Below are 57,671 nucleotides of genomic sequence, written 5' to 3' on the forward strand. Positions count from 1 at the left end.
GGCAGGGTGTCCGGACGTAAAGCGAAGCAGTCCGGACACCCTGCCCCGGAGGACCGCCACCGCACCCCGAAAACGCCCCGCGCAGCGGCAATCAGCTCGCCGCAGGCGCAACGGCGACAAACCCCCACGGCGGGCCAGCCGACAACGTGTGAAGCCAAGCCAAGCGCAGCGAGAAGTGTTACGCGGAGCCTCACCCATTCGCTCCCTACGCTTCACGCGCCCGGCCGCCGGGCCCGGGAACAGTCTGGCGGGTAGAGAAGGGCCAGGTCATGGCCGTGGCCCGCCGGTCTATCGCAGCCTCCCCACTCCCCATGGAGGGCTCCCATGAGCATGGCAACGACCGCGTCCACCCCCGGCACCGCTCCCGGTCACGCCGCCGCACCCGCGGCCTCGGCACCCGTGGCCTCGGCACCCGCGGCCTCGGCACCCGCGGCCTCCGCGCCCGAGTACACCGCGCAGATCGCCGCATCGCTTCCGCAGATCCGCGCCGCACAGCGGCTGCGTCACCAGGTCTTCGCCGGCGAGATGGGCGCGACCCTGCACTCCCCGCTGGCCGGGCACGACATCGACGCCGTCGACGAGCTCGCCGACCACCTCATCGTCACCCGCACCGCCACCGGCGAGGTCGTCGGCACCTACCGGCTGCTGCCGCCCGGCCGCAGCCCACGGCTGTACTCCGACGGCGAGTTCGACCTCGGCGCGCTGGAGGCGCTGCGTCCCTCCCTCATCGAGGCCGGCCGCTCCTGCGTCCACCCCGACCACCGCACCGGCGCCGTGATGACCCAGATGTGGGCCGCCCTCGCCCGCTACACCCTGCTCTCCGGCCACCGCTATCTGGCCGGCTGCGCCTCCGTCCCGCTCGCCGACGGCGGCACCGCCGCCACCCACGCCTGGGAGCTGGGCCGCACCCGCTACGCCGCGCCGCCCGAGCTGCAGGTCACCCCGCACCACCCCTGGCACTCCACCGTCCCGGCCCCCGACCGCCCCAGCCTCGCCCAGCTGCCCCCGCTGCTGCGCGGCTACCTGCGGATCGGTGCGTACATCTGCGGCGCGCCCGCCCACGACCCGGAGTTCGAGGTCGCCGACTTCTTCGTCGTCCTGGACATGGAACGGCTCGGCGACCGCTACCGGCGCTACTTCCTGGGGGAGCGGTGAAGCACGGCCCCTGGGACATCTGGTCGGACTGCACCCCGGCCTGTGCCGCCCACGCCCTGCCGCGGATACCGGCCACCGGCGTCGCCCGGCGCTCGGCGGCGTTCGCCCACCGGGTGCGCCGGGCGCTGACGGACGGTGAGCGGATGGCCGATCCGGTACGGCTGCGGGCCCACGCCGGAGGGCTCCTCGACGCGCTGGGCATACGCCGGGAGAGCCCCGAGCCGGGGGCCGGTGCGCTGACCTCCGGGGCGGGCGGCCCCGGCACCCTCCTCGTCGTCAACCACATCTCCTGGCTCGACATCCCCGCCCTGCTCGCCGTCGAGCCGGTCACCCTGCTCGCCAAGCGCGAGGTCGGCGGCTGGCCGGTGGTCGGCGGCCTGGCCCGCAGAGCCGGTACGCACTTCATCGACCGTACGAGCCCCCGCCGACTGCCCCACGCCGTGGCCGACTTGTCCGAGATGCTCGCCTCCGGGCGGTCGGTGGCGGTCTTCCCGCAGGCCACCACCTGGTGCACCGCCGGCCAGGGCGCCTTCCGCCGGGCCACCTTCCAGGCCGCCCTCGACGCGGGCGCCCCGGTCCGCCCGGTGACCATCGAGTACACCCAGCAGGGCCTGCCCAGTACGGTGGCCGCGTTCTGCGGCGAGGACACCTTCCTCGCCTCGCTGCGCCGGGTGCTCGCCGCCCGCGCGCTGACCGTACGCGTCACCGCGCATCCGGTGTTGACGGCGGCGGGCCGCGATCCGGGCCTGGACCGGCGGGAGTTGGCGGCGCTGGCGGCACGGGCGGTGCTGGGCGGGCGCCCGGCGGCGGCCACGCGGCCGGTACGGGGTGCGGCGGTGCGGCACACGCCGGGGGCGACCGCGGGCATCCGGGACACCCCCGCCCATGTTTGACCAGCTCGACCAGCTCGCCGAGCCGCTCCAGGGCATGCTGGGCTCGCCCTGGCTGTGGCTGGTCGTCCTGCTGGTGTCCGGCCTCGACGCGCTGCTGCCGTTCATGCCGAGCGAGACCACGGTCGTCCTGGTCGCCGTGCTCATCGGCCCCGACCTGCCGCTGCTCGCCCTGCTGGCGGGCGTCGCGGCGGCCGGGGCGCTGGGCGGCGACTGCCTCGGCTACGCGGTGGGGCGGTACGCGGGTCCGCGCGCGATCGGCCGGCTGCTGCGCGGCGAACGCGGCCGGGCCCGGCACGCCAGGGCCCGTGCGAGGGTCGAGCGGCACGCCGCGCTGCTCGTCATCGCCGGCCGTTTCGTGCCCGGTGGCCGGGTGGTCTCGGCCCTGGCCACCGGAAGCGTCCGCTTCCCGCTGCGTCGCTTCGTCCTGCTGGACGCGCTGGGCGCGGGCGTCTGGGCGCTGTGCAGCGCGGCCCTCGGCGGCCTGGGCGGCGCGGCGCTCACCGACTCACCGGCCAGGGCGATGCTGCTGGCGTCCGCGATCGGCTTGCTGGTGGCGGGCGGTGTGGGGTGGCTGCACCGGAGGGGCGGCGGGTGTGCGCCCGCCCGCTCCGAGGAGGGCGGGCGGGCGCCCGTCGCCGGCAGTCCCGGTCTCAGAGGCTCGGCACGTACTTGTAGCCGACCCGGCGCACCGTGACGATCGAGGAGCGGTGCTCGACGCCCAACTTGCGGCGCAGCCGGGCGACATGGACGTCGACGGTGCGGCCGTCGCCGACATGGCCGTACCCCCACACCGTGGTCACCAGCTGGTCGCGGGTGTGCACCCGGTGCGGATGCGCGACCAGGTGTGCCAGCAGCTCGAATTCGAGGTACGTCAGATCCAGCGGCCGGCCCTGGACCTGCGCGGTCCGCTGCTCGGGGTCGATCTGCACGATCGCGTCGCCGGTGGGCGCGGGTGCGGGCGCGGGTTCGGCGACGGGCTGCGCGGCGGCGGCCTGTTCGGCCGGTACGAGGACCAGGTAGCCGACCATCGGCGGCTGGCCGGGCAGCGCGGGCAGGCTGTGCTGGGGAGCCGGCAGCCAGGTCGCGCCGGAGTGGAGGAGTTCCGCCACCGGCGGCACCTCGTCGGGGGTCACGGCGCGCAGTCGGTGCCGGTGCGGGGTGGTGCGGGGCGAAGCGGGAGCCGTCGTGGAACCGGCGGTCAGGGTACGGACGTTCGTCATGGGAGTCAGCTCTTTCGCGCAGAGGGGCGTCGGGGACGTCGTGCGCGCGGGCAGGGCTGGGGACGCCGGTTCAGCGGCGTCGGTGAGGCATGTGCGGGCCCGCGCTCAGTGCGCGCGGCAACACAGACGGTCGAATGCGTGCGCCTGCCGGGACGGCCAGAAAGGCTCGAGGTCGCTGCGACCTGTCGCGGTGTCGGTGAGGCTGGCCATGACCCCATTGAACCAGACAGCCGGTGATCTGTCCCCGCTCGGGTGGTGGTGTGACGGGATTCCGCCGTGCCCGGCCCGCGCAGGTGGCGGGGCCGGGGGTGATCCGGATCCGACTCGGCTTCTTCGTCACGGAGTTGGGGATGCGGAGGCGGGTGTCCGGTGGCCGGAAATCGATGGGTGGAGCACTCCGGCTATATCCGGCTTGTCCCTCTCGTGGTGCGTCGCTCCGCGCCGGCCCGCATCCCGTGCCCCATCGCCACTCCGAGCGCCAGCGCCACCAGATGCCCGGCGTCGGTGAACGTCCGCCCGCGTCGCAGCACCGGACGTATGCCTAGGGCCAGCAGCCCGGCGGTGGCCGCGGTCCGCGCGCCGCGGTGCGGGACGCTCGCGGCGAGGGCGCCCAGCGTGGCGTTGAAGCCGTAGCTGGCCCCGACGTCGACGGCCCGCGCGGTCGCGTCGGGCGGCGCCTCCCCCCTTGCCTCAAGGGCATGGGTGGTGCCCCCACGCACCCGGCCGCGCAGCCCCGCGTACACCAGCAGGCTGGCGCCGGTGTGTCCGGCCGCGAACACCCCGGCCGCGCGCGCGGCGCCCCAGCGTGTCTCGGCCGTGCCCAGGGCGGCGAGCAGCGCGGCGGCGTAGGGCACCGGCAGCGGTTCCTCGACGAGCGCCGCGCTGGTGGCCAGCGTCTCCCAGCGGCCGGCCCGCAGATTGGCGACATTGGTGGAGTGCCGGCGCAGCAGCTCCGTGCGCCGGCCCTTCGGCAGGCGGGCGGTGGCGTACGCGCCGAGCTGGACGGCGCCGACGTACAGCGGTGCGAGCCAGGGCATACGGGGTGTCATCGCAGGCTCCATCGGCGGCCGCGGTCCGCCCCGGTGTCGGTCTTGACGTTGATCGCAAGCATGCACCCAGCCTGCCAGCCGCCACTGACAATCGGCCCCGGTCCGGCGCGACGGACCGCGCCGGGCGGGAGGGGCGGCACGCCGAAGGGCCGGGCCGGCCGGCCCGGCCCTTCGCGCCGATGCATCAGGCGTTGTGCCTGGTTCAGATCTGCTCGCGGCGCGCCAGCTCCGTGCAGCAGGTGTCCACGATCAGCCGGGTGACCACGTACGGGTCGACGTTGGCGTTCGGCCGGCGGTCCTCGATGTAGCCCTTCTTCTCGACCTCGACCTGCCAGGGGATGCGCACCGAGGCACCGCGGTCGGAGGCGCCGTAGCTGAACTCGTCCCACGGCGCGGTCTCGTGCGCGCCGGTCAGCCGGTCCTCGATGCCGGTGCCGTACTGGCGGACGTGCTCCAGCGGCTTGTCGCCCTCGCCCAGCGCCTCGCAGGCGGTGATGATCGCGTCGTAGCCCTCACGCATCGCGCGGGTGGAGAAGTTGGTGTGCGCGCCCGCGCCGTTCCAGTCGCCCTTGGCGGGCTTGGCGTCCAGCGACGCGGTGACGCCGAACTCCTCGGCCGTACGGTGCAGCAGCCAGCGCGCCACCCACATGTGGTCCGAGACCTCCAGCGGCGGCAGCGCGCCGACCTGGAACTCCCACTGGCCGGGCATGACCTCGGCGTTGATGCCGGACAGGCCGAGGCCGGCCGCCAGGCACAGGTCGAGGTGCTTCTCGACGATCTCCCGGCCGAAGATCGCGTCGGCGCCCACGCCGCAGTAGTAGTCGCCCTGCGGGGCCGGGAAGCCGCCGCCCTCGGGGAAGCCCAGCGGACGCTCGCCCTTGAGGAAGGTGTACTCCTGCTCGATGCCGAAGATCGGCTCCTGGCCGGCGAACTTCTCCGCCACCGGGCGCAGCAGCGCACGGGTGTTGGAGGAGTGCGGGGTCAGGTCGGTGTTGAGCACCTCGCACAGCACCAGCAGGTGGTCGCCGCCGCGGATCGGGTCGGGGCAGCTGAACACCGGCTCCAGGACGAGGTCCGAGGAGCGGCCCTCGGCCTGGTTGGTGCTGGACCCGTCGAAGCCCCAGCGAGGCAGCTTGGACCCATCCGCCAGGATCCTGGTCTTGGAACGGAGCTTGGCGGTCGGCTGGGTGCCGTCGATCCAGATGTACTCGGCCTTGATGGTCACGGGGTCCTCTTATACGGGTAGGTGCGGGTACGCGTGCGGGCGTACTGCCGCACATTCGCAACAGGCCGTTTCCCGTCCGTTGCCCGTATGTGAACCGCAGGTTACTCAACCGGACATCCCGCAGTTCCGTAGCCGTTGGCCCGTATGTGCCCTGGTTTGTCCAGCTCGATATGTTCCGCTTTGTTCCCTGCGGTGTGGCGCACGGCTCAACCGGGCTCAACCGGACCGCTTCAGCAGCCCCTCGAATCCCAGACGGCAGACGCGCCGCCTCAGCTCCTGGCCGCTGATCCCCATCGCCTCCGCGGTGCGCCCCACATGCCACTCGTGCGCGGCGAGCCGGTGCAGTACGTGGCCCCGCCGGACCTGCTTGTCGGTGAGCCGGAACGTCTTGAGGTAGGCGATCCGCCCCTTCCCGTCGGTGATCAGCTCGCCGATGTGCTGGGTGCGGTGCAGCGCGAACGGCGGCAGGAAGCGCGAGAGCCGAAAGCGCCCCATCCGGTACACCTGGCGGACGTCATAGGACTCGTCGAGCAGCTCGTCCGCCATCAGGCCGGCGTGCTGCGCCTCCCACTCCCGCGCCCGGCGCCCGGCGGCGGCCCGCAGGTCCGTGAGCGAGGTGATGTACTCCGCCGCGATCGTCGCCGTGAAGTCCGCCACCGGGCCGCCGTAGAGGGCGTACTGGTACATCAGCTCGCCGTACAGGTCCTGCAGCAGCGACGGGTGCAGCGCCCGGTAGTCGTCCGGGTGCGGCACCACGAAGGCGGCGGCCAGCGCGTCGGCGACGTACACCATCACCCCGCACTGCCCCGGATGGATCTCGAAGACCCGCAGTGCGTCGTCGAGGCCGGGCACCCGCTCGCCCAGGTACGCCCGCTCCGCACGCGGCGAGAGCCCGTCGCGCACCGCCCGCCGGGTCCACTCCTCCCAGAGGACCGGCGGGCCGCCGAAGTGCAGTGCCAGATAGCCGTCGAGCGCGAGATGGAGCGGCAGGAAACGCAGCCCGCCCCAAGGGCCGTCGGACGGCCGCCCCCTGGAGTGCCCCTTGCCGCGCCGGTGGACGAGCCTGCGGGGAACGTGCAGCGGCGCACAGGCGACCGGGCCGCCGCGCCCCTCGCTCAGCTGCGAGCCGTACGCGGCGGCGGGCGATCCGTCACCCGTCCAGTTGGCCACGAACCCATGCGGAATGTACGAGGTGTAGGACGCGCTCCCGTCGGCGCGTACGGTCGCCGTCCCGTCCTCGTAGAGCTCGCGGTGCAGCCGCAGATCGCGGATCGGCTCCGCGCGCACCAACGGGACGAGCCGGACCGCGCCCCACACCTGGGCCGGCCGGGCCCGCAGCCCGCTCAGATCCAGCCGGTTCATACCGCCACCGCCTCCCGCCCCGTCTCCCCGTTCAGGAACCGCCGCACCCGGTCGTCCATATGGGCCCGCAGCTCCGCCAGCCCCGTCCGCCCCTCCGCGAACCGCGCCAGCTGCACCAGCGCCGGCAGATCCTCCGCATCGCGCACCCCGGCCGTCGGCACCGCGGCGGACAGCCGCCGTACGGTGAAGTCCTCGGCGTCGTACACCGGGTTGAGGTGCACCACGGAGGTACGGCGCTCCGGATCGAGCCGGGCGCGCCACACCCGCAGCACCTCACCGGCCAGGCCGGGCGGCGCGTTGTCCCACCCGTCCGACACGATCACCAGCCGCTCCGGCGCGCCCTCCAGCGCGTCGAGCAGCCGCATCCCCAGCGGCGTCGGCCCGTAGGGGTACACGAGCAGCGGGTCCCGCCGCCCCGAGGTCCAGTGCGGCACATACGACCCCGCCAGCGCCTCCAGCAGGAAGTGGCAGGCCAGCGCGGTCGCCAGGGGGCGCTGCCGCTTCTGCCGCGAGCCGGTGGTGGAGAAGCTGTCGTCGAGTACGGCCGCCACGGCGCCCCACGTCCCGGCCCGTGCACCGGCCGTCCGCCGCGCCGCCGCCCGCAGCGCACCGGTCAGCTCGGCGCGCCGGGCGGCCCGGTCGTCGAGCGGCAGCCCCAGCACGTACGAGGCCAGCCGGGTCAGCGGCAGGCGGGCGAGATCGACGTCCACCTCGGCGCGCCGGTTGCGGGCCGACTCCTGTACCCGCAGCCGCTCCAGCCGCGTCATCCGCGGTGCGATCCGCTCCAGGAAGACACGGCGGTCGATGCCGTGCGCCGCCCCGAACCCCTCGGCGACGGTGAACGGCAGCTCGTACACCGCGCCCTGCTCGTAGTGCGCCCGGCGCCAGGCGTCCAGCAGCGGGGTGGTGAAGTGCTTGCGGCGGTGCGGTGCGAAGAGGAAGTCGCCCAGCTCGGCGGCGGTGCCGTCCGGCCCGTCCAGCGGCAGATGGGCGTGGCGCGCCGCGCACCGGAGGCCGGCGCGGTACTTCACGGCGTCCAGGGCCGGGTCGGGCGCGCCGCGAGCCAGTCGCGCATGATCGCGCGGGTGCGGCGGTTGTTGACCTTGGCGGCGCGCAGGGCGCGGAACAGGCGGTAGACGCGCGGTGCGGGCAGCCGTGCCAGCCGGGCCGCGATCAGCCGTCCCTCGGTCACCCGCTCCTCGGCCGTCGCCTCGCCCGCGGTCTCCAGCAGTCGGCGCACGATCAGCGCCGCGTTGTGGTCGTTGATGTCCAGCGCGAGCGCGGCGGCATACAGAGGGCGGTAGTTGACCCGTACGTACGCGTGGAGGAAGTCCAGCGACAGCCGCTGCTCAGCGGCGTCGGAGCGGAATTCGCGCTGTCCGGTGGAGGTGATCGCGGCATTGACGAACAGCAGCACGTCCTCGGCCGCCACCAGATCCGGGCTGCTCGCCACCGCGTCCTCCCCCCTTGGTCGGATGCCGGCCGGGGAATGGGGGCACGAGCAGCGAATCGTTGCTTTGCAGAGCAGGTCCGGAAGTCGCACCGGAGTCCCGCGGCCGGCCCGTGCAACGTAACACCGCCGCCGCGTACGGGCATACGGATTATCCGCCGGGCCCGCGGCCGTCCGGCTGCTCGTGCCGCGCCGCGCCCCGCGGGACACTGGCCCCATGACGACCATGCGCATCGGACTCCTCGGCACCGGCCCCTGGGCGCGCAGCGTCCACGCCCCCGCCCTCGCCGCGCACCCCGGCGGCGAGCTCACCGGTATCTGGGGGCGCAGGCCGGAGGCCGCCGCCGCGCTCGCCCAGGCCCACGACTCCCGCCCGTACGCCGCCCCCGAGGAGCTGTTCGCCGCCTGCGACGCCGTCGCGATCGCCCTGCCGCCGTCCGTCCAGGCCCCCTTGGCGGCCCGCGCCGCCGCGGCGGGCTGCCACCTCCTCCTGGACAAGCCGGTCGCCACGTCCGTGCCCGAGGCCCGCGCCGCGGCCGAGGCCGCCGACCGCGCCGGTGTCGCCTCGGTGGTCTTCTTCACCGCGCGCTTCGGAGCGGAGGAGGGCGAGTGGATCGCCGCCCAGGCGGCCGCCGGCGGCTGGTTCACCGCGCACGCCGACTGGCTCGCCCCGGTCTTCGTCGAGGACACCACCAGCCCCTACGCCCGCTCGCCCTGGCGGCGCGAGAAGGGCGGCCTGTGGGACATCGGGCCGCATGCGCTCTCCGTGCTCCTCGCGGTCCTCGGCGACGCGGAGGCGGTCACCGCCGCCCGGGGGCCGGCCGACACGGTGCTGCTGACGATGCGTCACAGCAGCGGGGCGGCCAGCTCGGCGACGGTCGGCCTGAGCGCCCCGGCCGCCGGCGCCGGCGTCGAGGTCACCCTCCGCGGCACCGCCGGCACCACCACCCTGCCCCGCCGCCGGCACGGCCCGGACGCGGCCTACCACCGCGCCGTCGACGCCCTGCTCGCCGCCGCCGGGACCGGCCTGCCCAACGCCTGCGACATCCACTTCGGCCTGCGGGTCACCGAGATCCTCGCCGCGGCGGAGGAGACCCTGGCCCCGCTCATGCCCCTGAGGACATGACCACATGGCGCAATTGGTCGTGGAGAGCATGAGTGGCGGCCCGTAGCGTCAGCGGCGTCAGCCGTACCGCGCCCGCACCCAGGAGCCCCGCCGCCATGCCGCCTGCCACCGGATTCACCAGCTATGTCGACACCGTCCTGGCCGCCCTCGCCCGCGATCCCGACCGCACCGTACTGACCGGCCCCAAGGCCCCGCCCGAGGCCACCGGTGCACCGGGCGCCGGGGCCCGCCCCGAGGTCACCGCCGGCGCCTTACACGCCGCCGTCCACCGCATGGCGGCAGTCCTCGCCGAGCACGGCATCGGCCGCGGCCGGACCGTCTCGGTCCTCAGCGGCAACCGCCCCGAGGCGCTCGCCGCCCGCTACGCCGCCAACCTCCTCGGCGCCCGCGTGGTCCTCCTCTACGACGGCATGGCCCCCGAGGTCCTGGCCCGGATAGCGGCGAGCGCCGAGACCGCGCTGCTCCTCGTCGACCCGGAGCTGCACGCGTCCGCACGAGCCCTCCTGGCCCACACCGAAGGGCCGCTGCCAAAGGTCATGACCTTCGGTCCGGCGCCGGCCGGCCTCGGCACCGACCTGCTGGCGGCCTGCGCCGCCCTGCCCTCGACTCCCGTCGTGCCGGGTGCCGCCCGCCCGGAGGACGACTGGTCCATCCGCTACACGGGTGGCACGACCGGCATCCCCAAGGGAGTCCGGATGGCGCACGCCCCGTACGCCAAGATGCTCGCCCAGCAGCCGGCGGCCCCCGGCGGACCGCCCCGTTTCCTCGCCTGCACCTCGCTCGCCCATCTGGCGGGCGTGCTGGCCGATGTGGCGCTCGCGGCCGGCGGCAGCGTCGTACTGCACCGCGCCTTCGACCCCACCGCCGTCCTGGCCGCCATCGCCCACGACCGCATCAGCCATCTGTGGCTGCTGCCCCCGCTCCTCTACCGCCTCCTGGACGACCCCACCCTCCCCGCCACCGACCTCGGCTCGCTCACCAGCATCACCTACGGCGGCTGCGCGGCCTCCCCGTCCCGGCTGGTGCAGGCCGCCAAGGCCTTCGGCCCGGTGCTGTACGGGATCTACGGCATGTCCGAGGCGATGTCGATCACCGTCGCCCTGCCCGAGGACCACACCCCGACCGGCCCCGGCGGCCGGATCACCGTCGGCCGCGCCCTGCCCGGTGTCGAACTCGCCATCCGTGACGCCGAGGGGCGGGACCTGCCGGCGGGGGAGCAGGGCGAGGTCCACGTACGCTCCGCCGGCGTGATGTCCGGCTACTGGAAGCAGCCCGGACCGAGCGCGCAGGCGCTGCCCGGTGACGGCTGGCTGCGCACCGGCGACGCAGGCTGCCTGGACGACGACGGCCGGCTCTACCTCGTCGACCGGATCAAGGACCTGATCATCGTCGTCGGCGGCCATGTCCACCCGGCGGAGGTCGAGGACCTGCTGCACGGCCACCCGGATGTCGCCCAGTGCGCCGTCTACGGGGTGCGTACGGCCGACGAGACGGAGGAGGTGCACGCCGCGGTCGTGCCCGCCCCGGGCCACCGCGTGGACGCCGCCGCCCTCCGTGCCTTCGTCACCGAGCACAAGGGCGCGATGTACGCCCCGAGCACCGTCCGCCTCCTCGACGAGCTCCCGCTCACCCCCGTCGGCAAGCCCGACAAGGCCCGTCTGCGGGCCATGGCCACAAGGCCCTGAAACCACCCTGGCCAGGGGCCCCAAATCGCCCCTGGCCAGGGGCTTTTGTCAGTGGTGGCCAGTAGAATGGGAACCAGTCAGTGAGGGTTTTCCCACGCTCCAGGAGGTCGCCGATGGCCGCTGCCACACTCATGACGAAGCCTCTCCCCGCCCACCCGCTGCCCAAGAAGCCGCTGCCCGCCGGATGGCCGCGCGAGCGGTACGAATCGCACAACCGCCGCCTGAAGGCCATGCGGCTCGCCATAGCCCTCCTCGACACCGGCGTCTACCGCCCCGAGCAGGCCCACAACCACAAGATCCGCAGCACCGCCGCGGAGATCGGGGTGCACACCCCGTCCGACACGACCTGCCGCCTGGTGCGCGCCCTGATCTACGACAACTGCTGACGGCGTCCGGCGGGCGGCCCGGGGCTCACTCCCCGGGCCGCCCGCCCGGGCCCTCGTCCGCCCCGGCGCCCGCCGCGGAGTCCGGCCCCAGGTCCGCCACCTCCGCCAACGCCTCCTCCAGCCACTCCACCCAGAACGTCTCCAGCCCGATCCCGGCCCGCAGTACGAGCCGCCGCAGCCGGTCCTCCGGAGCCTGTGCGGCGCTGAAGTCGCGCCCCTCGATCTTCTGGTACTCCGCCAACTGCCGCCGGTGCAGCGCCAGATGACGGCCGAGCTCCTCGTCGAGACCGGCGCGCCCCACCACCGCCGCCGCCCGCAGCCGCACCAGCAGCGCGTTGCGGACGGGCTTGTCGTCCTGCTCGCCGGACGCCCAGCCGGTCAGCTCCGCGCGTCCCGCGGGCAGCACCTCGAACTCCTTCTTCTGCCCCCGGGTCGGCTGCTCGGAGGGCAGCGCCCGGATGAGCCCGGCCTGCTCCAGCTTCCCCAGCTCCCGGTAGATCTGCTGATGCGTGGCCGGCCAGAAGTACCCGATCGACCGGTCGAACCGGTGGGTCAGCTCCAGCCCCGACGACGGCTTCTCTAGCAGGGCGGTGAGGATCGCGTGCGGGAGGGACATGGGGGAATCCTAGGACGGGCCCGGCCCACAAGGCCCGTCCCCGGCACGGCGGCCGCAGGTCACAGGGCCGCCGCCAGCTCCGTGCCCTGCTTGATCGCGCGCTTGGCGTCCAGCTCGGCGGCGACGTCCGCCCCGCCGATCAGATGCACGGCCCGCCCCCGCGCCCGCAGCTCCTCGTGCAGCTCCCGGCGCGGCTCCTGCCCGGTGCACAGCACGACGGTGTCCACGGCGAGCGTGACGGCCGCCCCGTCGACCGTGAGGTGCAGCCCCTCGTCGTCGATCCGCTCGTACGACGCCCCGGCGATCATCGTGACCCCCCGGTGCCGCAGCTCCGTACGGTGGATCCAGCCCGTGGTCTTGCCCAGCCCGGCGCCCACCTTCGACGTCTTGCGCTGGAGCAGATGCACCTGGCGCGGCGCCCCGGCCCGCTCGGGCGCCCGCAGCCCGCCGCGCTCGCCGTACGCGGTGTCCACACCCCAGGCGCGGAAGTACGTCTCCGGATCCCGGCTCGCCCCGTCGCCGGCATCGGTCAGGAACTCCGCGACGTCGAAGCCGATGCCGCCCGCGCCGATGATCGCGACCCGCTCGCCCACCGGCGCGCCGTCGCGCAGCACATCGAGGTAGCTGACGACGCTCGGGTGGTCGATCCCCGCGATCTCCGGGACGCGCGGGGTGACACCGGTGGCGACGACCACCTCGTCGTACGCGTCGAGATCACCGGCCGCGACGGGGGTGTTCAGCCGCACCTCCACCCCCCGCAGCGCGAGCTGGGTACGGAAGTAGCGCAGCGTCTCGTCGAACTCCTCCTTGCCCGGCACCCGCTTGGCGATGTTCAGCTGACCGCCGATCTCCGCCGCGGCGTCGAACAGCGTGACGTCATGGCCGCGTTCGGCGGCCGACACGGCGCACGCCAGCCCCGCCGGCCCGGCGCCGACCACCGCGAGCCGCTTGCGCAGCCGCGTCGGCGCGAGCACCAGCTCGGTCTCATGGCAGGCCCGCGGATTGACCAGACACGAGGTGATCTTCCCGCTGAAGGTGTGGTCGAGGCAGGCCTGGTTGCACCCGATGCAGGTGTTGATCTCCGCGGCCCGGCCCTCCCGGGCCTTCCCCACGAAGTCCGGATCGGCCAGGAAGGGCCGGGCCATCGAGACCATGTCGGCCCGCCCGTCGGCGAGCAGCTCCTCCGCCACCTCGGGGGTGTTGATCCGGTTGCTGGTCACCAGGGGCACCGAGACCGACCCCATCAGCCGCTTCGTCACCCAGGTGTACGCCCCGCGCGGCACCGACGTCGCGATGGTCGGGATGCGGGCCTCGTGCCATCCGATGCCGGTGTTGATGATCGTCGCGCCCGCCGCCTCGATCTCCTTGGCGAGCGTGATCACCTCCTCCAGCGTCGATCCGCCCGGGACCAGGTCCAGCATCGACAGCCGGTAGATCAGGATGAAGTCCGCGCCCACGCGCTCCCGGATGCGGCGCACGATCTCCAGCGGAAAGCGCACCCGGTTCTCGTACGAGCCGCCCCACCGGTCCGTACGGTGATTGGTCGCGCCCGCGATGAACTCGTTGATCAAATACCCTTCCGAGCCCATGATCTCGACGCCGTCGTACCCGGCGGACTTCGCCAGCTCCGCGGCCCGGACATAGTCCTCGACGGTCTGCTCGACCTCGTCGTCGGTGAGCGCGTGCGGGGTGAAGGGGCTGATCGGCGCCTGGATCGCACTCGGGGCGACCAGATCGGCGTGGTACGCGTACCGCCCGAAGTGCAGGATCTGCATCGCGATCCGCCCGCCCGCCGCGTGCACCGCCTCGGTCACGGTCCGGTGCTGCGCCGCCTCCGCCTCCGTGGTGAGCTTGGCACCGCCCTCGTACGGCCGTCCCGCGTCGTTCGGCGCGATCCCGCCGGTCACCATCAGGCCGACGCCGCCCCGCGCCCGCGCGGCGTAGAAGGCGGCCATCCGCTCGAACCCGTTCTCGGCCTCCTCCAGGCCGATGTGCATCGACCCCATGAGCACCCGGTTGGGGAGCGTGGTGAACCCGAGGTCGAGCGGGCTCATCAGGTGCGGATACGGGCTGGCGGGGCTCGCGGGGCTCATGGCGGACTCCTTGCGGGGTGGACGTACGCAACGTTGTAGACCAGCCGCGGGCCCTTATGCAACAAGTTGCAAAAACTGTGAGCGAGGCGACGCGGCCGGTGGTGCGGGGCGCCGCGGCTCCGCGGGTGGGGTGGCGTGGCGGGTGCCATGCCCACGACAGATCTCCGCGGGTACGAGGGGGGGCTCGTCCGGGCCGCCGCCGACTATGCCCCGCGCCGCCGTGCGTCGTGTCACAGACAACACCACGGCTGTTATGGCAGCTTCGAACGCGCTCAAGTGCGCTTCTTGGCACGGCAGTTACCGCATGTGGCGACCGAACGGACGGACACCGGCGCGAGGCTGGCCGGTGTGTACGCGGAGAGGAACGAATGAGCACTGTGCAAGCCATGACGCTGACCCTGGACCAGGTGGTCGACACGGCGCGCTACCCGCTCGCGGAACCAGAGAGCGCCGAGGGCCGGGCCATGGTCTCCCGTGCCCGGCGCGATCTCGACGCCCTCGGCTGCACCGTCCTGCCGGACTTCATCCACCCGCAGCTGCGCGAGGTGCTGCGCCGGGAGTGCGCCGCCCTGGCCCCCCGGGCGCACTTCGACGTGGAGACGGTCAACGTCTACAACATCGCCGTCGACGCGGACCTGCCGGCCGACCACCCCGGCCGCAAGGCCTTCGAGCGGGGCAACGCCTTCGTCGCACGCGACCGCATCCCGGTGGACTCGCTCATCAGCCGCCTCTACTCGGATCAGGCGTTCCAGCACTTCATCGCCCGCTGCTTCCGTCTCCCGCAGCTCCACGAGCTGGCCGACCCGCTCTCCGGGCTCGTCCTCAACGTCGTCGAGCCCGGCCGGGAACACCCCTGGCACTTCGACACCAACGAGTTCACCGTGAGCATGCTCACTCAGGACGCCCAGGCCGGCGGTGTCTTCGAGTACTGCCCGAACATCAGGTCCGCGCACGACGAGCACTTCGACGACGTCCGCGACGTACTGGACGGCCGGGGCGAGCGGCTGACGCACCGCCTCGCCCTGCGCCCCGGCGACCTGCAGCTGTTCAAGGGCCGCTACTCGCTCCACCGGGTCAGCCCCGTCGAGGGCGAGGCCGCCCGCCACTCGGCGATCTTCGCCTACAGCGAGCGCCCCGGCGTCATCGGCAGCGTGGCCCGCACCCGGCAGCTCTTCGGCCGGGTACACCCCGAACACCTGGCGGCCGAGGGCCGGGCGGTACGGGGCGACCGGCTGCTGGACTGACGGGCGGAGCGCGAAGGCCCGGCCGCACGCCCGCCCCGCCGTGCCAAGAGCAGTTCAAAACGGCGGCGGCCCCCCTCCTCCCAGGAGCAGGCTCTTAGGACCCGTCCCCCAGGGCGTACGCACGCGACGCCCTGGCACCGCACCCCACTCCCTCCGCATCCCCACTCCCTCCGCACCCCCACTTCCTCCGCACCCGTACCCGCACCCGCACCGACAACCGAATCGAGACCGCACGTGACCCACAGTCAGGGCGCACCCGCCACCCCGACCTTCTCCCTGGAGGACAGCCTCCCGCGCGTACCGCTGCCCACCCTGGAGGAGAGCTGCGAGCGCCTTCTCGCCTGGTGCGCGCCGCTGCTGACCGCCGACGAGCTGGCCGCGACCGAGGCCGAGGTCGCCGCCTACCTCCGCCCCGGCGGGCCCGGCCGGATCCTCCAGGCGGCGCTGGAGGAGTACGACGCCACCGAGGGCGTACACAGCTGGCTCGACACCTTCTGGCCGTACCGCTACCTGGGCCGCCGCGACCGCATCGCGCTCAACGCCAACTTCTTCTTCCTCTTCCAGGACGCCGGGCCGGCGCAGCAGCAGCCGCACCCGCCCTCGTCACCGCAGGTGGAGCGGGCTGCCGGCCTGATCGCCGGGGCCCTCGGCTACAAGCGTCGGCTGGACCGGGAGCTCGTCGAGCCCGTCGTCCAGCGCGGACAGCCGCAGACCATGGAGCAGAACAAGTTCCTGTTCTCCACCACCCGGATCCCCGGCGCGGAACAGGACACCGTCCGCGCCCCGTACACGCAGGAGTGGCCGGGACCGTCCGACGCCCGGCACATCGTGGTCTTCTTCCGCGGCGGCATGTTCAAGCTGGACGTACTCGGCGCGGACGGCACTCCGTACGGCCTGGACGACCTGCGGGCGGGGCTGCGCGCGGTACTCAAGAGCGACGACCCGGCCGGCGCGGACGCCCCGGTCGGCCACCTCACCACCATGGCCCGCGCCGAGTGGGCGGCCGCCCGCGAGTCCCTGCTCGCGCACCACCCCGGCAACGCGGCCGCCCTCGACGACGTCGAAACCGCCCTCTTCTGCGTCTCACTGGAGGACTTCGCCCCCGCGGACGTTCAGCAGGCCTGCGACGAACTGCTCTACGGCGACCGCGGCAACCGCTGGTTCGACAAGGCCGTCACCTTCATCGTCTTCGCCGACGGCCGCGCGGGCATCAACGTCGAACACTGCGAGCTGGACGGCACCACCATCCTCAGCTTCGTCGACGCCCTGCTGTCCACCCCCGCCGAGGAACACTCCCACCGCTCCGGGGCCCGCTCCCAGGGCGTGCCGCCCCTGGAGCCGATCACCTTCCACCTGGACGACACCCTGCGCGCCCACGTCCGCTCCGCCGCCGAGGCCTTCGCGCAGTACGGCGCGGACACCGCCACCCGCACCGTCGCTTTCGACGACTTCGGCGCCCGCACCGCCAAGTCGCTCGGCGTCTCCCCGGACGCCTTCGTCCAGCTCGCCTACCAACTCGCCCACCAGCGCGCCAAGGGACACCTCGGCGCCACGTACGAGTCGATCGCCACCCGGCAGTGGCGGCGCGGCCGCACCGAGGCGATGCGCGTCGTCACCCCGGAAATCGTCGACTTCGTCACCGCGATGCAGGACCCGGCAGCCACCGCCGAGACCCGCCGCGCCGCCCTGCGCACGGCCGCCCAGGCCCATGTCACCCGCGCCAAGGAGTGCCAGGCCGGCGACGCCCCCGAACAGCACCTCTGGGAGCTCGAACTCATCCAGCGCCGCCGCGGCACCGAACTCGGCATCCTGGAACAACCCGCGCTCTACCGCACCCCGGGCTGGCTGACGATGCGCGACGACTACCTCAGCACCAGCTCCGCCCCCTCCGCCCACATCCAGTACTTCGGCTTCGGCTCCACCAGCAGCCGCTGCATCGGCGTCGCCTACGTCCTGCTCCCCGACAGCTTCCACCTCTACCTGAGCACCCCCCGCCCGGTCGCCGACCAGATGCACCTCTTCGCCAACCACCTCCGCGAGGCGGTGACCGAACTCCGCGCCCTGCTGGCGCCACAATGACCCCCTGACCCACCCACCACCCGCCACCCGCGAACCCGGGCCGCCGACCGCTGTTCCCCCGCCCGCACCCTCGGCGGCCCGGAACCACCCCTCCCGACGAACCCTCACCGCTGACGACCGCCCACCGCTTACGATCCCCGGATGAGCACTGTGTTGATTTGATCACCGGCGTCGGTGACATGGGGAACAACTCGCGGCGCTCACCCCCGGACCGCGCTTCAACCCCGTCACCACGGCCGCGTCCCTCCCGGTGCTGGACGCCGTCCTCCCCGGCGCCGCCCCCCTGCGCTGGTCCACTCCGGCCCCCGGCGGCCTCCCCGGCGGTTACCCCGTCCGGATCACCGACCGCTCGGTCTCCCTCGACCTGCCCTCCGGACTCACCCAGGACGAGGCAGTGGCGTACAACGAGCGCATGGGCCGCGCCGACGGCGTGGAACGCATCGACACCGACGGAACCGTCCACTTCACCGAAGCCACCCACGAAGCCCTGGCCCCCCTGGCCCCCGACCTGACCGCCCCCCTCCCGCCGTAGCCGGCCGGCGCCCCTATTTCTGACAGATCCGTCTCATCAGCACCGAACTTCGTGCCACAGTGACCCATGCGCGCATTCATCAGGGGCGTCGGTAGCCTCGCAGTCCTTGCGGCTTTGCTGTTCGGTGCGGTGGAGGCCGTTGCATTTCTGGCGAGGTACGTGGGGCACCAGGTTTTTCACGGCGTAAACCCCACGGTCGCCGCCGCAGCGGTGACCGCAATGGCAACGGTTCTTGTCACCGTTGCCACGTTGGTCATCGGGCGCTACATCGAACGCCGGAAAGCCGTTGAAGAAGATATTCGGAGCAGTAAAATACCCGTTTACACCAGGCTTGTAAGCGGCCTCATGAGGACTGTCATGAACCCCGATTCTTCGAATGAAGACGAGGTGGTGCAGTTCCTGCGGGACATTACGCCAGATCTCATCACATGGGCTTCCGACGACGTTCTGCTCGCCTGGTCCAAATTCAAGCGAGAAGCACAAGTTCTCGTATCCGAGGACACGGTGTTCAACTTCGAGGAACTCTTGTCCGCAATTCGCCGGGATTTTGGGCACAGTGGCAGAAAAGTGCAAGAGGGAGATCTCCTGGCTCTGTTCATCAACGACATCGACGAACAGCTGGCCAGGCGGCGCGCTCAGAGGAACGCCGTATGAGCACCCGTGACGCCCACGAAAAGACCGCCGGCTGCGCCTTCCGAGAGCGGAAGAACACGGCCGACGGCCCACAGACGGCCCAGGGGAGCGGAAAGCCGCTCTGACCTGTGGCGGTCTTAGATGTCGAAGTAGAGATGGGAGAACGCTGTGACCTGCGGAGACGTATCTCTGGCGGGCTGGTCGGTGCACAACGGGTGCACCACCTGGGCATCCGGGATCTAATCTCAGCAGCTAGCGCGACTCCATCGCTCAGTGCTGCGAACTGACTCACTTCCGGTACTGGCCCCGGTTCTTGAGCCACGTTGTGAAGCCATCCGTGGCGATCGTTTTGGCTATCGCCAGGGCAAAGGGCTCCGCGCTGTCCACCGCGGTGAGAACGATGGTGGTGATCAGCAGTGCGATGAGGGCCAGCGTGTCCAAGATGGACTGGATGAGGTCACGATCTTTGGGACAGAGGGGAGAGCGCATCGAAATCCGTTCGCCTGAGCCCGAACGACGTCGGGCTGTGTGCCTTGTGCTTTGAGTAGGCACCGACGAGTCGCCGGACTGCGATCCGGTTCCGTTTTCCGTACCGGACGCCGCAGGTAAGCGGGCTAAATTTGCCGGTCCGGTCCGGACGGCACCGGACCGCACGATGGCCCGGCGTGGCGAGGCGAGAAGAAGGACAGAGATGACGCGTGATCCGGAACGAGAGCCGCGTGTGTGGTTCGCTGAGCGGCTTGACGAGCTCTTACGGATGGCTGGGCCGTCACGGCTGGAAGACGTCGCCCGGTCCGCTTCACAACTGGTCTCGTCGAGGGCGAGAGCAGCAGGCAAGACCCCCAAAAGGTTGCCGGACAAACGCCGGATCAGCGCCTGGAGGACTGGAAAGAATGTGCCGACAGAGCCTGCGCTGCTCGCCGCTGTGGTATCTGTGCTGATCGACACTGTGCGACGGCGCAAGGTGAGCACCCGTACGGCCACCGACGGGCTGCTGGATCCACGCGCATGGGAACGGTGGCGGGTAGCGGCTGCTAAAGCGCCGTGCTCCCGCGAGCTGCCCGTCCGGTCCGCGGTACCGGCTCCCCACCGGGTGCTCGTGGCTGAGGCGGATCTCCTGCTGCAGCTGGGAGTTCACCGGGCTGTCGCTTCCCCGCCTGGGCTTCTGCCGGCAGTTGCTGATCGTGTATTGCCCGCCTACGTGCCGCGTGACCACGATTCCAGGTTATGGGAAGCATTGGCCCCCAGGGCTCCGGCGAGTCGCCTCGTTGTCCTAGTGGGGAAGGCCACGACTGGTAAGACCCGCTCGGCGGCGGAGATGGCGCGGCGGCGCTTGGCTGACTGGGAGCTGGTCGCCCCCGCCAATGCACGCGCTCTCCTGCGATGGATCGAGGAGGATGCCACCCCGCAAACGGTCCTGTGGCTCAACGAGCTTGGAAACTTTCTAGCAGGTGCCAACGGAACGTCTGTGGCGGACGCGTTGCGGGGGCTGTTCGCAGACAAGCGTCAAATCGTGGCCATCGGTACGCTCTGGCCGAATGAATGGCAGATGTACGCGGGCAACGACTCCGAGCCCCTCAAGGGCCCATCCGCGGTGGGCCAACTGCTGGGCAGCGCACTGAGGGTGGATGTGCCGTCGCAGTTCTCGGCAGCAGAGTGGGACCGCGCATCGGCGCAACGTGCCCTCACGTTTGCGACGAAGTCCTGTACCACGACGAGAAAGCTGACGCAGTTCCTGGCCGCTACTCCCGACCTGCTGCAACGCTATGCCGATGCGGATCCTTACAGTCGAGCTTTGCTGACTGCCGCGATGGATGCCCGCAGGCTGGGATATCGCGCTCTCCTCTCGCCAGAGCTCCTGGAGCACGCCGCCGCTGGATATCTTGATGACCGGCACCGGGCGGATCCGCCATTCAACTGGTTCACCTGCGCACTCCGCTATGCAACCACCGAGGTGAAGGCCACCGTCGCTCCGCTGACACCCCTTCGTGTCACGTCTGGAGTCGGCCCGGCCGACGGCTTCCGGCTCGCCGACAGCCTTGATGAGTACGCTCGGCTCGCCCGGTCCCAGAAACCGGTGCCCGCCACCCTGTGGGATGCTCTGGTCGCTGCCGCCGATGATCCGGACGACCTGGAACGGCTCGGCATCGCCGCACAGAGCCGTTGCTACTACCGCTACATGGCTCTCTTCTGCCGGCCGGCTGCTGCCCGGGGCCGCCGAATCGCCCGCTATCTCGTCGTACGCAACCTGGAGGACCAGAACCGCACTGAAGAGGCCCGCGCACTGAGAATCTCTGCGGCGGAGGCAGGCGACACCGACGAGATGCGCCACCTCTCCTGGAATTGGGAGCGGCAAGGGCGGACGCATGAGGCCAAGGAGATATGGCGACGCGCTGCGCACGACGGCGACGCCGTCGCCCAAAGCGGCCTTGCCGGAGTGCTGGCACGTGAAGGGAACGTCGAAACAGCCGAGAGTTGGTGGCGGCGTGCAGCGGACTCGGGCCATGCAGAAGCAATGCGGGAGCTGGCCAAGTCGCTGGAAGGCCGCGGCTGTGCGGCCGAATACTGGTGGCGCAGGGCTGCTGACGCTGGTGATTGGGAAGCCGCGCACCGGCTCTCACGGCTACTTGAGGAATCTGACCGGGCCGGTCAAGCCATTGACATATGGCACTCTCGGGCAGCGCTCAACGATACCGATGCCATGTGCAAGTTGGCCCGTGTACTTGAAGCGGCAGGGAAGCTGCAGGAGGCCGAGAAGTGGTGGCGGCGAGCGATCGACACGGGATCTTCCCAGGCAATCTTCGGCCTTGAAAGGCTGCTATGGCGGAACGGCAACACCGAGGATGCCTACCAAGTCGTCGCACGCGCCATCGCGGCCGGTGATACATATGTCATCAAACAGCTATGTAAGGAATTCGGCTACGACATCACCCAGGTCCGGGGCGCGGAGCGGGGCCTGCGCCGGGCATACGAAGCAGGTGAAGAGGCGGCGCGGGACCAGCTCACCGACTTTCTGACGGCCGACCACCGCATCGACGAAGCTGTGGCGCTGTGGCTTCCTGCTGCCGAAGCTGGCGACTGGACCGCGATGCGGCGGATGGCCTGGCTGATGCACCTGTCCGGAAACTCTCAGGTAGCGGAACGCTGGATGTCCCGGCTCGCCGATGCGGGCGAGGGCGGGGCAATGGCCCTGCGGGCTCAGATCCTCGAACAAGCCGGCCAACTGCAGGAGGCAGAGCGATGGGAACGCCGGGTGTTGGAGACCGGCTATACGCCAAATCCTCCGGTCAACCTGGAGTATCTGCTTAGGACAACAGGGCGAGCCAACGAGGCCGACCGGCTGCATTCCTACGGCATCGAGCCCGGTGGCCGGACCGCTGCCCCCTGGTGAGATGTGGCATTAGCTGCACTTCGGCACTTTCCAAGAGAGGAAACAGTGGGCCCTGAACCGCTCCGGTGCAGGGCCCACATTTCCTTCGTCGGCGCGTGTCAACCAGCGAGTTTGAACTTTCTTCTAAATGCCGAATTAGAGGTGAGGTACGGTCCTGGCCTGCAAGGTTCCTAGCATCGAGCGATTACCGGTGCACAATAGGTGCACGCGACGGATTTCTTCGCAACCCGGAGGCCGGGCCTTCGCGGCGCCGCTGGCTCGCTGGGCGGCTGCTGGTCCCGCGACTCCGCTCTCCTCAAACTCTTGAGGCACAGCAAGTAGTCGGAGCGAATTGGGTCTCTAGGCACTAGCCCGCATGTGTGATACCTCGTCCGCTGACGTCAGGCCGCAACCCGGTACCGCTGCCCGATCGCCTTGCGCGCCTTCTCAATGGAGCCCGAGACCCGGTGCACGTACCGGCGCAGCGTGAAGGCCGGGTCCTCGTGGCCCAGGAGGTCGGCGAGGGTGTAGACGTCCACGCCTTCGTTGATCGCCTCCGAGGCAAACAGATGCCGCAGGGCGTGCATCATCCTGTCGCGACACTCCTCCCACTTGCGACCCTTGCCGACATGCCTGTCGTTCAGCGCCTTGATGATGCCGATCGTCTCTAGGGCCGCCTTCCAGAGGCAGTTGAAGTAGTTCTTGTTGAGCGCCTTGCGCTCGCGCGTGGCGAACATGAGGCGTACGGTGACCAGCTCGCCGTCCTTCTCCAGCCACGGCAGTGTGACCTCAGCTGGAGGGAACTCTCGCATGTGCTCGCGCAGCAGTGCCGCCAAGTCCTCGTCGAGAGGGACGTAGCGGTCTTTCGGATCGTCCTTGGTGCCGCCCTTGGGCGGCGCGAAGACGAGCGAGCCGCGGTGATGCGTGATCTGGCGGCAGATGCGGACGGTCTTGTCGTCCTCCGACCAGTCCACGTCATCTGGACTGAAGCCGAATATCTCGCCCTGCCGCATGCCGAGCCCACGGCCGCAGTCGACCGTGGCCCGGTACCGGTCAGTCAGGTGCTTGCGCAGGTCGTCCGTCTGCTCCCAGGAGAGCGGTACATCCTTGGCCGACTTCTTCGACCGCCTGGGCTTCACGCGCTTGACCGACCCGGTCTCGCATGGGTTCTTCGGGATCAGGTCGTCGTCCACCGCCATGGCGAGGATGGACGAGAGGTGGGTGAAGATCAGGCCGACGGTGGTCTCGTCGAGCACCTGAAGCCGGCGCTTGATCCACGTCTGGATGGTGGAGGGCTTGATCTGCCGCAGTTTGAGGCCTCCGAGCGGCTCGATGATGTGGTTGCGGACGCGGGATTCGTACTGGTGGTACGTCCGGGGGTTGTCGAACGTCTGGTTCTCCAGCCACTGTTTGGCCACCGCCTTGAGCAGCGTGTCGCCCTTCTTCGGGGCGATGTACGTACCGTCGTCGACGGTCCCCAGCATCCGTGTCAGGTGCTGTCGGGCATCCTCATACCGCTCGAAGCTCTCGCTCTGCTGCTGCCCGTCGGGATCCCGCCAGCGCGCCAACCAGCGCTTACCGCGCCCGTGCTCGCGGGACGGCACCTTGCCGTGGGCCCTGCACTTTTCCTCGTCCGGCTCCGGCCGCTTTTTGTGCCAGCGATCGTAGGGCTCAGCCACGGTGACCCGCTTCCTGCGCGGCACCCAATGGCTGCAAGAGGGCCATGGGAGAGATACCGAGGGCCGCAGCGAGGGTAGCGAGGTCGTCGACGTCGCAGCGTCGACGGATGCGTTCGATGCGAGAGATTGCGGAATGGGACAAGGGACGGCCGTGCTCGGCGACGAGGGCGGCGAGCTGGCGTTGGCTGATGCCGCGAGCGAGGCGGAGGCTTTCGATGTTGTGGGCGGTTTGGATTCCGGTGGGGCCGATTTCGATGGAGCGTTTTGACATGGTGGTGTTGTAGCTCGCGTTCCCGGGTTTGGGGAAACCGTATTTTCGCTGTATAAGGAGGCGCCCTACGTGCCGCGCGGGTGCCGTCGCTGTGCGTGCGGAAGGTTGCGGAATTGACGTCCGGGTTCTGTGATATGGTCCCGCGCCTTTCGCCCGCAGGGGGCTACCGGTGACTCGATATGCCTCCATGGCCTGGCACTTCAGGAAGGATCCGGCGATAAGCGGAGCTCACCAGCACGGCGTCGCGAAGCTGACTTGAGGAAGTTGCCTGGTCGCTCTCGGCTGTGTGGAATGCGGCTCGCTTTCGCTGATCTGTAGTTCGGCTCCGCGGTTTTCGATGTCCTGTGTGGAAGCCGTTTGGTGCGGCCGCGAATTATCTGCAAGATGGCGCTGGATGTTGCGGAAGATGCGTGGCTATGTTGGCCACGCCGCCCGTCCAATTCAGCGAAGGGGAAGCAAATGAAGCACACCGATTCTCGCCAGGATGTCGGCAAGCACCCTCGCGCGCTGGCGAGTCCGCAGGAGATCTCCGACTACCTCGGCATCCCGGTGCGGACGCTGTACCAGTGGAAGTACCGGGGCACCGGCCCGAAGGTCCACAAGGTCGGCAAGCATCTGCGTTACCGGTGGACGGAGGTCGACGCATGGCTCCAGACCCAGTCCCTGGATCTGGTCGCCTGAACCGCCGGACGACGAAGCGGCCCTCGGCGCGTCAACGCCGAGGGCCGAAGAGTCCCAACCGACCGCCCGTACCTGAACGATGACGACGGTGGTGCGATGCCTGCACGCTTCGTACCACCGGGTGAGGAACGTCCTTGAACCACCCTATGACGGTGCAGCCCGCCGCCGCATCCCACCAACCCACCTGGCCACCGGTCGCCATCCCTGGGCAGGTCAGTGCCCACCGCGCGGCAGTGCCCACCGGTGACCGGGATTCGTCGACCCCACCGGGCAGTGCGACGAGTGCCTCGGATACCGACGGCACCCCGACCGAGAACCGGTCAACGGAGAGCGCCGACCGTCCAGCCACCCCGTTCGTTGGTCCGCTGACCGAGGGCGCTGACCTGCTGGGTGAACTGCGGTCAGCGATCGAGACGTTCGTGGTTCTGCCTCACCGGCAGGCTCTGGACGCGGTCACCTTGTGGGTGGCCGCCACGCACCTGCAGTCCGCCTGGCAGCACGCCCCGCGCCTGGCGGTGGTAGGTCCGGCGAAGCGTTGCGGCAAGTCGAGGCTGCTGGACGTGTTGCACGAGACCGTCCACGACCCGTTCATCACGGTCAACTCGACCCCGGCGGCCATCTTCCGCTCCATCACCGCCAACCCGCCCACTCTCCTGGTGGACGAGGCGGACACCATCTTCGGCAGCCCGAAGGTGGCGGAGAAGAACGAGGAGATGCGCGGTCTGCTCAACTCCGGCCACCACCGCAACCGGCCGACCACCCGGGTCGCGGGAAATGACCACCAGCCCACCAAATTCCGGACCTTCGCGATGGCTGCCCTGGCCGGTATCGGTGACCTGCCCGACACGATCATGGACCGGTCGGTGGTCATCCGCATGCGCCGCCGTGCACCGGGGGAGAGCGTGCGGCCCTACCGCTCACGCCGCGACACTCCTGCCCTCAACGCCCTGCGGCAGCGGCTGGCGGCCTGGCTGGGACCGCACCTGGAGGAGGCTGCCGACTCCGAGCCGGTCATGCCGGTCGAGGACCGCGCGGCTGATACCTGGGAGCCGCTGATCGTCGTCGCCGACTTGGCCGGAGGTCCCTGGCCCGCCTGGGCCCGTACCGCCTGCCAGATGATGACCGCATATGAGGAGGGCCAGGAGGAGGACCACGGCGGGCTGAAGATCCGCATCCTGACGGACATCCGGCAGGTCTTCGCCTCCTACGGCAACCCCGACGCGCTGCCCACCGAGAGCCTGCTCGCCGCCCTGCGAGCCGATACGGAAGGGCCTTGGACCGAGTACGGCAACGGTGGGCTGAGCGCACGTGGCCTGCAACACCTGCTGGCCGACTACCAGATCAGGTCCGCCAACCACCGCTTCGGAGACATTGGCCAACGCAAGGGCTTCTCGCGCAGCCAGTTCACCGACGCCTGGATGCGCTACTGCCCTCCACCTGCGCGCACGGCCCCGTAATCGAGCTTCACTCGTCCCACCCGTCCCCGCGCAGGTCAGCGCGGGGACGGCTCTTTGCGTGGGACGAGTCCACCCGTCCCGCGTACTGGATCAACCGTGCGCTGATACGAGTCGACCCGTACCACCGGATGCGACCCTCGGCGCCCTGACCAGGCATGCAACGAGTGGGACGGGTGTGCGGCCGCCCGGCACGGAAACCGACGCGACCGCCACGCACCCAACCCACGCAGCAAGCTGTAGCTTCCGAAACTCCTCCGCAGCCCGTGGCCGCGGACGAGTTTCGGAAGCGCATGCCCCGCCCGGGAGGGGCGGGGAAGCCCGGCACCAGGGGGCGCTGGGCGTGGAGGCAGCGACTGGGGCGGATCGCAGCGTGGATGCCAGAACAGCCCACCTGGGAGGTGGCCGCCAGAGCGGTCTCTCAGGCGGTCCGGAGCCGTTCGAGGAACTCGGGTACGCCGTCCACCTGCTGGTACGGCTTGAAAGCGGGGGCGAGTTCGCGGACCAGAGTGACGCAGCGGTCGGCGCCGATGCGGGTGGCGAGGTCGAGTGACTCGGTGCTGACGACGAGGGCTTGTTCGACCTCGCGTGCCTGGACGAGGCTTCGGGCCTCATAGGTGCGGAAGACCCCGCGCGTCTTGTCCCGGGCCCGTGGAAGCAGGGTCAGGCCCTCGTCAATGCGGGCGCGGGCGTCGTCAGTACGGCCGAGGTCGAGGAGACACTGGCCGGAGTCCACGGCCAGATCCGCTGTGCTCATCCATCGGCACCAGCCGGGGGCGGGGTCGGTCGCGTCGGTCAGCAGGGCGGTCTCGGCGGCGGCGAGGTCGCGGTGGCAGTCGGCAGCGACCCCCAGGGCGGCGTGGGCTCGGGCCCTGCGCAGGTGCAGCAGCGAGCGGGCGGTGGGGTGGGACGTGTGGATCAGGGCCTGGCTCAAGGGTTCCACGGCGGACCCGGGATGGCCGAGCCAGATCGACTGGTAGGCGAAGTCGGACAGGACCCCGGCCCCGAGATCCCGGTCGCGGGCAGTGTGCGCATTGGTGAGAGCGGCGTTCCACAGCTTGCCGGCCGCGTAGTGCTGACCCTGGTCGAAGCGGTACCAGCCACAGGTGCTGGAGAGGGAGGCCGCCAGGTGGTGAAGGCGGCGGCCGGTGGCCTCGCTGTACCGGGCGCCTTCGAGAAGGTCGGTCACAGTCGTGAGGTGGGCGTCCGTCAGCTTGATGGTGTGCTGGCGTTGCTCGGTCGGCAGGGCGGTCAGTTTGGTGCTGGTGTCCTCCAGCCAGTCCACCAGTTCGTCATCGACGCGGCGCCCGCCGAACGCGGTTGTGAGGCGGTCGGGTTCCAGCGCGGCCCACTGGGAGGCCAGCCCGGCCAGGGCGAGTGCGCTGTAGGTCAGGAAGGTTCGACGTTCGCGGTTCATCGCGGCTCTCTGTGCATCTCGAAGTGCTTTGACGGTGTACGCCGCCCCGAGCGGGGCCGGGTCGTCCCGGCCCGGGAGCCAGTGGGGCCAGGGGTACCGCTCCAGGTCGGAGATCGGCACGTTGAAGGCGTCCGCGATCAGGAGCTGGGATTCGATGTTCGGCGTTTTGCGGCCGTTCTCCCACTTGCTGACGGCCGCCTTGTCGGTGCCGGAGCGGAGACCCTCGGGCCGCATCGCGGCGGCGCGGTGCAGGCGCGCGACGAGGTCGTTCTGGGACCAGCCGCGTAAGAGGCGGGCGTAGGCGAGGGGATGCCTGATCGGGTCGTCCACGGGAGCAATCCCATCATCGACGGCGACGGCCAGGCTACCGCGCGTACAGGTGGGACAACCCCGGGACTACAGCTAACACCTAGGGCCTGAGCTGGAGTTGGCGCTGTACTCGTCATCCCCGACACGTTCCTCCGTGAAGTGGAAGGAGAACGCGCATGAAACGACGTGCTGCGATCATCGGCCTTGGCCACCAGGCCGCCGAGGATCACCTGCCCGGCCTGCTCGGCTCCAGCCGGGCCGAACTCGTCGCGGTGTGCGACAACAACCCGGACATCTTGCACCAGCGAGCGGACACCCTCGGAGTGCCCGGGTTCACACGGGCCGGTGACCTACTGGACGAGACCGCCCCGGACTTCGTGATCGTCGCCGTCCCGCACCATGCCGGGCGCGCGGTGACCGAGGAGTGCGCCGCCCGGGGCGTCCACGTCCTCAAGGAGAAGCCGTTCGCCACCTCTATCGAGGAGGCCCGTGAGCTGGCCGGGATCTGCCACAAGGGCCGCGTGGAACTGATGGTGACGCTCCAGCGCCGGTTCAATCCGATCTACAGCAGCGTGGCCGGGATGCTGGACCAGATCGGCACCCCGATTCTTGTTGGCGGGCACTACTCGTTCCACACGCCCAACCCCGGCGCTGGCTGGCGCGGGGACCTCAAGCAGGCCGGTGGCGGCTGCATCCTCGACATGGGCTACCACCTGATCGACCTGCTCCTGTGGTATTTCGGCCTGCCCAGCAGGGTCATCGCGGAGTTCTCCACCACGGCCCTGCCCGAAGGCGGCTACGACGCGGAGGACACCGCCGTCGTCCAGCTCGGCTACGACTCCGGCTTGTACGGATCGCTGGTCCTGTCGCGGTGGATGGCGCCGAAGACGGAGTTCATGCGGGTCGTGGGGACGGCCGGCTCGGTGGTGCTGACGAAGGGAGCGGTGCAGCGGCTCGCCCTGGACGGAACGGTGGTGGAGGAGCTGACCCGACCGCACGCCCCCAGCGTCGCCACCGCGCAGATCGACTACTTCTGCAGGGTCCTGGACGGAGCACGGCCCAACGTCTCCGGCCCCGACCAGCACCTCTCCCACGCCGCGTTCATCGCGTCCTGCTACCGGTCCAAGACTGCAGGCCACTACATCGACCCGAAGGAGATGCTGTGACCAGCCCGCTCGCCCTCCTCGGCGGCCGCCCGGCTGTTACCGACGCCGGCCCCCACTTCACGTGGCCCCCGATCGACGACATCACCCGCATGAGGGTTGTCTCCCAGCTGGATTCGGCCGTCTCCATCCCGAGCCGGTCCGGGATCGTCGCGGACCTGGAAGACGCCCTCCAGGACTACTTCGACGTGCGGCACGCGTTCACCACCAGCTCCGGCACCGCCGCCCTGCACGCCGCCTACTGGGCTGCCCGCATCCGGCCCGGCAACGAGGTGATCGTCCCCGCCTGGACCTTCCACGCCACCGCCTCCCCCCTGTTCCAGCTCGGCGCGGTCCCGGTCCTCTGCGAGACGCGCCCGGACGGCAACATCGACCCCGGCCTGGCGGCCGAGCTGATCACCCCTCGCACCCGCGCGATCATGGTCACGCACATGTGGGGCAAGCCCGCCGAGATGACCGACCTCACCACGCTGGCCAGGGACCGCGACCTGGACCTGCTGGAGGACGGCTCACACGCTCACGGGGCTAGCCACGGCGGCCAGAAGGCCGGCACGTTCGGCCTGGCCGGTGCCTTCTCCCTCAACGGTCCCAAGCCCCTGTCCGGGGGTGAGGGCGGCTTCGTCCTCACCGATGACGACGACACCTACTACCGCGTTCTCACGTTCGCGCACTACAACAAGCGGGCCAGGAACGAGATCCCGGAAGGCCATCCGCTCTCGCGGTACGCGGTCACCGGGGCCGGACTCAAGCTCCGCATCCACCCCCTGGCCGCCGCCCTCGCCCACGACCAGCTCTCCCGCCTGGACGCCTACCTCGCCGGCCGCGAGGAGATCGCCGCCTACCTGATCCGAGAGCTCGGGCAGATACCCGGGCTGGAGGTGAGCCCGATGCCCGAGGGGGTGAAACCATCCTGGTACGCGTTGACGGCCACCTACCGGCCCGACCAGCTCGGCGGCCTGCCCCTCGACCGCTTCCACGCAGCCCTCGTCGCGGAGGGCGCGACCGAGTTCGACCGGCCCGGCTCCACCCGCCCTCTGAACCAACTCCCGCTCTACCAGCACCCGTCCCATCTCTTCCCCGGCTACCCGAACACCCGCAGCCGATACCGGGAGGGTGACTTCCCCGTCGCTGAGAAGGCGCACGCGCACACGGTCAAGCTGCCCGTCTGGCACCGTGAACAGGATCTCAAACTGGCCGAGCAGTACGTCAGCGCGGCCAGGAAGGCCAGCGAACACCACAAGGAGCTCCTGTGACCGTGACCTCCGACCTCGCCCGAACCTTGGCAGAGGAGGCCGAAGCCGAAGGCATCACCACTTTCGTGGCCGCGGCCGTCGTCACCGACGCCGACCTCATCCTCCTGGTCCGCCGCAAGCCGGACGACTACATGGGCGGCCTGTGGGAGATCCCCTCCGGTCATGTGGACGCGGGAGAGAGCATCGTGGACGCGGCCCGCCGCGAGACGCTGGAGGAGACCGGTCTGACCGTCGACTCCGTGGACCGCTACCTCGGACACTTCGACTACGAGAACAGCCGCGGCACCATCACCCGCCAGTTCAACTTCGCCGTCACCGTCTCCGAGACCGGGCCGGTCATCCTGACCGAACACGACCTGCACCAGTGGGCCGCCCTCGCCGGCGACCTGCCGGGCGTCACCGACGGCGTGCGGGAGATTCTGGCCTGCGCGTAGGACCACCGATGGGTGTCGCCCGAACCCGGGCCAGGCCGGTGGGAAGTACAGCGATAGCGTCGGTATCGGCGACTTCTTCGGGGAACTCAGCGGCGCACCCATGTCGCCCACGGCTGGCCACAGAAGCCCGGCCAAGCCAACGAGGGCCGCTATCCCGGATATGGGGTAGCAGCCCTCGTGTCGTTTCTGGCATCTGTTCTACTCGCGAGAGCGGAAGGCGCTGAATCGGAACCACTTCCACATGTACCTCTGGAAGTCCGCGCTGGTATCCGTCGGTGTATCCCTGAGAGGTTGCCAGGGGAACGGTTCAAGGAGTCGCATGTTCACCGCGGGCGGGCCGTTCGAGGCCCTCACACGGTTTCAGGCATGCGGTTCAGTATCGCCAGCCCGGGCGGCGGATTCGGCGAGTACCCGCGCGAAGGCGGCGACCGCCTCCCTGTCCGTGCGCGCAACCACCTCGCGGAGCTGCTCCTCCCAGTCGGGACGGAACTCGTACGCGAGCAGATGACCCTCCCGGTGGGTGCCTAGGCGGCTGCCGAGCAGAGCGTCCAATGCGGGCGCTGGGAAGACGGCAGGAGTCCGGAAGATCTCACGCTCTGCAGCGCCGGGGCCGAACCGGCTCTGGCCAAGCAGCAGGGCCGGGTCCACGAGCCGCCCGGCCCCCTCGCACCAGACGGTCACGTGCCCCAGGACCTCTCCGTTTTCCGTGACCGTCGGCGGGCGCCACCACTCGGGCAGGTCGAGCGGTTCGCTGTCACGGCGGCTCACGCTCAATGCTGCGGGGACGAGTCGGCTCTCCAGCCCTAGTGAGCGCAGAGCTGCGGCGAACGTCAGGGACAGGAAGACAGGGGAGGGCGCCGCCTGCCCGCTTAGGTGGTAGGCGGTGGCTCCGATCAGGCTGTACAGCAGGCGCGCGTCCGGCGGAACGACCTGGGTGAGTGCCACGGCATCGCGCCAAGGATAATTGGGCATCGGGTGCGCACCGCTGCCGCCCGACGGTGGCAGCGGAACGATCGCAGGTGCGTGCCTGCCCACCGCTTCGGAAGGCCGGGCCTGGGCGCCCTGCCCGTTCAGTTCCAGGAAGCGACGTGTAGTGGTCGCGAGCGGTACGTGGCTCTGCCCGGCTGCCTCGAACAGCCCGAGACTCTCTCGCATGAGGGTGCGGCACAGCTCCACATCCCCGTCTGGATGTTCCACCAGATGTCGGGTCCAGGCCAGAACCGCGCGCCGCTGAACGACCGGAGCCAGCACGTCTGGCCCGGCTTCGGTGTGCGCTCTCAGCAGGGCCTCGGCCCGGTCGATCATCGACTCCGCGGCCTGCAGGATCCATGGCTCCGTGGTGAGCCCTTCATCGTGTCTGCCGAGGCTGCCGACCATCACGGCATGTGCCGTCTCGACCAGGTGGTCGGCGTGATGGCGCATGATGGTCACGGCCGTCCGCTCGGCGGGCTCGGGGATTCCGGCGGTGACGGCGAGGGCCTCCTCAAGCCGGCCTGTGGAAGCCTTGACTACGGAGTTCAGGAAGCGTAGCTCCGCGCTCGCTTTTGCCTCGGCCGGGGCCTCCGCCTTGGCTTGGTTGATGACCAAGGCCGCCGTGTCCCAGTCCTGGATCCACACGAGCATCTGTGCCTGCTCCAGCCGGGTCCGCAGGGCAGCCACAGGAGCCACGTCCTCGCGCCGCAGCACCTCTTCGAGCCGGTGGTGGGCACGGGCGATGTCAGCGAACCGGTCCAGCGCCACCGCTGCGCGCATGTCGGAGACATGGGCCATCAGCAGGTGCTCCACCCCCTCTGTGTCGAGCGTGGTCATGCCCTCCAGCAGGTTCCAGGCGGTCCGCGCTGCCTCAGCGGCCTCCTCGTACCGTGACAGATTCAGCAGGCACTGCGCCAAGGTGGTCGTCGTCGCTGCTCGCCGGTAGACAGGATTGCCCACTGCCGCCTCGTCGGCCTCCTCCAATATCTCCAGTGCCTCCCGCAACAGCCTCTCACTGCGCACCAGATCACCATGTACGTTCGAGATCGCCCCGGCGACATTGGACAGTAGCGCGACAGTGTTGCCGTCCGCCCGGCCGCTGCTGCGCACGTTGCGGGCCACACGGACCGCGTGCTCGATCAGAGCCGCCGCCTCGGCCCAAGTCTGCTGCTTCTGGCTCTCCACCAGGCGCGTCACCAGCTCGTACTCGAACCGGCCTTGCATCGTGTCAACTGCATCGCCGTCCAGCATCGCGCGGGTGATTTCCTGGACGATGCGGTGGATCGAGAGCATGCCGTCCCGGGGATCGACCAGGGAGAACCTCCGCAGCTCCGCCACGGCACCATAGGCGGCCGATCCGCTCGGGAGGTCGAGCGTTGCGAGATGCAGCGGAATGAAGTCTGGTGCGAGCAAGGCGCATCGGGCGAGCAGTTCGGCCGCGAGCTGCCGCGCCGAGGCCTCGGGCGCACGCATTGCCTGCTCGACGACCTTCCGCACGCTCAGGGTCACCGCTGCGGTCAGCGTCGCGCCCTGCTGGTAGTCCAGCGGCACGAAGCCAGGGTCATCGAGCAACCGGGTCCGGCAGTCGGCGAGTTCTTCCAGGTACGTGCTGACCGGACACAGGGTCGCCGCGATGTAACCGGTGGCCTGTGCGATGGCGAGCGGGATGCCCTCCACCGCGTTGACCAGCGCGTACACCTCGGCCCCGGACACCTCGGGCAGCCGCTCGCCGGCCCAGGAGCTGGCCTCGTCGGCCGCCATCCGTTCCACGACCAGCCCACCCTCGGCCGTCGCCCAAGCCGAGTCGCGGGTGGTGACCAGCAGGTGTGCGCCGTCGCAGGCGGGCAGCAGACCGTGCAGCTGGTTCCGGTCGGTCACGTTGTCGTAGACCAGCAGCAGCCGCGGGCCCAGGTGCGCGAGGCGGCGGCCGACCAGAGCGAGGACCTCCTCCTCGGTCGCCGCGTCCGTCTCTTGCTGTTCCTCGGCAACCATCCGCCGGTAGGAGGCGAGGACGTCCTCCCGGGTGTCGGAGGGGATCCACCAGACGAACTCGTATGCGTCCCGGTACCGGTGGGTGTAGAGCCGGGCAATGCTCGACTTGCCGATCCCGCCGAGCCCGGACACCACCACGCGAACCGTGCCTGCGCCGGGCTCCTTCAGGAACCGGTTGTGGATCGCCGCCAGCTCTCGGCTGCGGCCGCGCACACCCGCGGCCGAGGGGACGTCGCGGAACGTGGCACGCGCGGGCCCCGAGGCTTCACGTGCCACCGAGCCGGACGGGGTTTGGCGTGCGCGAAGGAGGCCGGGAAGCTCGTCCAGCCGGACCGTGCGCCGGGCGAGGCGGCGGTCCCCAGACCACTGGAACATCTTCACGAACAGAGCGTCTACGGTGCTGTCGACCTCGGCCGCCGCCAGGGCCATCGGCGACAGCCGCAGTAGCTCAAGCCGGGCCTGGTCGAGGACCTGTTCCCAAGGGCCGATCCGGGTCTCGATCTCCAGCCGCCGTAGCAGTGCGTGATCCTCGACGGTGAGTGAGATGGAGGCCGGTACCAGTCCCTCGCACTCCGCCAGCCACTGACCGGGATCCTGCACGGCCCGGGCCCGCGCCACGGCATCCCGCAAGGCATGCCCCGACGGGTGCACGGAGGCATCCGAGAGAAAACGCAGCACCGCTGAACCGCCCGGATCTGCCTCGCCCCAGCGGCGGGCTAGCCGCAGCAGCTCCACACCGGACCACGAGCCCGGCTCGACGCGGGTCTTCGCTTGGGCGAGCAGCAGCGGTTGGTCGTCCGCGTCGCGTACCTCGAAGTCGATGGCCTCGTCGGCGCCTTCCACCCGGAAGGTGGCGGCCTCCGGATACTGCTCTGAGGTGCGGATCAGTTGCAGGATGGCGCATGCCGTCTGGAACCCCATACCCCGTGCGGTGTCGACTCCGCCCATGTACTGCCCCCTCAGCCTTGAGTCGCCCACCAGCATGCCGGACATCACCGACAACCTTGCCCCGCAACCGCTAATTGCCTGTCAGGTAATCGACTTTGTCCCTGGCAAGACGGGGATCGCGTTCTGGGCGGCGCGCAATCGTTCTCCGGGGCCGGTTCCGATCCCACCTGACATCGACGGGTGGCTTCGAGTTCAACGCTTGACCATCTCGGCCGGTCGCTGAGTCCCGGAGGGTGCGATGGCATCGGGGCCCTCGGCTGTGACAATTCGGGATGCGTGGTCAGCCAGCACTTATCGATTCAGGGCGACGAGTGAGGGCCGCCACCCCGGATGGGGATGACGGCCCTCAATTTGTCTGATGTTGGATCAGTGAACTGGCCGGGCGGTGCACCCGTGGTGCACAAGGGGGTGAAAAACAGCCGTGACCTACGAGAACTCACGAGAAGAGTTTCCGCAGGTCACAGCTGGTTTTTCAGACTTACGCCCAGGTCGCCCGGCGCCGCCTCTTAGATGTCGAAGTACAGCTCAAACTCATGCGGGTGCGGCCGCAGCTGGATCGGGGCGATTTCGTTGGTGCGCTTGTAGTCGATCCAGGTTTCGATCAGGTCGGAGGTGAAGACGCCGCCCTGCTGGAGGTACTCGTTGTCGGCCTCGAGGGCGTCGAGGACGGCCGGGAGGGAGGTGGGGACCTGGGGGACGCCCGCGTGCTCTTCGGGGGCGAGCTCGTAGAGGTCCTTGTCGATCGGCTCGGCCGGCTCGATCTTGTTCTTGACGCCGTCCAGGCCCGCGAGGAGCAGGGCGGAGAAGGCGAGGTACGGGTTCGAGGACGGGTCCGGGGCGCGGAACTCGACGCGCTTGGCCTTCGGGTTCGAGCCGGTGATCGGGATGCGCATGGCCGCGGAGCGGTTGCGCTGGGAGTAGACCAGGTTGACCGGGGCCTCGAAGCCGGGGACCAGGCGGTGGTAGGAGTTCACCGTCGGGTTGGTGAAGGCCAGCAGCGACGGGGCGTGCTTGAGGATGCCGCCGATGTAGTAGCGGGCGGTGTCCGAGAGGCCCGCGTAGCCCTGCTCGTCGTAGAAGAGGGGCGCGCCGCCCTGCCACAGGGACTGGTGGACGTGCATGCCGGAGCCGTTGTCGCCGAAGATCGGCTTGGGCATGAAGGTCGCGGTCTTGCCGTTGCGCCAGGCGACGTTCTTGACGATGTACTTGAACAGCATCAGGTCGTCGGCGGCGGCGAGCAGCGTGTTGAACTTGTAGTTGATCTCCGCCTGGCCGGCGGTGCCGACCTCGTGGTGCTGGCGCTCGACCTGCAGGCCGGCCGCGTCCAGCTCCAGGGAGATCTCGGCGCGCAGGTCGGCGAAGTGGTCGACCGGCGGGGCCGGGAAGTAGCCGCCCTTGTAGCGAACCTTGTAGCCGCGGTTGTCCTCGACCGCACCGGTGTTCCAGGCGCCGGCCTCGGAGTCGATGTGGTAGAAGCCCTCGTTCGACGTGGTGTTGAAGCGCACCGAGTCGAAGACGTAGAACTCGGCCTCGGGGCCGAAGTACGCGGTGTCCGCGATGCCGGTGGAGGCGAGGTAGGCCTCGGCCTTCTTGGCGATGTTGCGCGGGTCACGGCTGTACTGCTCGCCCGTGATCGGGTCGTGGATGAAGAAGTTGATGTTGACGGTCTTGTCGCGGCGGAACGGGTCCACGCGGGCCGTCGACAGGTCGGCGCGCAGCGCCATGTCGGACTCGTGGATGGCCTGGAAGCCGCGGATCGAGGAGCCGTCGAAGGCGAGTTCCTCGGCCGGGTCGAACGCCTTCGCCGGGATCGTGAAGTGCTGCATCACACCGGGCAGGTCGCAGAAACGGACATCGATGAACTTGACGTCCTCGTCCGCGATGAACTTCTTGGCCTCGTCGGCGTTCTGGAACATCCAACTCCTCCTAGCCCGGTCACCGGTCGGCGGACGCGGGATTGCTACTCGGAACGCGACCATGTGCGGTGGCGCGCTCGCCCGACCATAGGCAGGCGGGATTTCCCAAGCATGACCCATTTGTTTCGCCGAGGTTAACCGCCGCGCGGGCGCCCTTACCCCCCAGTGTGCGACAAACCGCATCATTTCGGACCGGGTGCTGTCGTCCGCTATCCGCTGCCCGTGCGGGCCCCGGAACCGCCCCGTTCCCGCCCTGCGCGAATCGAACGTATGCGGTCGCAGTACCGTGGACGGGTGGACAACAGGCAAGCAATCGGATCGTGGATCTCCGGGCCCCGCGCGGCAGCCGAGGGCATGGGTGTCGAGTTCGGATACCGCGGGCAGCGGCTCGGGCTGCCGGAGGAGGGGCCGGGCTCGCTCGCACGCCCCGGCCGCCGCTTCGCCGCGCTCTTCATCGACTGGGCGCTGTGCATGCTCATCGGGTACGGACTGCTCAGCGGCGGCCGGCCGGAGTCGGCGGGCAACTGGGCCCTGGTGGTCTTCGCGGTGCTCAGCGTGCTGACGGTCGGCACGGTCGGCTTCACGCCGGGCAAGCGGCTGCTGGGCCTGCGGGTGATCGCCGAGAGCGGCGGCCGGCTCTCGCTGCCGCGGGTTGTGCTGCGTACGGTCCTGCTCGTCGTGGTCATCCCGGCGGTGGTCTGGGACCGGGACGGGCGGGGGCTCCACGATCGCCTGACGCGCGCCGTACAGGTCCGGATCTAGACGGCCGGGACACATGAGAACTGAGTGAGAACTGAAACGGGTGGGGCCCGGGACCGCAGCGGTCCCGGGCCCCACCCGTCTCACATGACTAGCCGTCTCACATGACTAGCCCGTCTCACATGACTAGCGCATCTTCCCGCCGCCCCTGGGCATCCGCATGCCCTTCGGCATCGGGCCCTTCGGGATCGGCATGTTGCTCATCAGGTCGCCCAGCGCGCGCAGCCGGTCGTTGACGGCCGTGACCTGGGCGCCGGGCAGGACGCGCGGCAGCTTCAGCAGGGTCGTCCGCAGCTTCTTCAGCGGCACCTCGCCCTCGCCGTCGCCCACCACGATGTCGTGGACCGGGGCGTCCGCGACGGTGCGCGCCATCCGCTTCTTCTCGGCGGCCAGCAGACCGCGCAGACGGTTCGGGTTGCCCTCGCCGACCAGCACGATGCCGGCCTTGCCGACGGCGCGGTGCACCACGTCCTGGCTGCGGTTCATCGCCACCGCAGGGGTGACCGTCCAGCCGCGCCCGACGTTCTCCAGCACGGCGGCCGCCGCACCGGGCTGGCCCTCCATCTGCCCGAAGGCAGCTCGCTCGGCGCGCCGTCCGAAGACGATCGCCATCGCGAGGAAGGCCAGTACGAAGCCCAGGATCCCCGCGTAGATGGGGTGGCCGATCAAGAAGCCGATGGCAAGGAGAACGCCGAATACGACGATGCCCACGCCAGCGACGACAAGACCGACCTTGGAGTCGACCCGACGGGTCATCTTGTAGGTCAGGGCGATCTGCTTCAGCCGCCCGGGGTTCTCAGCGCCGGCAGCGCCGTCTGAGTTTGCCTTCCTCGCCATACAGCGAAGTTTACGTGGCCTGCGGACGACGGGTCGCCGCGGCCTCCAGTACGTACTCGGCCTCGTACCGGTCCTTGGCGCGGCGGCGGTCCTCCAGGACCGACGTCCAGGCGTTGCGGCGGGCGGTGCGCTGTCCGCCGCGCATCAGGACGGCCTCGACGGCACGCAGTGCACCGGTGACGGAAGGGATGGGGAGGGCTGGGGTGGCGCGGAGCGGCGCGGCCTGCATGGTGGGTGACTCCCTCTGGCTGTTCGGACGAGCAGGAGTGAGGTGCGGTGAACGGTGCGTGCATCCATCGTCACGGAAAGGTGTTACCAACGGATGACCTGCCGGTCAAACACCTATGAAACGTTGACGCGGCCCGCCACGCTCCCCGTCGCGGGGGAGTGCGGGCCGCGTCCTCCAGCATGTGCCAGGTTTCACAAGACGGCGCGCCGGGAGGCTCAAACCGCCTGACTGGACGCCTCGACCTCGCGCCGCTCGATGGCCTGCTGGTAGAGGCGTCCCGCGCGGTAGGAGGAGCGGACCAGCGGGCCGGACATCACGCCGGAGAAGCCGATCTCCTCGGCCTCCTCCTTCAGCTCCACGAACTCGGCCGGCTTCACCCAGCGCTCGACGGGGTGGTGGCGCGGAGTGGGGCGCAGGTACTGGGTGATGGTGATGAGCTCGGTGCCCGCCTCGTGCAGCTGGCGCAGCGCCTCGCTCACCTCTTCACGGGTCTCGCCCATGCCCAGGATGAGGTTGGACTTGGTGACCAGGCCGGCCTCGCGGGCCTTCGTGATGACCTCGAGGGAGCGCTCGTACCGGAAGCCGGGACGGATCCGCTTGAAGATCCGCGGCACCGTCTCGACGTTGTGCCCGAGTACCTCGGGGCGGGACGAGAAGACCTCGGCCAGCTGGTCCGGGTCGGCGTTGAAGTCGGGGATGAGCAGCTCGACCTTGGTGTAGCCCTCGGCGCGCTGCGCCGTCATCGCGTGGATCTGGCGCACCGTCTCGGCGTACAGCCAGGCGCCGCCGTCCTCCAGGTCGTCGCGGGCGACGCCGGTGATGGTGGCGTAGTTCAGGTCCATCGTGACGACGGACTCGCCGACCCGGCGCGGTTCGTCGCGGTCGAGGGCCTGCGGCTTGCCGGTGTCGATCTGGCAGAAGTCGCAGCGCCGGGTGCACTGGTCGCCGCCGATGAGGAACGTGGCCTCGCGGTCCTCCCAGCACTCATAGATGTTCGGACATCCCGCTTCCTGGCAGACCGTGTGCAGGCCCTCGCTCTTCACGAGCTTCTGCAGGGCGTTGTACTCGGGGCCCATTTTCGCCCGCGTCTTGATCCACTCGGGCTTGCGCTCGATGGGGGTCTGGCTGTTCCGGACCTCCAGGCGCAACATCTTGCGTCCGTCGGGTGCGACTGCGGCCACGTCCGGCTCCCTACGACTTCGTTTCCTTGGCGTACACCAGGGTACGCCCGTCAATTCGCACGTCTTTACGTGCGGGGCAACCCCGTATGACGGGGCCGCATTCCCGGTGGTGGCCGGGTTCCCTGCCGGCGGCGGTCAGACCACGCGCGGCAGCAGCTCCGCCCCCTCCAGGACGTCCCGCAGATGCTTCTCGACGACGGGCAGCACCTCGGCGATGGTGATCTCGCGGCCCAGCTCGCCGGCGAGCGAGGCGACGCCCGCGTCCCGGATGCCGCACGGCACGATCTTGTCGAACGAGGTGTTGTCCGGGTTCACGTTCAGCGCGAAGCCGTGCATCGTGACGCCCTTGGCGACGCGGATGCCGATCGCGGCGAGCTTGCGGTCCTCGCGGCGCTGGCCGGCGTTGGACGGCGCGTACTCGGGGCCGTTCAGCCGCGGGTCGAACAGCTCGTCCGCCGTCCGCGGGTCGAAGTCGAGCTGCAGCCCGCCGAGCGCCGCCCGCTCCTCGACCGGGTCGCCGAGCACCCACACCCCGCTGCGGCCCTCGACCCGGCTGGCCTCGACGCCGAATTCGGCGCAGGTGCGGATCAGTGCGTCTTCGAGGCGGCGGACGTGGGCGACCACGTCGACCGGGCGCGGCAGCTTCTGGATGGGGTAGCCCACCAGCTGGCCGGGGCCGTGCCAGGTGATCTTCCCGCCGCGGTCCACGTCGATGACCGGGGTCCCGTCCAGCGGGCGCTCGTCGTCGGTGGTGCGCCGGCCCGCGGTGTACACGGGCGGGTGCTCCAGCAGCAGACAGGTGTCGGGCACCTCGTCGGCGAACCGGGCGGCGTGTACCCGGCGCTGCTCCTGCCAGGCCGACTCGTAGTCCACGGCGTCCGCTCCGAAGCCCAGATGCACAAAGCGCAGCCCCTCGGGTGCGGGGGTCTCCCCCCGAGAGATCGCAGTCACGGCAGCTCCTCTTCGAACCTCTGTTGCGCTTTTTCCGCAACGTTGATGCCTTCGCGCCCATGCCACTGTACGGCGGCCGGATCCGGTCCCTTCAGGCGGCCGGTGTACCGGCCACCCGTCGGAGCCCCGTCCCTGCTCACACGATCGGATGAACGCGTGGCGCAGGCCGCGAGAAAGGCCTCGAAGGCCGTTACATTCACGCCGTTCCACAAGGGCGATGAGCATGCCGGACAGGGTCAGCCGAACCCGGCTGCCCGGCCCGGAAGGCAGGAGACCGGTAAAGCTGATGACGGAACGACCCCCGCACCACACTCCCAACCGCCAGCTCGCCGCGCTCATCGCCGAGGCGGGATTCTCCAATGCCGGACTGGCCAGACGGGTTGATCAGCTCGGCATCGAGCACGGCCTCGACCTCCGGTACGACAAGACCTCGGTGACCCGGTGGCTGCGCGGCCAGCAGCCGCGGGGCACCACCCCCGCGCTGATCGCCGAGGTGTTCACCCGCCGGCTGGGGCGCCGGCTGTCGGCCCAGGACCTCGGCCTGGACGCCTGTGCGCCGGTGTACGCCGGGCTGGAATTCGCCTCCACCCCCAGTGAGGCGGTGGACATCGTCAGCGGTCTGTGGCGCAAGGACTCCGGCAGCCATGCCGAGCTCCGCAAGATCGCCTTCACCCCGGCCGGGCTGGTCGTGCCCAGCCGGGACTGGCTGATCGGCCGCCCCGACGACCGGGTCGCCCGCGGCGGCGAGCCCGCCGACGAGGGCTCCGGCCGGGTGCCGGTCCAGGGCACCCGGGCCTCGGTGCCGCGGCAGCGCCGTACCGACCGCGTCGACCGCACCGAGGGCTCCCGGGTCACCTCCGGCGACATCGCGGCGCTGCGCTCGGTCGGCGAGCTGTTCCGGGCGCTCGACCACGCCTACGGCGGCGGCCACGCCCGGCAGGCCCTGGTGCGCTATCTGGAGCACGAGTGCGAGCCGATGCTGCGCGGTGCCTACGGCGAGGCCACCGGCCGCCGGCTGTTCGCGGCCGCCGCCGATCTGACCCGGCTGGCGGGCTGGACCTCGTACGACATCGCCGCGCACGGCCTGGCGCAGCGGTACTTCGTCCAGGCCCTCCGGCTGGCCCAGGCCGCCGGCGACCGGGCGTACGGCTCCTACGTCCTGGTGACGATGAGCCGGCAGGCCGTCTATCTGGGGCACGGCAGGGAAGCCGTCCAGCTGGCGCGCGTCGCGCAGCAGGGCATCGGCTCCAGCGCGCCGCCCGCGGTCCAGGCGCTGCTGCACTCCGCGGAGGCGCGCGGCCACGGCGTGATGGGCGAGGTCCGGGCCTGCACGGCAGCGCTGGCCCGCGCGGAGCGGGCGCTGGAGACCGCCCGCCCCGGTGACGACACCCCGTACTGGGCCCGCTTCTTCGACGAGGCGCAGCTCGCCGACGAGCTGGCGCACTGCCATCGCGATCTCCAGCAGTACCGCGCGGCCTCCCAGCACGCCGAGCGCTCCCTGCAGCTGCGCGCCGCGGGCTTCGCCCGCAGCCGGCTGTTCTGCCGGGTGGTGCTGGCGACCGCGCGGCTCGGCCTGGGCGAGCTGGAGCAGGCCTGCACGCTGGGCGCGGAGGCGGCGCTGCAGGCCTCCGAGATGCGGTCCGTACGGGCCCATGAGTACGTCAGGGAGTTCGAGCGCCGCCTGGAGCCGTACCGGGACGCGGCGGCGGTTAGGGGGTACCGGGAACGGGTGGCGGCGCTGGGGTGAGCCGGCGGCGCGCGGCGGCCCGGCCGGCCCGGTCAGGCCGCGGCGCGCACGGTGTCCGGCTCCGTGCCGAGCGCCGGCAGACCGAAGTCCTGGAGGACGGCGCGGGCGGCCCGGCGGCCCGAGTTCAGCGCGCCCTGCAGCGTGCCGGTGTCGCGGTGATCGCCGCACACGTAGAGACCCGACAGCACCCGCACGGTGCGCTCCGGGTCGTACGGGGCCGGCATCGCGGGGACCGCGTACGGGTCGTGATGGGCGGTCAGCAGCTGCCAGTCGTCGGTCCGTCCCCCGTGGATCCGCTCCAGCTGGGGCCGGACCGTCTTGTCCAGGACGGACAGCGGCAGCGCGGACGCGGCGCCGAGCACGGTCGTGGTGATCAGGGACCGGCCGGGCGGCGTCCGGGACGGGTCGATCGCGCCGGCGAGGTAGGTGTAGCCGACCGGGCCGTCCGTCGGCAGGATCAGCGCTGCGTCCCGGGCCGCCGCGGCGCGGCCCGCGGGGGCCGCGCCGCCGGTGTGGTGCAGGACGGCCACCGGGTGGAAGGCGGGCACCCGCAGCCCCGGCAGCAGCTCGGCGGCGTCGCGTGCGCCGGTCGCCACCAGCACCGCCCGGCAGGGGATCCGGCCGTGCTCGGCGGTGCTCACGCCCGTGGTGGAGACCGAGGTGACCCGCACCGACGTACGGACCGTGCCGGGGGGCAGCCCGGCGGCGAGCAGTTCGGGCACGGCGCAGGCGCCGCCGGCCGGCAGGCACAGCCGGCCCTCCGCGTAGGCGCGCAGCGCGGCCGCGGCGCCACGGCTGGAGCCGCGCAGCTGCGGATCGCACAGCAGCGCGGCCAGCAGGGGCCGCAGGAAGGCGTCATGGGCGCGGGGCGGGAAGGCCGGGCGGCTCGCGAGGGAGTCGCGGATGGGGCGGTCGGGGGGCGGGGTGAGGGTGGGGGAGGTGCGGTCGGTGCGGTGGTCGGTGTGCGGTGACGGCCAGCGGTCGGCGCGCGAGAGGGCGCGCGCTGCGGAAAGTGCGCCCCTTGTGCTCCGGGGAGCGCCGATGCGGTGCGCCCGCTGGCCGTTGTGGACGCTCAGGCCGGGCGCGAACAGACGCAGCGTCAGATCGCCGAGGCCCGGGGTGCGGCGCAGCTCGCTGACGGAGAGGGTCAGCGGCCGGCCGCAGCGGTCCAGCCGGTAGCCGTCGAGGCGGTCGGTGACCGACCGGCCGCCGATCTGCTCCGCGGCCTCCAGGACGGTGACCGACACCCCCGCGCCGGTCAGATGGCGGGCGGCGGCGAGACCGGCCGGTCCCGCTCCCACGATGACGACGTCCACTGTCGATGCGATGCGCGGCACATGCCCCTCCCTGAGGTCGCTCCCTGCTGCGGCGCACGGGTGTCATGCCCGGTGCCGCCGCACGGGATGCCGAGTGGTGTGTGCGAGGACGGTAGGGAGGCGCCGGCCCGTACGGCAGGGGGGCGTGCGGGGCGCGTAGAAGCGCCCTTGGCCCATGCGCGCCGGGGCCGGGCGTCTACGCCGCCCTGGACGGCGCGCGACGAGGGGCCTGGGCGGCCCGGACCGCGTCCAGGATGTGCGGATGCGCGAAGGTGAACCCGGAGTCCAGCAGCCGTCGCGGCACCACCCGCTGGCTGCCCAGCACGTCCTCGGCGAAGTCCCCGAGGACGATCCGCAGCACCGGCGCGGGGACGGTGAACAGCGTGGGCCGGTTCAGCACCCGGCCCATCACGGCGGTGACCTCGCGGTTGGTGACCGGTTCCGGGGCGGTGAGGTTGACCGGGCCGGTCAGTTCCTCGGTGTCGAGGAGATGGCGCAGCGCCGCGATCTGGTCGTGCAGGGAGATGAAGCTCCAGTACTGGCGGCCGTCGCCGAGCCGCCCGCCCAGGCCGAGCCGGAAGACCGGGAAGAGGCGGCCCCAGGCGCCGCCCGATCGCGCCACGACCAGGCCGGTGCGCGCGAAGACGGTGCGGATGCCCGCGTCCTGGGCCGGCTTCGCGGCGTTCTCCCAGGCCACACAGACCTCCGGCAGGAAACCGGAGCCGGCCGCAGCGCTCTCGTCGGTACGCCGGTCGCCGGTGTCGCCGTAGTAGCCGATCGCGCTGCCGCACACGAAGACCCGCGGCGGGGTGTTCATCGAGGCGAGCGCCGAGGCGAGGGTGCGGGTGCCCAGCACCCGGCTGTCGCGGATCTCCTGCTTGTACGCCGCCGTCCAGCGGTGGTCGCCGACCCCGGCGCCGGCGAGGTGGACGACCGCCTCGCAGCCGGCCAGCCCGGCGGTGTCGACCTGCCCGCCCTTGGGGTCCCAGCGCACCTCGTCGGCGGCCGCGGGCGCGCGCCGTACGAGCCGGACGACCTCGTGGCCGTCCGCACGCAGGGAACGCACGAGCGCCGTGCCGATGAGTCCGGTCGAGCCGGTGATCGCGATCCGCATGGCCCCATACTGCCCGCCGCGGCGGGGGGTGTCTTCCTGACCCGTCGGACAGGCCCTACCCCTTGAAGCGGTCCCACAGGGTGGGGAAGCGCTCCGCCAGGGTCTCGTCGTCGTCGAAGTCGAGGTAGGCGCCGAGCGGTTCGCGGGGCGGCGGGGGGAGCTCCAGGTCCGGCATCACGCCGCCGGTCATCTGCTCGTACGCCTCGTCGGCCGCGTAACCCAGCTCCTCGGCGTCGCCGTCCACCGCCTCGTCGAAGTCGTCGAGGAGTTCGGCGAGCTGGTCCGGGTCGTGCACGGCGCCCTCGAAGACCTCCCGGCCCTGGCCGATCAGCCAGCAGCGGAAGAAGTCGAAGGCGTCGTCGCTGGCGCCGCCGAGCAGCACCGAGGCCGCGGCCCACAGGTCCCAGGTGTACGCCCGGTTGTAGCGGGATTCGAAGTGGCGGGCGAAGTCCACGACGGTCTCCGGGTCGAGCCCGAGCAGCCGCTCGACCAGCGCGTCGGCCTGCTCCTCCGGATCGCCCTCGGCGGCTTCGCGGGAGGCGTCGACCAGCTCCCAGAACTCCGTCTCTTCCATCACCGCTCCAGCATCTGCCCTGTGGCCGTGCCGCGCATGCGGACTACCCCAGATGCGACGGTGTCGTTATCCGGAACGGTGAGCGGGCGCCCGGTGCGGTGACGGACCGCCCGGACCGGCGTGCGCGCGCCCGGCTGTGCCCCGTACCGGTGATCCGTCGTGTGACCGTCCCAAGATTCACTCGTTGGAAGGCCTGCAACGACCGAACAACGGCATAGACGGCATATCCGCCAATTCGTGAAGGGCTGTTTCAGGCCATGCCCATGGACGAACGCACCCGGGCCGATGTCGAACGGGCCGAGGCGGCCATCGTCGAGCACTACCCACGGCTCGTCCGCCTCGCCTACCTCGTACTGCCCCCGTCGATGGGCCGCCACCGCCGGGTCCTGACCGCCCACGGCCTGGTCCAGCGGGCCCTGCCCAAGGCCGGCCGCCGCCGGCCGGCCCGCGGGCTGCCCGCCCAGCGCGGCCCGGCGCCGGAGTCCGGCTACGACGTCGTACGGCTGCGGACCCTGCGGCTGGCCCTCGGCTACGAGGGACGGCCGGGCCGGGGGCCGTGGATCCTGCCCGCCGTCTGGGGGCTGCGGCTCTTCCCCCGGGCCGGCGGCGCCGACGAACTCGCCCTGGACCAGGCGCTGTCCGCCGTCCCGGCGGCGGTGCGGGCCGCCATCGGGCTGTGGCATCTGGAGGGCCTGGACGAGGACGCGGCGCGCGCCGTACTGGAGCGGGCCGGGGCCGAGGACCCGGACGCGGCGCAGCGGGCCGCCGCGCTGCTGGACCAGGAGACCGGGGCCGGGGCCGCCGCGCTGCTGAACTCGGGCGAGTTCGACCCGTGCACGGTGCAGACCCGGCCGACGGATCTGCTGCGCCGCCGCCAGCGGTTGCGGGCGTCGCTCGCGCTGGCGGCCGTACTGGCGATCGGCGCGGGGGCGGCGGCGCTGCCGGGCGGCGACGACCGGTCCGAGCGCGCCCGGACCGCCGCCGAGCAGGCGCTGGACCCGGCCCGGCTGCTGCGCACCGCCCCCGAGCAGTGGGCCGACACCTCCCGGGTGGACTTCACCGCCTGGCCCGCCCGCGGCCGGGAGACCGGCGACGGGGAGCTGCTGGCCCGGGCGCTGCGCGTCTGGGCGGCGCCGCCCGACGACGCCCGGATCACGGCGACCGCCGGCACCTCCACCCGCCCGCCCGGCCATCCGCCGCAGCTGCTGTACGCGGGCCTGATCGACAACGTCATGGTGGTGGTCCTGCACGACGGCGAGCGCCTGGTCCGCTACGCCGAGCCCGAAGACGCCGGCCCCACCCTGCACTTCGCGCGGGTCGACGACGCGGACCTGACGACCGGCGCCGCGCTGGTCATCGGCCGCGGCAACGGCTGGATGCGCTATCTGCTCGCGCCCTGGATCTCCGATGTCGCCACCCGCGATCTGCTGGCGCCGGGCGCCCCGCCGCGCGGGCTGCACATCGCCCCCGACGGCGTCACCGACCGGATCGCCACACCGCCCGCGGCCGGCGCCGGTTGCGGGCGCTGGCCGGTGGCGCAATTCCGCCCCTCGCCGCGGCTCGGGCTGGCCGCGCCGCCCTTCCTGCTGGCCGATCTGAACGATCTCGTGCCCGTCCATCTGACGTATGCGCCGCCGCCGTCCGCGGGCCAGCGGACCCCGTTCGGCGGACCGCGCGAGGCGACCGACCCCCGGGCGCTGCAGAACTGGGCCCGTACGGCCTGCCGGCTGGGCCCCCTGCGGGGCGCCGGCGTGCGCTCCGTCAGCAACTGGGCGTTCGCCGAACAGCCGCTGCCCGAGGGCGGCGGCACGGCGACCTGGGTCTGTACCCGCGCCGACACCTGGCGCGGCCCCGGCACCGTGGCCGTCCACTTCCTGCCGCCGGCGATCCGCCCCGCCGACCCCGGGCGGATCGCCGGACGCGCCGTCAACACGGCCGCCTGCAGCCGTTTCGGGCCGCATGTCGTCGCGGACGTCCACTGGCAGGCGGTGTCGGGGAAGTGGTACCTGCTCGCGGCCGGCAGCGGGGAGGTCATCGGCCTCGACGCCACGGGCGGGGTACGGGCCACCGGCCGGGCCGGCACCCTCGCCACACCGGCCGGGCCGGACGCCCGGGCCGAGGTCGTCGGGCGGCTGCGGGACGGGCGGAGCGTGCGGGCGCTGCGGCCGTAGGGGCGCGCCGAAGGCCCTTCCCGGACGGGCTCCGCGTTCCCGCGGCCGGGATCCCGGCGCCACTGAATCACGACAGTAGATGTCGGGATTCGCTGTCAGGGTCGCGGTGTACGGAGGCGACAGGGCCGCCGGCATCTGACATCTGACAGCGAGGAGCACGAACGTGACGGGCCATGAGGAACGAGCGGGGCGTACGGACCGGGCCGTGGCGGCGGATCTGACCGGCCGGGTGGCGCTGGTGGCCGGGGCGACCCGGGGCGCGGGCCGGGCGATGGCGGTGGAGCTGGGCCGGGCCGGGGCGCTGGTCTATGTGACCGGGCGGACGACCCGGGAGCGGGTCAGCGAGGTCGGCCGTCCCACGGAGACGATCGAGGAGACCGCCGAGCTGGTGACCGCGGCGGGCGGCACCGGGATCGCCGTGCCGACCGACCATCTGGAGCCGGCCCGGGTCAAGGCGCTCATCGAACGTATCGACCGGGAGCAGGGCCGGCTGGATGTGCTGGTCAACAGCCTGTGGGGTGGCGACCGGCTGATCGAGTTCAACACCACGCTGTGGGACCTGGACCTGGACAAGGGCCTGCGGATGTTCCGCCTCGGCATCGACAGCCACATCATCACCGGCCACTACGCGCTGCCGCTGCTGATCAAACGGCCCGGCGGGCTGGTCGTCGAGATCACCGACGGCACCGCCGCCTTCAACCGCACCTACCGCGACAACCTCTGCTTCGACCTCACCAAGAACGTGCCGCACCGCATCGCCTTCGGCCTCGCCGCCGAGCTGAAGGAGCACGGCGGCACCGCGGTCTCGCTCACCCCCGGCTTCCTGCGGTCCGAGGAGATGCTGGACCACTTCGGGGTGACGGAGGAGACCTGGCGCGACGCGGTCGCCAAGGAACCGCACTTCGCCGTCGCCGAGTCACCGGCACTGATCGGCCGCGCCGTACGGGCGCTCGCCGGCGACCCGGACAAGCAGCGCTGGAGCGGCCAGTCGCTCTCCAGCGGCCAGCTGGCGAAGGAGTACGACTTCACCGACACGGACGGCTCCCGGCCGGACGCCTTCGGCTACTTCGAGGACGTGGTCTTCGGAGGGAAGGAGGGCACCGCGGCGGACTACCGGTAGGCCTGCCCGCCGGGCTCCGTATACAGGGCGGCCGTCCGGCGGGCGGCCGCCGCGAAGCGCTCACGCAGCCCGGCGGGCGCGAGTATCTCGCCCTCCGGGCCGAGCGCCAGCAGCTGGGCGTGGGCGACCTCGGCGGACTCCACGGGCAGGGTGACGGTCAGCCGCCCCTGTGCGTCGGGGCCGCCCGCGGCCCGCGCCTCCTCGATCGCCTCGCGGGCCGCCGCGGGCTCGGTGACGTACGGCAGCTGGCGCACACCGCGCGCGGAGAGCCGCAGCACCACCTCCTCGCGCAGCAGCGAGCGCGCGAACTGCGCGGCCCGCTCTGCCCAGAAGGCGGGGAGGTCGAAGGACGCGTCGCGGCTGAAGCGGTCCTCGCCGCTCCCGGGGCGCTCGCCCTCCCCGGCGGCCGCCACGGCCGTGAACCGCTCCACCCGGTACACCCTGAAGTCCCCCTGCGCACGCGCCGCCAGATACCAGACCCCCGCCTTGAGCACGAGGCCGTACGGCTCCAGCTCCCGCTCCACCTCGGTGTCCCTGCGGAGGTAGCGGGCGGTGATCCGGCGGTCGTCCCAGACCGCGTCGGCGATCACGGGCAGCAGGGCGGGAGTCTCGGGCTCCTGATACCAGGCCGGTGCGTCGAGATGGAAGCGCTGGGCGGCGCCCGACGCGGCGTCCCGCAGCTCGGGCAGCAGCGCGGCGGAGACCTTCAGACGGGCGGCGGACGCGGCGTCCGCGAGGCCCATCTCCCGCAGGGCGGACGGCACTCCGGACAGGAACAGGGCCTCCGCCTCGCTGCGGCCCAGGCCGGTGAGACGCGTGCGGTAGCCGCCTATGAGGCGGTAGCCGCCGGCCCGGCCGCGGTCCGCGTAGACGGGCACCCCGGCCTCGGAGAGGGAGAGGACGTCGCGCACGACCGTACGCTCGGAGACCTCCAGCTCCCGCGCCAGCTCGGCGCCCGTCATCGACGGCCGCGCCTGGAGCAGCAACACCATCTTGATCAGCCGTGCAGCACGCATGACCCCATGATGCCGGGGGCCACTGACAACGCCGGTGGCTCCGGCCGCCCCGTATAGGGCGTACCGCGCCTGCCCGCTATACAGGCGCGCGCCGCGCCCACGCACATGAACCCGCCCACCCCCCGAAGGGGGGTGGGCGGAGGGGAAAAAACAAGACGGAGAGGAGAAAGGCCCGGCCGTGGTCAGGGCATGACCGGCCGGGCCAGTGGGTTCCCGTGCGGAGGCTCCGGGCGCGGGAAGGGTCGCCTCCGCACGGGAGATCGGGGGGGGCTCCCGGCTCAGAGCCCGTAGCGCTCCCGGGCCTCCTTGACCGCGGAGGCCGGCACCTCGCCGCGGCGGGCGAGCTGGGCCAGCGCCGCGACCACGATCGACTCGGCGTCGACGCCGAAGTGGCGGCGGGCCGCGTCACGGGTGTCGGACAGACCGAAGCCGTCCGCGCCGAGCGAGGTGTAGTCCTGCTCGACCCACTGCGCGATCTGGTCCGGGACCTGGCGCATGTAGTCGCTGACGGCCAGGACCGGGCCCTCGGCGCCGCTGAGCGCCTCGCGGACGTACGGTGTGCGGTCCTCGCCGCGCAGCGTGGCCGCGTCGGCCTCCATCGCGTCGCGCCGCAGCTCCGTCCAGGAGGTCGCGGACCACACGTCGGCGGCCACGCCCCAGTCCTCGGCGAGCGTCTGCTGGGCCCTGAGCGCCCAGTGGATCGCCGTGCCGGAGGCCAGCAGCTGGATCGCCGGGGCGTCGGCGGGCGCCGCGACACCCGCCGTGGCCGCGGTGTTGAAGCGGTACAGGCCGCGGACGATGCCCTCGTCGACGCCCGCCGGCTTGGCCGGCTGGGGCATCGGCTCGTTGTAGACCGTGAGGTAGTAGAAGACGTTCGGGTCCTCGCCGGGGGCGGTCTCGCCGTACATCCGGCGCAGACCGTCCTTGACGATCGCCGCGACCTCGTACGCGAACGCCGGGTCGTACGTCAGCGCCGCCGGGTTCGTCGCCGCGATCACCGGCGAGTGGCCGTCCGCGTGCTGCAGGCCCTCACCGGTCAGCGTCGTACGGCCGGCCGTGGCGCCGACGAGGAAGCCCTTGCCGAGCTGGTCGCCGAGCTGCCACATCTGGTCGGCGGTGCGCTGCCAGCCGAACATCGAGTAGAAGATGTAGAAGGGGATCATCGTCTCGCCGTGCGTGGAGTACGCGGTGGCGGCGGCGATGAAGTCCGCCATCGAACCGGCCTCGGTGATGCCCTCGTTGAGGATCTGGCCGTCCTTGGCTTCCTTGTAGTACATCAGCTGGTCGCGGTCGACCGGCTCGTACGTCTGGCCCTTGGGGGAGTAGATGCCCAGGGACGGGAAGAGCGACTCCATGCCGAAGGTGCGCGCCTCGTCGGGGACGATCGGCACCCAGCGCTTGCCGGTCTCCTTGTCGCGGATGAGGTCCTTGACCAGGCGGACGAAGGCCATGGTCGTGGCCACGGACTGGTTGCCGGAGCCCTTGTCGAAGGCGGCGAAGGCCTTGTCGGCCGGGGCGGGCAGCGGCGCGAGGGGGTGGACGCGGCGGGCCGGGGCCGGGCCGCCGAGTGCCGCGCGGCGCTCCTGGAGGTAGCGGACCTCGGGGGAGCCGGCGCCGGGGTGGCCGTAGGGCACCTGGCCGTCGGTGAAGTCGCTGTCGGAGATGGGGAGTTCGAGCAGGTCGCGCATGACCTTGAACTCGTCCACGGTCAGCTTCTTCATCTGGTGGTTGGCGTTCTTGGACTCGAAGCCCTTGCCGAGGGTGAAGCCCTTGACCGTCTGCGCGAGGATCACGGTCGGGGCGCCCTTGTGCTCCACGGCGGCACGGTACGCCGCGTACACCTTGCGTGCCTCGTGGCCGCCGCGCGAGAAGTGGAAGCACTCCAGGATCTTGTCGTCGCCGAGCAGCCTGCCCATCTCGGCGAGGGCGGGCTCGGCGCCGAAGAAGTGGTCGCGTATGTAGGCCGCGTCGCGGGTCGCGTAGGTCTGGAACTGGGCGTCGGGAACCTCGCGCAGACGGCGGGCCAGCGCGCCGGTGGTGTCGAGCCGGAAGAGCTCGTCCCAGGCGGTGCCCCACAGGGTCTTGACGACGTTCCAGCCGGCGCCGCGGAACTGGGCCTCCAGCTCCTGCACGATCTTGAAGTTGGCGCGGACCGGGCCGTCCAGGCGCTGCAGGTTGCAGTTGATGACGAAGGTCAGGTTGTCCAGGCCCTCGCGGCTCGCCAGCGCGAGTGCCGCCGTCGACTCGGGCTCGTCCATCTCGCCGTCGCCGAGGAACGCCCAGACGTGGGAGTCGGAGACGTCCTTGATGCCGCGGTTGGTCAGGTAGCGGTTGAACCGCGCCTGGTAGATGGCCGAGAGCGGGCCCAGACCCATCGACACGGTCGGGAACTCCCACAGCCAGGGCAGCCGCCGCGGGTGCGGGTAGGACGGGATGCCCTTGCCGCCGGACTCCCGGCGGAAGTTGTCGAGGTGCTCCTCGGTGAGGCGGCCGTCGAGGAAGGCGCGGGCGTAGATGCCCGGCGCGGCGTGGCCCTGGATGTAGAGCTGGTCGCCGCTTCCGTCGCCCTCCTTGCCGCGGAAGAAGTGGTTGAAGCCGGTCTCGTAGAGCCAGGCCGCGGAGGCGAAGGTGGCGATGTGGCCGCCGACTCCGTACTTGGAGCCGCGGGAGACCATCGCGGCCGCGTTCCAGCGGTTCCAGGCGGCGATCTTGGCTTCCATCGCCTCGTCACCCGGAACGGCGGGCTCGGCGGCGGTGGGGATGGTGTTCAGGTAGTCGCTCTCCAGGAGCTGGGGCAGTGCGAGCCCCGAGTCCTCCAGGGTGCGGCGCATCAGATAGGCGGCGCGGTGCGGACCGGCCGCCTTGGTGACGGCGTCCAGGGACTCGCGCCACTCGGCGGTCTCCTCGGGGTCCCGGTCCGGGAGCTGGTCGAGCTGGCTGTACGGCATGCGCACGGGATCGGGCATGGGTGGCCCCTTTCCGGACGGTTGGTCGGGGAGTGCGAGTGGGTGCTTGGCAGGCAGGGGTGTCGCGCCCCGGCAGACGACGATACGCCTCTGATCGATGATCGATCAACGCCGAACGGACGAAAACCCGCAGGTCGGCACGGGGTGCCGCAATTCCCGGCACGCGGTGCCAGCCCCGGAGCCTGCCTCCGCTACGCCCCGCAGTCCTTCCCGGACCCTCGGTGCGCGACCGGGCCCCGCCGCCTCAGACCCTCGGCGCGCAGCTCAGCACATGCGCCTTGAGCAGCGCCCCGATCTTCGGGTCGCGCCGCCGGAAGGCGTCCACGATCTCCTGATGGTCCTGGGCGTGAGCCCGCGGCTCCGGGCTGAACCAGCGGATCGACAGCGTCGTCCAGACCTCGATGCCCAGCGACTCCCAGGTGTGCAGCAGCACGGCGTTGCCGGCCGCCCGCACGATCTCCCGGTGGAAGGCCACCGTGTGCCGCACCTGCGCCTCGCCGTCACCCGCCAGATCCGCCTCGCGCAGCGCCGCCACCTCCCGCTCCAGCGCCGCGGTGTCCTCGGCCAGCCGCGTGGCCGCCAGCTCCGCGGCCACCTGCTCCAGCCCGGCCCGCACCGGGTAGCTCTCCTTGAGGTCGTCCGCGGTCAGGTTCCGCACCCGTACGCCCTTGTTCGGCGCCGACTCGATCAGCTGCAGCGACTCCAGCTCCCGCAGCGCCTCCCGTACGGGCGTCTGGCTGACCTCCAGCTCCACCGCGATCCGCCGCTCCACGATCCGCTCACCCGGCTGCCAGCGGCCGCTGACGATCCCCTCGAGGATGTGCTCGCGGATCTGCTCGCGCAGCGAATGGACGACGGGCGGGGTCATGAACTGCTCCTTCAGAGCGCGGGTGGCGAGGGGGCCATTATCCGGGACGGGGGGCAGGCCCCGGGCGGAGAAGAGGTCAGGGACGCGCAAAGGGGCCGGCCCCGGCTCGTACGAACCGGGGCCGACCCCTTGACTGCACACCTACCGGGTGACTGCCGGACTCAGAGACCGATCTCGGTCTCGAACTCGGCGGCCTCCAGGATCTGCTTGACCGTGGTCAGGTAGCGGGCGGCGTCCGCGCCGTCCACCAGACGGTGGTCGTAGGAGAGCGCGAGGTAGGTCATGTCGCGCACCGCGATGGTCTCGCCGAGCTCCGGGTGGTTGATGACCACCGGGCGCTTGACGGTCGCGCCGATGCCCAGGATGCCGACCTGGTTCGGGGGCACGATGACGGTGTCGAACAGGGCGCCGCGCGAGCCGGTGTTGCTGATGGTGAAGGTCGCACCGGACAGCTCGTCCGGCGTGATCTTGTTCGCGCGGACCTTGCCCGCCAGGTCCGCCGTCTTGCGGGCGATACCGGCGATGTTGAGGTCACCGGCGTCCTTGATGACCGGGGTCATCAGGCCCTTCTCCGCGTCCACCGCGATACCGACGTTCTCGGTGTCGAAGTAGGTGATGGTGCCCTCGTCCTCGTTGATCCGGGCGTTGACGACCGGGTGGGCCTTCAGCGCCTGGACAGCGGCCTTGACGAAGAACGGCATCGGGGAGAGCTTGACGCCCTCACGCTGCGCGAAGGCGTCCTTGGCCTTGTTGCGCATCCGCATGATCTTGGTGATGTCCACCTCGACCACGGAGGTCAGCTGCGCCTGGCCGTGCAGGGCCTTCATCATGTTGTCGCCGATGACCTTGCGCATCCGCGGCATCTTGATGGTCTGGCCGCGCAGCGGGGAGACCTCCAGGGCCGGAGCCTTGGAGACCGCGGCGGGAGCGGCGGCCTTCAGGGCCTCCGCGGCGGCGATGACGTCCTGCTTGCGGATCCGGCCACCGACACCGGTGCCCTTGACCGTGGCGAGGTCGACGCCGCTCTCCGCGGCGAGCTTGCGCACCAGCGGGGTGACGTACGCACCCTCGGCCTCACCGGCGGCCGGAGCCGGGGTGACGGGGGCCGGGGCGGCGGCCGGAGCCGGGGCCGGGGCGGGGGCCGGAGCCGGAGCGGCGGGCGCCGGGGCAGCGGCGGCCGGAGCCGGAGCGGCCGGGGCAGGCGCGGGGGCCGGGGCCGGGGCCGGAGCAGCCGCCGGGGCCGGGGCGGCCGGGGCGGGCGCGGCGGCCGGAGCGGCGCCCGCGGCACCGATCACGGCGAGCTTGGCGCCGACCTCGGCGGTCTCGTCCTCACCGACGACGATCTCCAGCAGGACGCCGGAGGCCGGGGCGGGGATCTCGGTGTCGACCTTGTCGGTGGAGACCTCCAGCAGCGGCTCGTCGGCCGAGACCTCCTCGCCGACCTCCTTCAGCCAGCGGGTGACGGTGCCCTCGGTGACGCTCTCGCCGAGCGCGGGGAGGACGACGTCCGTGCCCTCGGCACCGCCCGCGGGGGCGGCGGCGGGGGCCGGGGCGGCGGCCGGAGCCGGCGCCGGGGTGGGCTCGGGCTGCGGCTGCGCGGCGGGGGCCTCGGCGGCGGCGGGGGCCGGAGCCGCCGCCGGAGCGCCGGTGCCGTCGTCGATGACGGCCAGCTCGGCGCCGACCTCGACGGTCTCGTCCTCGGCCACCTTGATGGCGGACAGGACGCCGGAGGCCGGCGCGGGGATCTCGGTGTCGACCTTGTCGGTCGACACCTCGAGCAGCGGCTCGTCGGCCTCGACGCGCTCACCCTCGGCCTTCAGCCAGCGGGTGACGGTGCCCTCGGTGACGCTCTCGCCGAGCGCCGGCAGGGTTACGGAAACCGCCATGGTTTCGGTTGCTCCTTACGAATTGCGGAAGTGGTCGCGCCCGGACTGGGGTCAGTCGTGGGAGTGGAGAGGCTTGCCGGCCAGGGCCAGGTGGGCCTCGCCGAGAGCCTCGTTCTGCGTCGGGTGCGCGTGCACGAGCTGCGCAACCTCGGCCGGCAGAGCCTCCCAGTTGTAGACCAGCTGGGCCTCACCGACCTGCTCGCCCATACGGTCACCGACCATGTGGACGCCGACCACGGCACCGTCCTTGACCTGGACGAGCTTGATCTCGCCCGTGGTCTTGAGGATCTTGCTCTTGCCGTTGCCCGCGAGGTTGTACTTCAGAGCGACGACCTTGTCGGCGCCGTACAGCTCCTTGGCCTTGGCCTCGGTGATGCCCACCGAAGCGACCTCGGGGTGGCAGTACGTCACGCGCGGCACGCCGTCGTAGTCGATCGGCACGGTCTTCAGACCGGCCAGCCGCTCCGCCACCAGCATGCCCTCGGCGAAGCCGACGTGCGCGAGCTGGAGGGTGGGGACGAGGTCACCGACGGCCGAGATGGTCGGCACATTGGTCTGCATGTACTCGTCGACCAGGACGTAGCCGCGGTCCATCGCGACGCCCTGCTCCTCGTAGCCCAGGCCCGCCGAGACCGGCCCGCGGCCGATCGCGACCAGCAGCACCTCGGCCTCGAAGGTCTTGCCGTCGGCCAGCGTGACGCGGACGCCGTCCTGCGTGTACTCGGCCTTGTCGAAGAAGGTGCCGAGGTTGAACTTGATGCCCCGCTTGCGGAAGGCCCGCTCCAGCAGCTTGGAGCTGTTCTCGTCCTCGACCGGGACGAGGTGCTTGAGGCCCTCGACGATGGTGACGTCGGTACCGAAGGACTTCCAGGCCGAGGCGAACTCGACGCCGATCACGCCGCCGCCCAGGACGATGGCGGACTTCGGCACGCGGTCCAGCTTGAGCGCGTGGTCCGACGAGATGATGCGGTTGCCGTCGATCTCCAGGCCCGGCAGCGACTTCGGCACGGAGCCGGTCGCCAGCAGGACGTGGCGGCCCTGGACGCGCTGGCCGTTGACGTCGACGGAGGTCGGGGAGGACAGCCGGCCCTCGCCCTCGATGTACGTCACCTTGCGGGAGGCGATCAGGCCCTGCAGGCCCTTGTACAGGCCCGAGATGACCTCGTCCTTGTACTTGTGGACCGCCTCGATGTCGATGCCCTCGAAGGTGGCCTTGACACCGAACTGGTTGGCCTCGCGCGCCTGGTCGGCGATCTCGCCGGCGTGCAGCAGAGCCTTCGTGGGGATGCAGCCGTTGTGCAGGCAGGTGCCGCCGACCTTGCCCTTCTCGATCAGGGCGACGTCCAGGCCCAGCTGCGCCCCGCGCAGGGCAGCGGCGTAACCACCGCTTCCGCCACCGAGGATCACTAGGTCGAAAACGGTGCTGGCGTCGTTCGCCACGTCACGTCCTCCATGCATGGGTGCGCCGGAGCCGGTCGTCGGTGACCGGTCCGCGGCTGTTGTTCGGCCGCTTTTACTTCGGCCCTGGGTAAGGGGGGCCCTGTCCTGCCGAGAACCCATCTTCGCACTTGTTCAACGAAGCCGGGACGGCGGGCCGGGCTCTGGACGGCGATCGACCGCCCGAAGGGGGGTTACCGGTGCGTAGAAGTGCAGCGGCGCGCAGCGTCTCCTGGGAAGGGTGGTGGTGGGCGACGGGTGGGCGGATTTCGTTGAGGGCGAACATACCGGCCCGCGCACACCGACGGCCCCGGGCTGTGAGCTCGGGGCCGTACGGACACATCGTGCGATACGGGACGGTGTCAGCCGAGGTCGCCCGCCGCGGTGCGCTCGGCGAGCCGCACCAGGGTGCGCACTGCGGAACCCGTACCGCCCTTGGGGGTGTAGCCCCAGGGCGAGCCCTCGTGGAAGGCCGGACCCGCGATGTCCAGGTGCGCCCAGGGGATGCCCTCGCCGATGAACTCCTTCAGGAAGAGGCCGGCGGTCAGGCCGCCGCCCATCCGCTCGCCCATGTTGGCGATGTCCGCGACCGGCGAGTCCATGCCCTTGCGCAGGTGCTCGGGCATCGGCATCGGCCAGGACTGCTCGCCGACCTCCTCCGCGATCTCGTGGATCGAGGTGCGGAACGCGTCGTCGTTGGCCATGATCCCGAAGTGGCGGTGGCCCAGCGCCAGCACCATCGCGCCGGTCAGCGTGGCGACGTCCACGATGGCGTCGGGGGACTCCTCCGAGGCCCGGGTCAGCGCGTCGGCCAGCACGAGGCGGCCCTCGGCGTCGGTGTTGAGCACCTCGACGGTCTTGCCGCTGTACATGGTCAGCACGTCACCGGGGC

The 57,671-nt window shown here is 71.2% G+C and carries 45 protein-coding genes and 1 pseudogene (1 of these 46 running past the window's edge); 20 read left to right on the top strand and 26 right to left on the bottom strand.

The annotated features are described in order from the left end of the window. The first annotated feature begins 324 nt into the window (after nt 1–324). The 3 genes from ACWD6P_RS18175 to ACWD6P_RS18185 are packed head-to-tail and all read left to right on the top strand — an operon-like array spanning nt 325 to nt 2,742. Nucleotides 325–1,155 (top strand): GNAT family N-acetyltransferase, encoded by an 831-nt coding sequence (locus tag ACWD6P_RS18175; RefSeq protein WP_451445103.1) that lies wholly within the window; start codon nt 325–327, stop codon nt 1,153–1,155. Beyond that, nucleotides 1,152–2,048, top strand: a complete 897-nt coding sequence (locus ACWD6P_RS18180; protein ID WP_451445104.1) for a lysophospholipid acyltransferase family protein — start codon at nt 1,152–1,154, stop codon at nt 2,046–2,048. The genes ACWD6P_RS18175 and ACWD6P_RS18180 overlap by 4 nt, the downstream gene beginning before the upstream one ends. Then, entirely contained in the window at nt 2,041–2,742 is a 702-nt protein-coding gene (locus tag ACWD6P_RS18185; protein WP_451445105.1) for a DedA family protein, read from the top strand. The genes ACWD6P_RS18180 and ACWD6P_RS18185 overlap by 8 nt, the downstream gene beginning before the upstream one ends. Here ACWD6P_RS18185 and ACWD6P_RS18190 read toward each other — a convergent pair. The 5 genes and pseudogenes from ACWD6P_RS18190 to ACWD6P_RS18210 all read right to left on the bottom strand — a co-directional run bounded on the left by ACWD6P_RS18190 (nt 2,699) and on the right by ACWD6P_RS18210 (nt 8,357). Beyond that, nucleotides 2,699–3,268, bottom strand: coding sequence for a winged helix-turn-helix domain-containing protein (locus tag ACWD6P_RS18190; protein ID WP_451445106.1), 570 nt, complete (start codon nt 3,266–3,268; stop codon nt 2,699–2,701). The two genes, ACWD6P_RS18185 and ACWD6P_RS18190, sit on opposite strands and share 44 nt — an antisense overlap. Nucleotides 3,269–3,669: 401 nt before the next feature. Beyond that, entirely contained in the window at nt 3,670–4,317 is a 648-nt protein-coding gene (locus tag ACWD6P_RS18195; RefSeq protein ID WP_451445107.1) for a rhomboid-like protein, read from the bottom strand. Between the two features lie 202 nt (nt 4,318–4,519). Beyond that, nucleotides 4,520–5,542, bottom strand: a complete 1,023-nt coding sequence (glnII, locus tag ACWD6P_RS18200) for a glutamine synthetase (RefSeq protein WP_451445108.1) — start codon at nt 5,540–5,542, stop codon at nt 4,520–4,522. Nucleotides 5,543–5,758: 216 nt separating this feature from the next. After that, nucleotides 5,759–6,904: an ARPP-2 domain-containing protein gene (locus ACWD6P_RS18205; protein ID WP_451445109.1), complete on the bottom strand. Its 1,146-nt coding sequence runs from the start codon at nt 6,902–6,904 to the stop codon at nt 5,759–5,761. Further along, nucleotides 6,901–8,357: pseudogene (locus ACWD6P_RS18210) on the bottom strand (hypothetical protein). The gene ACWD6P_RS18205 and the pseudogene ACWD6P_RS18210 overlap by 4 nt, the downstream one beginning before the upstream one ends. Nucleotides 8,358–8,571: 214 nt before the next feature. Between ACWD6P_RS18210 and ACWD6P_RS18215 the strand changes: the two are divergent. The 3 genes from ACWD6P_RS18215 (at nt 8,572) to ACWD6P_RS18225 (ending at nt 11,551) form a co-directional block, all read left to right on the top strand. Next, a complete protein-coding gene (locus ACWD6P_RS18215; protein ID WP_451445110.1) occupies nt 8,572–9,480 on the top strand; it encodes a Gfo/Idh/MocA family protein in 909 nt (302 codons plus the stop codon). A gap of 95 nt (nt 9,481–9,575) precedes the next feature. After that, on the top strand, nt 9,576–11,165 hold the full coding sequence (locus ACWD6P_RS18220) for an AMP-binding protein (protein ID WP_451445111.1): 1,590 nt from the start codon (nt 9,576–9,578) through the stop codon (nt 11,163–11,165). Between the two features lie 113 nt (nt 11,166–11,278). Beyond that, on the top strand, nt 11,279–11,551 hold the full coding sequence (locus ACWD6P_RS18225; RefSeq protein ID WP_451445112.1) for a hypothetical protein: 273 nt from the start codon (nt 11,279–11,281) through the stop codon (nt 11,549–11,551). 25 nt (nt 11,552–11,576) lie between these two features. Here ACWD6P_RS18225 and ACWD6P_RS18230 read toward each other — a convergent pair whose 3' ends face one another. Next, nucleotides 11,577–12,167 carry a PadR family transcriptional regulator gene (locus ACWD6P_RS18230; protein ID WP_451445113.1) on the bottom strand — a complete coding sequence of 197 codons (591 nt, stop codon included), beginning with the start codon at nt 12,165–12,167 and terminating at the stop codon, nt 11,577–11,579. A 59-nt stretch (nt 12,168–12,226) separates the two neighbouring features. Next, on the bottom strand, nt 12,227–14,260 hold the full coding sequence (locus tag ACWD6P_RS18235) for an oxidoreductase (protein ID WP_451445114.1): 2,034 nt from the start codon (nt 14,258–14,260) through the stop codon (nt 12,227–12,229). Between the two features lie 368 nt (nt 14,261–14,628). On the opposite strand from ACWD6P_RS18235, the gene ACWD6P_RS18240 reads away from it, so the two are divergent. The 4 genes from ACWD6P_RS18240 to ACWD6P_RS18255 all read left to right on the top strand — a co-directional run bounded on the left by ACWD6P_RS18240 (nt 14,629) and on the right by ACWD6P_RS18255 (nt 18,769). Beyond that, nucleotides 14,629–15,504 carry a HalD/BesD family halogenase gene (locus ACWD6P_RS18240; protein WP_451445115.1) on the top strand — a complete coding sequence of 292 codons (876 nt, stop codon included), beginning with the start codon at nt 14,629–14,631 and terminating at the stop codon, nt 15,502–15,504. A gap of 234 nt (nt 15,505–15,738) precedes the next feature. After that, complete coding sequence (locus ACWD6P_RS18245) at nt 15,739–17,583, top strand: choline/carnitine O-acyltransferase (protein ID WP_451445116.1); 1,845 nt, start codon at nt 15,739–15,741, stop codon at nt 17,581–17,583. 250 nt (nt 17,584–17,833) lie between these two features. Then, a complete protein-coding gene (locus tag ACWD6P_RS18250; RefSeq protein WP_451445117.1) occupies nt 17,834–18,115 on the top strand; it encodes a hypothetical protein in 282 nt (93 codons plus the stop codon). Nucleotides 18,116–18,181: 66 nt separating this feature from the next. Beyond that, nucleotides 18,182–18,769: a hypothetical protein gene (locus ACWD6P_RS18255; protein ID WP_451445118.1), complete on the top strand. Its 588-nt coding sequence runs from the start codon at nt 18,182–18,184 to the stop codon at nt 18,767–18,769. A gap of 267 nt (nt 18,770–19,036) precedes the next feature. On the opposite strand, the gene ACWD6P_RS18260 is transcribed toward ACWD6P_RS18255, so the two are convergent. Continuing rightward, nucleotides 19,037–19,189, bottom strand: coding sequence for a hypothetical protein (locus tag ACWD6P_RS18260; RefSeq protein WP_451445119.1), 153 nt, complete (start codon nt 19,187–19,189; stop codon nt 19,037–19,039). Between the two features lie 892 nt (nt 19,190–20,081). Between ACWD6P_RS18260 and ACWD6P_RS18265 the strand changes: the two genes are divergently transcribed. Beyond that, nucleotides 20,082–22,139, top strand: coding sequence for a tetratricopeptide repeat protein (locus ACWD6P_RS18265; RefSeq protein WP_451445120.1), 2,058 nt, complete (start codon nt 20,082–20,084; stop codon nt 22,137–22,139). Nucleotides 22,140–22,519: 380 nt separating this feature from the next. Here the strand turns inward: ACWD6P_RS18265 and ACWD6P_RS18270 are convergent, their stop codons facing one another. Together ACWD6P_RS18270 and ACWD6P_RS18275 are read right to left on the bottom strand one after the other, a co-directional pair. Continuing rightward, nucleotides 22,520–23,797 (bottom strand): tyrosine-type recombinase/integrase, encoded by a 1,278-nt coding sequence (locus tag ACWD6P_RS18270; protein ID WP_451445121.1) that lies wholly within the window; start codon nt 23,795–23,797, stop codon nt 22,520–22,522. Continuing rightward, on the bottom strand, nt 23,790–24,257 hold the full coding sequence (locus tag ACWD6P_RS18275; RefSeq protein WP_451445122.1) for a helix-turn-helix domain-containing protein: 468 nt from the start codon (nt 24,255–24,257) through the stop codon (nt 23,790–23,792). Before ACWD6P_RS18275 ends, ACWD6P_RS18270 begins: the two co-directional genes overlap by 8 nt. A gap of 270 nt (nt 24,258–24,527) precedes the next feature. Between ACWD6P_RS18275 and ACWD6P_RS18280 the strand changes: the two genes are divergently transcribed. Next, nucleotides 24,528–24,749 (top strand): helix-turn-helix transcriptional regulator, encoded by a 222-nt coding sequence (locus ACWD6P_RS18280; protein WP_451445123.1) that lies wholly within the window; start codon nt 24,528–24,530, stop codon nt 24,747–24,749. A 146-nt stretch (nt 24,750–24,895) separates the two neighbouring features. Beyond that, nucleotides 24,896–26,206, top strand: coding sequence for a DUF3631 domain-containing protein (locus tag ACWD6P_RS18285; protein ID WP_451445178.1), 1,311 nt, complete (start codon nt 24,896–24,898; stop codon nt 26,204–26,206). Nucleotides 26,207–26,624: 418 nt separating this feature from the next. Here the strand turns inward: ACWD6P_RS18285 and ACWD6P_RS18290 are convergent, their stop codons facing one another. After that, complete coding sequence (locus ACWD6P_RS18290) at nt 26,625–27,950, bottom strand: helix-turn-helix domain-containing protein (protein WP_451445124.1); 1,326 nt, start codon at nt 27,948–27,950, stop codon at nt 26,625–26,627. A 155-nt stretch (nt 27,951–28,105) separates the two neighbouring features. Here ACWD6P_RS18290 and ACWD6P_RS18295 point away from each other — a divergent pair, with 155 nt between their 5' ends. Genes ACWD6P_RS18295 through ACWD6P_RS18305 form a run of 3 tightly spaced genes read left to right on the top strand, consistent with a single transcriptional unit; the run spans nt 28,106 to nt 30,779 of the window. Next, a complete protein-coding gene (locus ACWD6P_RS18295; protein WP_451445125.1) occupies nt 28,106–29,095 on the top strand; it encodes a Gfo/Idh/MocA family protein in 990 nt (329 codons plus the stop codon). Further along, nucleotides 29,092–30,345, top strand: coding sequence for a DegT/DnrJ/EryC1/StrS family aminotransferase (locus tag ACWD6P_RS18300; protein ID WP_451445126.1), 1,254 nt, complete (start codon nt 29,092–29,094; stop codon nt 30,343–30,345). The genes ACWD6P_RS18295 and ACWD6P_RS18300 overlap by 4 nt, the downstream gene beginning before the upstream one ends. Further along, nucleotides 30,342–30,779, top strand: coding sequence for an NUDIX hydrolase (locus ACWD6P_RS18305; protein ID WP_451445127.1), 438 nt, complete (start codon nt 30,342–30,344; stop codon nt 30,777–30,779). The genes ACWD6P_RS18300 and ACWD6P_RS18305 overlap by 4 nt, the downstream gene beginning before the upstream one ends. A 360-nt stretch (nt 30,780–31,139) precedes the next feature. Here the strand turns inward: ACWD6P_RS18305 and ACWD6P_RS18310 are convergent, their stop codons facing one another. Further along, the gene (locus ACWD6P_RS18310) at nt 31,140–34,664 is read right to left on the bottom strand and encodes an NB-ARC domain-containing protein (protein ID WP_451445128.1); all 3,525 of its coding nucleotides are present in this window, start codon (nt 34,662–34,664) and stop codon (nt 31,140–31,142) included. A 533-nt stretch (nt 34,665–35,197) separates the two neighbouring features. Next, nucleotides 35,198–36,607 carry a type I glutamate--ammonia ligase gene (gene glnA, locus ACWD6P_RS18315; RefSeq protein ID WP_384436590.1) on the bottom strand — a complete coding sequence of 470 codons (1,410 nt, stop codon included), beginning with the start codon at nt 36,605–36,607 and terminating at the stop codon, nt 35,198–35,200. Between the two features lie 294 nt (nt 36,608–36,901). Between glnA and ACWD6P_RS18320 the strand changes: the two genes are divergently transcribed. Further along, nucleotides 36,902–37,369: an RDD family protein gene (locus ACWD6P_RS18320; protein WP_451445129.1), complete on the top strand. Its 468-nt coding sequence runs from the start codon at nt 36,902–36,904 to the stop codon at nt 37,367–37,369. Between the two features lie 123 nt (nt 37,370–37,492). Here ACWD6P_RS18320 and ACWD6P_RS18325 read toward each other — a convergent pair whose 3' ends face one another. From ACWD6P_RS18325 to lipB, 4 genes are all read right to left on the bottom strand, one after another. Further along, complete coding sequence (locus tag ACWD6P_RS18325) at nt 37,493–38,203, bottom strand: DUF4191 domain-containing protein (protein ID WP_451445130.1); 711 nt, start codon at nt 38,201–38,203, stop codon at nt 37,493–37,495. A gap of 10 nt (nt 38,204–38,213) precedes the next feature. After that, entirely contained in the window at nt 38,214–38,432 is a 219-nt protein-coding gene (locus ACWD6P_RS18330; RefSeq protein WP_451445131.1) for an SCO2195 family GlnR-regulated protein, read from the bottom strand. 215 nt (nt 38,433–38,647) lie between these two features. Further along, nucleotides 38,648–39,613 carry a lipoyl synthase gene (locus ACWD6P_RS18335; protein ID WP_451445132.1) on the bottom strand — a complete coding sequence of 322 codons (966 nt, stop codon included), beginning with the start codon at nt 39,611–39,613 and terminating at the stop codon, nt 38,648–38,650. Between the two features lie 135 nt (nt 39,614–39,748). Next, nucleotides 39,749–40,564 carry a lipoyl(octanoyl) transferase LipB gene (gene lipB, locus ACWD6P_RS18340; RefSeq protein ID WP_451445133.1) on the bottom strand — a complete coding sequence of 272 codons (816 nt, stop codon included), beginning with the start codon at nt 40,562–40,564 and terminating at the stop codon, nt 39,749–39,751. Between the two features lie 286 nt (nt 40,565–40,850). Here lipB and ACWD6P_RS18345 point away from each other — a divergent pair, with 286 nt between their 5' ends. Further along, nucleotides 40,851–42,311: a regulator gene (locus tag ACWD6P_RS18345; protein WP_451445134.1), complete on the top strand. Its 1,461-nt coding sequence runs from the start codon at nt 40,851–40,853 to the stop codon at nt 42,309–42,311. Between the two features lie 32 nt (nt 42,312–42,343). Here the strand turns inward: ACWD6P_RS18345 and ACWD6P_RS18350 are convergent, their stop codons facing one another. The 3 genes from ACWD6P_RS18350 to ACWD6P_RS18360 all read right to left on the bottom strand — a co-directional run bounded on the left by ACWD6P_RS18350 (nt 42,344) and on the right by ACWD6P_RS18360 (nt 45,315). Next, nucleotides 42,344–43,648, bottom strand: coding sequence for an NAD(P)/FAD-dependent oxidoreductase (locus tag ACWD6P_RS18350; RefSeq protein WP_451445135.1), 1,305 nt, complete (start codon nt 43,646–43,648; stop codon nt 42,344–42,346). A 175-nt stretch (nt 43,649–43,823) separates the two neighbouring features. After that, nucleotides 43,824–44,741: a TIGR01777 family oxidoreductase gene (locus ACWD6P_RS18355; RefSeq protein ID WP_451445136.1), complete on the bottom strand. Its 918-nt coding sequence runs from the start codon at nt 44,739–44,741 to the stop codon at nt 43,824–43,826. A 55-nt stretch (nt 44,742–44,796) separates the two neighbouring features. Further along, nucleotides 44,797–45,315, bottom strand: a complete 519-nt coding sequence (locus tag ACWD6P_RS18360) for a DUF4240 domain-containing protein (protein ID WP_451445137.1) — start codon at nt 45,313–45,315, stop codon at nt 44,797–44,799. Between the two features lie 263 nt (nt 45,316–45,578). Here ACWD6P_RS18360 and ACWD6P_RS18365 point away from each other — a divergent pair, with 263 nt between their 5' ends. Together ACWD6P_RS18365 and ACWD6P_RS18370 are read left to right on the top strand one after the other, a co-directional pair. Then, the gene (locus ACWD6P_RS18365) at nt 45,579–47,486 is read left to right on the top strand and encodes a hypothetical protein (RefSeq protein ID WP_451445138.1); all 1,908 of its coding nucleotides are present in this window, start codon (nt 45,579–45,581) and stop codon (nt 47,484–47,486) included. 163 nt (nt 47,487–47,649) lie between these two features. Next, nucleotides 47,650–48,606 carry an SDR family oxidoreductase gene (locus tag ACWD6P_RS18370; protein WP_451445139.1) on the top strand — a complete coding sequence of 319 codons (957 nt, stop codon included), beginning with the start codon at nt 47,650–47,652 and terminating at the stop codon, nt 48,604–48,606. Here ACWD6P_RS18370 and ACWD6P_RS18375 read toward each other — a convergent pair. The 6 genes from ACWD6P_RS18375 to ACWD6P_RS18400 all read right to left on the bottom strand — a co-directional run. Continuing rightward, complete coding sequence (locus ACWD6P_RS18375; protein ID WP_451445140.1) at nt 48,597–49,622, bottom strand: helix-turn-helix transcriptional regulator; 1,026 nt, start codon at nt 49,620–49,622, stop codon at nt 48,597–48,599. The genes ACWD6P_RS18370 and ACWD6P_RS18375 overlap by 10 nt on opposite strands. A gap of 278 nt (nt 49,623–49,900) precedes the next feature. Then, a complete protein-coding gene (gene aceE / locus ACWD6P_RS18380) occupies nt 49,901–52,588 on the bottom strand; it encodes a pyruvate dehydrogenase (acetyl-transferring), homodimeric type (RefSeq protein ID WP_451445141.1) in 2,688 nt (895 codons plus the stop codon). 244 nt (nt 52,589–52,832) lie between these two features. Then, a complete protein-coding gene (locus tag ACWD6P_RS18385) occupies nt 52,833–53,456 on the bottom strand; it encodes a GntR family transcriptional regulator (protein ID WP_451445142.1) in 624 nt (207 codons plus the stop codon). Between the two features lie 161 nt (nt 53,457–53,617). Further along, nucleotides 53,618–55,342 carry a 2-oxoglutarate dehydrogenase, E2 component, dihydrolipoamide succinyltransferase gene (gene sucB, locus ACWD6P_RS18390; protein WP_451445143.1) on the bottom strand — a complete coding sequence of 575 codons (1,725 nt, stop codon included), beginning with the start codon at nt 55,340–55,342 and terminating at the stop codon, nt 53,618–53,620. A 51-nt stretch (nt 55,343–55,393) separates the two neighbouring features. Next, a complete protein-coding gene (gene lpdA / locus ACWD6P_RS18395) occupies nt 55,394–56,782 on the bottom strand; it encodes a dihydrolipoyl dehydrogenase (RefSeq protein WP_451445144.1) in 1,389 nt (462 codons plus the stop codon). Between the two features lie 359 nt (nt 56,783–57,141). Next, a protein-coding gene (locus ACWD6P_RS18400) for a leucyl aminopeptidase (RefSeq protein WP_451445145.1) crosses the window boundary here: on the bottom strand, nt 57,142–57,671 show its 3' portion. The gene runs 1,009 nt beyond the window's last position; the window shows 530 of its 1,539 coding nt (coding positions 1,010–1,539); the start codon falls outside the window, past its right edge — the gene reads right to left on this strand; its stop codon occupies nt 57,142–57,144.

It is taken from the genome of Streptomyces sp. NPDC002446 (assembly GCF_053595675.1).

What these genes read in the sequence shown, in the direction of transcription:
- ACWD6P_RS18175 (WP_451445103.1), top strand. Translation starts at nt 325, where the DNA reads ATGAGCATGGCAACGACCGCGTCCACCCCCGGCACCGCTCCCGGTCAC.
- ACWD6P_RS18185 (WP_451445105.1), top strand. Translation starts at nt 2,041, where the DNA reads ATGTTTGACCAGCTCGACCAGCTCGCCGAGCCGCTCCAGGGCATGCTG.
- ACWD6P_RS18190 (WP_451445106.1), bottom strand. Translation starts at nt 3,268, where the DNA reads ATGACGAACGTCCGTACCCTGACCGCCGGTTCCACGACGGCTCCCGCT.
- ACWD6P_RS18195 (WP_451445107.1), bottom strand. Translation starts at nt 4,317, where the DNA reads ATGACACCCCGTATGCCCTGGCTCGCACCGCTGTACGTCGGCGCCGTC.
- ACWD6P_RS18205 (WP_451445109.1), bottom strand. Translation starts at nt 6,904, where the DNA reads ATGAACCGGCTGGATCTGAGCGGGCTGCGGGCCCGGCCGGCCCAGGTG.
- ACWD6P_RS18215 (WP_451445110.1), top strand. Translation starts at nt 8,572, where the DNA reads ATGACGACCATGCGCATCGGACTCCTCGGCACCGGCCCCTGGGCGCGC.
- ACWD6P_RS18220 (WP_451445111.1), top strand. Translation starts at nt 9,576, where the DNA reads ATGCCGCCTGCCACCGGATTCACCAGCTATGTCGACACCGTCCTGGCC.
- ACWD6P_RS18225 (WP_451445112.1), top strand. Translation starts at nt 11,279, where the DNA reads ATGGCCGCTGCCACACTCATGACGAAGCCTCTCCCCGCCCACCCGCTG.
- ACWD6P_RS18230 (WP_451445113.1), bottom strand. Translation starts at nt 12,167, where the DNA reads ATGTCCCTCCCGCACGCGATCCTCACCGCCCTGCTAGAGAAGCCGTCG.
- ACWD6P_RS18235 (WP_451445114.1), bottom strand. Translation starts at nt 14,260, where the DNA reads ATGAGCCCCGCGAGCCCCGCCAGCCCGTATCCGCACCTGATGAGCCCG.
- ACWD6P_RS18240 (WP_451445115.1), top strand. Translation starts at nt 14,629, where the DNA reads ATGAGCACTGTGCAAGCCATGACGCTGACCCTGGACCAGGTGGTCGAC.
- ACWD6P_RS18255 (WP_451445118.1), top strand. Translation starts at nt 18,182, where the DNA reads ATGCGCGCATTCATCAGGGGCGTCGGTAGCCTCGCAGTCCTTGCGGCT.
- ACWD6P_RS18275 (WP_451445122.1), bottom strand. Translation starts at nt 24,257, where the DNA reads ATGGAGGCATATCGAGTCACCGGTAGCCCCCTGCGGGCGAAAGGCGCG.
- ACWD6P_RS18280 (WP_451445123.1), top strand. Translation starts at nt 24,528, where the DNA reads ATGAAGCACACCGATTCTCGCCAGGATGTCGGCAAGCACCCTCGCGCG.
- ACWD6P_RS18285 (WP_451445178.1), top strand. Translation starts at nt 24,896, where the DNA reads ATGACGGTGCAGCCCGCCGCCGCATCCCACCAACCCACCTGGCCACCG.
- ACWD6P_RS18295 (WP_451445125.1), top strand. Translation starts at nt 28,106, where the DNA reads ATGAAACGACGTGCTGCGATCATCGGCCTTGGCCACCAGGCCGCCGAG.
- ACWD6P_RS18310 (WP_451445128.1), bottom strand. Translation starts at nt 34,664, where the DNA reads ATGGGGTTCCAGACGGCATGCGCCATCCTGCAACTGATCCGCACCTCA.
- glnA (WP_384436590.1), bottom strand. Translation starts at nt 36,607, where the DNA reads ATGTTCCAGAACGCCGACGAGGCCAAGAAGTTCATCGCGGACGAGGAC.
- ACWD6P_RS18325 (WP_451445130.1), bottom strand. Translation starts at nt 38,203, where the DNA reads ATGGCGAGGAAGGCAAACTCAGACGGCGCTGCCGGCGCTGAGAACCCC.
- ACWD6P_RS18330 (WP_451445131.1), bottom strand. Translation starts at nt 38,432, where the DNA reads ATGCAGGCCGCGCCGCTCCGCGCCACCCCAGCCCTCCCCATCCCTTCC.
- ACWD6P_RS18345 (WP_451445134.1), top strand. Translation starts at nt 40,851, where the DNA reads ATGACGGAACGACCCCCGCACCACACTCCCAACCGCCAGCTCGCCGCG.
- ACWD6P_RS18355 (WP_451445136.1), bottom strand. Translation starts at nt 44,741, where the DNA reads ATGCGGATCGCGATCACCGGCTCGACCGGACTCATCGGCACGGCGCTC.
- ACWD6P_RS18360 (WP_451445137.1), bottom strand. Translation starts at nt 45,315, where the DNA reads ATGGAAGAGACGGAGTTCTGGGAGCTGGTCGACGCCTCCCGCGAAGCC.
- ACWD6P_RS18365 (WP_451445138.1), top strand. Translation starts at nt 45,579, where the DNA reads ATGGACGAACGCACCCGGGCCGATGTCGAACGGGCCGAGGCGGCCATC.
- ACWD6P_RS18375 (WP_451445140.1), bottom strand. Translation starts at nt 49,622, where the DNA reads ATGCGTGCTGCACGGCTGATCAAGATGGTGTTGCTGCTCCAGGCGCGG.
- aceE (WP_451445141.1), bottom strand. Translation starts at nt 52,588, where the DNA reads ATGCCCGATCCCGTGCGCATGCCGTACAGCCAGCTCGACCAGCTCCCG.
- ACWD6P_RS18385 (WP_451445142.1), bottom strand. Translation starts at nt 53,456, where the DNA reads ATGACCCCGCCCGTCGTCCATTCGCTGCGCGAGCAGATCCGCGAGCAC.
- sucB (WP_451445143.1), bottom strand. Translation starts at nt 55,342, where the DNA reads ATGGCGGTTTCCGTAACCCTGCCGGCGCTCGGCGAGAGCGTCACCGAG.